At 49.2% G+C, this 57,671-nt stretch carries 33 protein-coding genes and 1 tRNA gene (2 of these 34 cut by a window edge); 13 read left to right on the top strand and 21 right to left on the bottom strand.

Translation table 11 applies throughout. From position 1 onward, the window contains the following. The 5 genes from H3001_RS00360 to H3001_RS00340 form a co-directional block, all read left to right on the top strand. Positions 1–865: the 3' portion of an efflux RND transporter periplasmic adaptor subunit gene (locus tag H3001_RS00360; RefSeq protein ID WP_181213743.1), read on the top strand. 167 nt of this gene lie to the left of the window's left edge; only the last 865 of its 1,032 coding nucleotides appear in the window; its start codon lies off the left edge, out of view; its stop codon occupies positions 863–865. A gap of 21 nt (positions 866–886) precedes the next feature. Further along, the gene (locus tag H3001_RS00355) at positions 887–3,919 is read left to right on the top strand and encodes an efflux RND transporter permease subunit (RefSeq protein WP_181213742.1); all 3,033 of its coding nucleotides are present in this window, start codon (positions 887–889) and stop codon (positions 3,917–3,919) included. 64 nt (positions 3,920–3,983) lie between these two features. Further along, a complete protein-coding gene (locus H3001_RS00350) occupies positions 3,984–5,279 on the top strand; it encodes a TolC family protein (RefSeq protein ID WP_181213741.1) in 1,296 nt (431 codons plus the stop codon). A gap of 4 nt (positions 5,280–5,283) precedes the next feature. Continuing rightward, positions 5,284–6,345 carry a sensor histidine kinase gene (locus H3001_RS00345; RefSeq protein ID WP_181213740.1) on the top strand — a complete coding sequence of 354 codons (1,062 nt, stop codon included), beginning with the start codon at positions 5,284–5,286 and terminating at the stop codon, positions 6,343–6,345. Then, positions 6,338–7,129: a LytR/AlgR family response regulator transcription factor gene (locus H3001_RS00340; protein WP_181213739.1), complete on the top strand. Its 792-nt coding sequence runs from the start codon at positions 6,338–6,340 to the stop codon at positions 7,127–7,129. Before H3001_RS00345 ends, H3001_RS00340 begins: the two co-directional genes overlap by 8 nt. A gap of 354 nt (positions 7,130–7,483) precedes the next feature. Here H3001_RS00340 and H3001_RS00335 read toward each other — a convergent pair whose 3' ends face one another. Next, on the bottom strand, positions 7,484–8,146 hold the full coding sequence (locus tag H3001_RS00335; RefSeq protein ID WP_178245803.1) for an FKBP-type peptidyl-prolyl cis-trans isomerase: 663 nt from the start codon (positions 8,144–8,146) through the stop codon (positions 7,484–7,486). A gap of 19 nt (positions 8,147–8,165) precedes the next feature. Further along, positions 8,166–9,707 (bottom strand): glycine--tRNA ligase, encoded by a 1,542-nt coding sequence (locus H3001_RS00330; protein ID WP_178245801.1) that lies wholly within the window; start codon positions 9,705–9,707, stop codon positions 8,166–8,168. 175 nt (positions 9,708–9,882) lie between these two features. Here H3001_RS00330 and H3001_RS00325 point away from each other — a divergent pair, with 175 nt between their 5' ends. From H3001_RS00325 to H3001_RS00305, 5 genes are all read left to right on the top strand, one after another. Beyond that, positions 9,883–11,223 (top strand): MATE family efflux transporter, encoded by a 1,341-nt coding sequence (locus tag H3001_RS00325; protein ID WP_178245799.1) that lies wholly within the window; start codon positions 9,883–9,885, stop codon positions 11,221–11,223. Between the two features lie 236 nt (positions 11,224–11,459). Then, on the top strand, positions 11,460–14,111 hold the full coding sequence (locus H3001_RS00320) for a DNA gyrase/topoisomerase IV subunit A (protein WP_181213738.1): 2,652 nt from the start codon (positions 11,460–11,462) through the stop codon (positions 14,109–14,111). Positions 14,112–14,116: 5 nt separating this feature from the next. After that, a complete protein-coding gene (locus H3001_RS00315) occupies positions 14,117–14,962 on the top strand; it encodes a DUF3316 domain-containing protein (protein ID WP_178245795.1) in 846 nt (281 codons plus the stop codon). A gap of 33 nt (positions 14,963–14,995) precedes the next feature. Beyond that, positions 14,996–16,024 (top strand): S41 family peptidase, encoded by a 1,029-nt coding sequence (locus H3001_RS00310; RefSeq protein WP_178245793.1) that lies wholly within the window; start codon positions 14,996–14,998, stop codon positions 16,022–16,024. Positions 16,025–16,152: 128 nt separating this feature from the next. Then, positions 16,153–16,234 (top strand) — tRNA-Leu (locus tag H3001_RS00305). 71 nt (positions 16,235–16,305) lie between these two features. On the opposite strand, the gene H3001_RS00300 is transcribed toward H3001_RS00305, so the two are convergent. Continuing rightward, complete coding sequence (locus tag H3001_RS00300; RefSeq protein WP_181213737.1) at positions 16,306–17,724, bottom strand: ATP-dependent DNA helicase; 1,419 nt, start codon at positions 17,722–17,724, stop codon at positions 16,306–16,308. Positions 17,725–17,821: 97 nt separating this feature from the next. Between H3001_RS00300 and H3001_RS00295 the strand changes: the two genes are divergently transcribed. The 3 genes from H3001_RS00295 to H3001_RS00285 are packed head-to-tail and all read left to right on the top strand — an operon-like array spanning position 17,822 to position 19,870. Continuing rightward, on the top strand, positions 17,822–18,508 hold the full coding sequence (locus tag H3001_RS00295) for a hypothetical protein (protein WP_178245789.1): 687 nt from the start codon (positions 17,822–17,824) through the stop codon (positions 18,506–18,508). A 4-nt stretch (positions 18,509–18,512) separates the two neighbouring features. Beyond that, positions 18,513–19,334: a DUF3822 family protein gene (locus H3001_RS00290; protein WP_178245787.1), complete on the top strand. Its 822-nt coding sequence runs from the start codon at positions 18,513–18,515 to the stop codon at positions 19,332–19,334. Then, positions 19,325–19,870 (top strand): RsmD family RNA methyltransferase, encoded by a 546-nt coding sequence (locus H3001_RS00285; protein ID WP_181213736.1) that lies wholly within the window; start codon positions 19,325–19,327, stop codon positions 19,868–19,870. Before H3001_RS00290 ends, H3001_RS00285 begins: the two co-directional genes overlap by 10 nt. Before the next feature lie 140 nt (positions 19,871–20,010). Here H3001_RS00285 and H3001_RS00280 read toward each other — a convergent pair whose 3' ends face one another. The 18 genes from H3001_RS00280 to H3001_RS00195 form a co-directional block, all read right to left on the bottom strand. Continuing rightward, the gene (locus H3001_RS00280) at positions 20,011–22,500 is read right to left on the bottom strand and encodes a DUF4962 domain-containing protein (RefSeq protein ID WP_181213735.1); all 2,490 of its coding nucleotides are present in this window, start codon (positions 22,498–22,500) and stop codon (positions 20,011–20,013) included. 6 nt (positions 22,501–22,506) lie between these two features. After that, positions 22,507–23,775, bottom strand: a complete 1,269-nt coding sequence (locus H3001_RS00275; RefSeq protein ID WP_178245781.1) for a sugar MFS transporter — start codon at positions 23,773–23,775, stop codon at positions 22,507–22,509. 11 nt (positions 23,776–23,786) lie between these two features. Beyond that, positions 23,787–24,725: an ROK family protein gene (locus H3001_RS00270; RefSeq protein ID WP_181213734.1), complete on the bottom strand. Its 939-nt coding sequence runs from the start codon at positions 24,723–24,725 to the stop codon at positions 23,787–23,789. 4 nt (positions 24,726–24,729) lie between these two features. Continuing rightward, positions 24,730–26,358: a CehA/McbA family metallohydrolase domain-containing protein gene (locus tag H3001_RS00265; protein WP_181213733.1), complete on the bottom strand. Its 1,629-nt coding sequence runs from the start codon at positions 26,356–26,358 to the stop codon at positions 24,730–24,732. Between the two features lie 23 nt (positions 26,359–26,381). Next, positions 26,382–27,995 carry a sulfatase family protein gene (locus H3001_RS00260; RefSeq protein ID WP_178245775.1) on the bottom strand — a complete coding sequence of 538 codons (1,614 nt, stop codon included), beginning with the start codon at positions 27,993–27,995 and terminating at the stop codon, positions 26,382–26,384. A gap of 58 nt (positions 27,996–28,053) precedes the next feature. Further along, on the bottom strand, positions 28,054–30,051 hold the full coding sequence (gene hepC, locus H3001_RS00255) for a heparin-sulfate lyase HepC (protein WP_181213732.1): 1,998 nt from the start codon (positions 30,049–30,051) through the stop codon (positions 28,054–28,056). An 8-nt stretch (positions 30,052–30,059) separates the two neighbouring features. Then, the gene (locus tag H3001_RS00250) at positions 30,060–31,340 is read right to left on the bottom strand and encodes a DUF4995 domain-containing protein (protein WP_178245771.1); all 1,281 of its coding nucleotides are present in this window, start codon (positions 31,338–31,340) and stop codon (positions 30,060–30,062) included. Between the two features lie 299 nt (positions 31,341–31,639). After that, a complete protein-coding gene (locus tag H3001_RS00245) occupies positions 31,640–32,998 on the bottom strand; it encodes a sulfatase family protein (RefSeq protein WP_181213731.1) in 1,359 nt (452 codons plus the stop codon). An 83-nt stretch (positions 32,999–33,081) separates the two neighbouring features. Continuing rightward, positions 33,082–35,688 (bottom strand): DUF4962 domain-containing protein, encoded by a 2,607-nt coding sequence (locus tag H3001_RS00240; RefSeq protein WP_181213730.1) that lies wholly within the window; start codon positions 35,686–35,688, stop codon positions 33,082–33,084. 108 nt (positions 35,689–35,796) lie between these two features. Next, the gene (gene hepC, locus H3001_RS00235; protein WP_181213729.1) at positions 35,797–37,797 is read right to left on the bottom strand and encodes a heparin-sulfate lyase HepC; all 2,001 of its coding nucleotides are present in this window, start codon (positions 37,795–37,797) and stop codon (positions 35,797–35,799) included. 289 nt (positions 37,798–38,086) lie between these two features. Continuing rightward, entirely contained in the window at positions 38,087–39,766 is a 1,680-nt protein-coding gene (locus H3001_RS00230; protein WP_181213728.1) for a RagB/SusD family nutrient uptake outer membrane protein, read from the bottom strand. Positions 39,767–39,787: 21 nt separating this feature from the next. Further along, positions 39,788–42,919, bottom strand: coding sequence for a SusC/RagA family TonB-linked outer membrane protein (locus H3001_RS00225; protein WP_394367775.1), 3,132 nt, complete (start codon positions 42,917–42,919; stop codon positions 39,788–39,790). A 317-nt stretch (positions 42,920–43,236) separates the two neighbouring features. Then, positions 43,237–44,889, bottom strand: coding sequence for a RagB/SusD family nutrient uptake outer membrane protein (locus tag H3001_RS00220; RefSeq protein ID WP_178245759.1), 1,653 nt, complete (start codon positions 44,887–44,889; stop codon positions 43,237–43,239). Positions 44,890–44,918: 29 nt separating this feature from the next. Further along, a complete protein-coding gene (locus H3001_RS00215; protein WP_178245757.1) occupies positions 44,919–48,101 on the bottom strand; it encodes a SusC/RagA family TonB-linked outer membrane protein in 3,183 nt (1,060 codons plus the stop codon). A gap of 366 nt (positions 48,102–48,467) precedes the next feature. Beyond that, complete coding sequence (gene hepB / locus H3001_RS00210) at positions 48,468–50,789, bottom strand: heparin/heparin-sulfate lyase HepB (protein ID WP_181213727.1); 2,322 nt, start codon at positions 50,787–50,789, stop codon at positions 48,468–48,470. Between the two features lie 26 nt (positions 50,790–50,815). Beyond that, complete coding sequence (locus H3001_RS00205) at positions 50,816–51,964, bottom strand: aldose epimerase family protein (protein ID WP_181213726.1); 1,149 nt, start codon at positions 51,962–51,964, stop codon at positions 50,816–50,818. Beyond that, positions 51,961–55,992 (bottom strand): hybrid sensor histidine kinase/response regulator transcription factor, encoded by a 4,032-nt coding sequence (locus H3001_RS00200; protein ID WP_181213725.1) that lies wholly within the window; start codon positions 55,990–55,992, stop codon positions 51,961–51,963. The genes H3001_RS00205 and H3001_RS00200 overlap by 4 nt, the downstream gene beginning before the upstream one ends. A 40-nt stretch (positions 55,993–56,032) precedes the next feature. Then, on the bottom strand, positions 56,033–57,671 hold the 3' portion of the coding sequence (locus H3001_RS00195) for a hypothetical protein (protein ID WP_181213724.1). It continues 257 nt past the right edge of the window; 1,639 of the gene's 1,896 nt are visible here — the last part of the coding sequence; its start codon lies beyond the right edge, outside the window; it ends in the stop codon at positions 56,033–56,035.

Here is a 57,671-nt window from a genome sequence, read left to right as displayed (position 1 = left end):
CCTGTCGTTCCGTGTCAGCGGACCGGTGTATGAGTTCAAGGTGCAGAGCGGACAGTTTTTCCGCAAGGGGCAGGTGATTGCCGAGATTGACAACCGCGATTTTGTGATACGCAAGGAACGGACAGAGGCCATTTTCGAACAGGCCAAGAACGACTATGCCCGCATCTCAAACCTTTATCAGAAAGATAATATCTCTGCAACCAACTACGAGCAGGCAAAGGCGAATTATGAAAAGGCAAAAGCGGACTATCAGACGGCGGTGAATGAACTGAATGATACACGGCTGACCGCTCCTTTCGACGGGTATGTGCAGCAGGTGTTCATCGAGCGCTTCCAGGATGTGAAGGCTTCTTCGCCGGTGGTCAGTTTCATTGATATTTCCCGGATCAAGGCGGAGGTATACCTGACCGAAGACATGGCTGGAAGAATCAAGGAACAGCCGGATTCGGTGGACTGCCGCATCCGCTTTCACATGACGGGCAACCGCGACTATGAGCCGTCGGAGGTCTTTCTGACCCAGAGTGTGACCGAAAACAATCTTTCTTATCGTTATACAGCTATCATTGATAATCAAGACTACAGTCTGTTAGGAGGAATGAGCGGAAGTCCCTCTTTGCACAATTCATCTATCCTATACCCGAAAACTTCCGTATTCATTCCTCAGACGGCTGTAGGATACACTCCGGAGAAAGGTACGTTCGTATGGCAGGTAAGGGACGACCGGACAGTGACGCAGGTTCCGGTCCGACTGGGTAACATCGAAAAGAACAACCGTGTAGAAGTGACTGCCGGACTGAAACCGGGCGACCGCATCGCAGCTTCCCGTATCAGTCAGCTTTCAGAGAATGACCCGATCAGTTTTTAACCCTTTATCCGGAAGAAAATCATGAAACAAATTGCAAAATTCTTTCTTCAGAACAAGGCGCTGAGCTGGTTGCTGCTGACATTGATCTTACTGGGAGGTATTTATTCGTACATCAACATGGGAAAACTGGAGGATGCTCCGTTTACCATCAAGCAGGCCCTGGTGACGACGACGTATCCGGGAGCATCGGCGCTGGAAGTGCAGCAGCAGGTAACGGATGTACTGGAAGAATCCATCCAGTCGCTGGGAGAATTGTATTACCTGAAAAGTGACAACCGTGCGGGTTTGTCGAAGATTACGGTATATGTCAAGAAGGAAATCCGCGCGAAGGACATGCAGCAGTTATGGGACAAGCTCCGCCGCAAGGTGAACGATGTACAGTCGAAATTGCCTGCAGGGGCAGGGCCGTCGGTAGTCAACGATGACTTCGGTGATGTACTGGGAGTTTTCTACGGACTGAGCAGCGAAAGCCGTACGTACCGTGAGCTGGAGGATCAGGCAAAGGAAATCAAGAACGAACTGCTTGCCGTGGAAGATGTGGCCCGGATTGAGCTCTTCGGTATACAGAACCGGAGCATTGAGGTGACAGTGAACCCGGGAATGCTCTCTCAGACCGGGGTGACACTGGCGGATATTGCTTCGGCCTTCGAAAAGCAGAACAAGATTGTGGATGCCGGAGGCATGGAGACAGCGTCGCTCCGGCTGCGTATCGAGGCGGAAGGCAGTTTCAGCAGTCTGCAGGAAATAGAGAATCTTACGGTGGTATCGAAAGACGGAGGTTATTTCCGTCTGGGTGAGATTGCCGACGTATGCGAGAGTTATGTGCATCCGGCACGCAACCTGATGAAGATTAACGGGGTACCGGCTGTCGGCATTGCCATTTCCACGGTGGCCGACGGAAACGTGGTTGACATGGCGGAACGTGTGGCACAGCACGTAGACGCACTGAACGAGCGTATGCCGGAAGGCTTCCGGCTGACTCCGATATACGACCAAGGACATGAATCGGCAGTGGCCAACGACGGTTTTGTGCTGAACCTCATTGTTTCCGTACTGACCGTAGTGGGAGTGTTGCTTGGCTTCATCGGACTCAAGAACGGATTCCTAATCGGAAGCGGACTGATTTTTTCCATCTTCGGTACGCTGATTTACATGCAGGCTACAGGAATCGCCTTGCAGCGCATGTCGCTGGCAGCCATCATCATTGCCATGGGTATGCTGGTGGACAATGCCATTGTGGTGTACGATGCGGCCCTGGTCAACATGCAGCGGGGAATGCGGAAACGGGTAGCCATCCTTTCTGCCGTTTCGTCTACGGCCATGCCGCTTCTGGGAGCCACATTAATTGCCGTACTGGCCTTCCTTCCAGTCTATCTGTCACCGCACATTACCGGAGAGTTGCTCTCTACCCTCTTCATTGTCATTGCAGTTTCACTGCTGCTGAGCTGGATTCTCGCCATCAGTCAGAATATCTTCTTTGTACAGGAGTTTGTAAGACGTCCCCGCCCGGAGGAACTGAAGGGAGAACTTTTCCAGGGAAAATATTACGACCTGTTCCGGAAGGCCCTGAAAACCACCATCCGGAAAAAATATACGATTGTAGGTGCCATGGTACTGTTGCTGGTATGCGCCGGAATGGGATTCAGGTTCATTCCCCAGCGCTTTACTCCCCTGCTGAACAAGCAGTATTTCACCATCGACATGTGGCTTCCGGAAGGTACCCGGATTGAAAAGACCGAAAAGCAGGTGGCCGAACTGGCTGCTTACCTGCAAAACCAGCCGGGAGTGAAGCAGGTAACCACCTTTACCGGACAGACGCCTCCGAGGTATTACCTGTCGAATGCAGCATACGGGCCTCAGCCGAATCATGCCCAGTGCCTGATTGAAACGGAGACACCCGAAATCTCACGGCAACTGCAAGAGCAGCTGCAGCAGGAAATAGCTACTCTTCAACCCGACGGCATGATCCGCATCAACAGTTTCGAAATCAACTCGGTTCCGCAGGCCCTGATTGAGGCACGCTTCTGCGGCGATGATCCTGCGGTACTGGATTCGCTGACCCAGATAGCCATCGATATCATGCGGAAGAACCCGAAAGTAATGAATGCCAGAAACGAATGGGGAAATACAGCCATGATGATTGAGGCGGGATACGACCCGATCAAGGCCGGAAAGGTGAACATCGGACGGAACGACATGATGACTGCCGTAAAAAGTCTTACGGACGGTACGGCAATCGGCACTTACCGTGATGGCGACAAGAAGGTACCGGTATTGCTTCATACCCCGGGTTACGAGGACTGGAACCTCGACAACCTGAAGGACTTGCAGATATGGAACGGGAAACAATCGGCCCCGCTGGCACAGGTGACCGGAGAAATACGGACAGGATGGGAATACCCGCTGGTAAGAACTTACAACCGGAAGTTGTCGATGGCCGCACAGTGCGACGTACAGCCCGGATATACCATGAAAGAGGTGCACGGAGAAATCAGAAAGGAAGTCGAACAGATCCAGTTGCCCGAAGGATATACTTTCTTCTGGGACTCACAGTACAAAGACCAGAAAGAAGCCATGCAGGCTCTTACGCAGTACTTTCCGCTGGCTATCCTCCTGCTGATTCTGATTCTGGTAGGGCTGTTCGGCAATTTCCGCCAGCCACTCATCATTTTCCTGATTCTGCCCCTCTCGCTCATCGGTATGGTGTTCGGACTGCTGGTTACGGGATTTGAGTTCGGCTTCTTCTGCATTGCCGGATGGTTGGGACTGCTGGGAATGATTATCAAAAATGTCATCGTACTGCTGGACGAAACCAACATCCAGTTGCGTGCCGGAGCGACTCCGCAGCAGGCCATCATCGAGGCTACCGTATCCAGGGCACGTCCGGTACTGATGGCAGCCCTGACCACCGTATTCGGAAGTGTGCCGCTGCTGTTCGATATCGTCTTCGGAGGTATGGCCGCCACCATCGTGTTCGGTCTGACGTTCGCTACCCTCCTTACACTTTTCGTGACTCCGGCACTGTATGCCGTTTTCTACCGGATTAAAATCTAGGGACATTTCAGTCCCCGGATTCCGGCGGTATTTATTTTTTTACTAACTTTAAACGCATTTGAAGATGAAACAATTACTGGTCATCCTCGGTCTGTCTACTTGTCTGACGTCGCAGGCACAGGAAAACAGTCTGTTACAGCAATATCGTAATCAAGTGATTCAATATAACCAAGACATAAAAAGTGCCGGATATGCGGTATCCATGAAGAAAGAGATGGAGCATGCCGCCAAAGCCGACTTCCTGCCCCAGTTGTCCGGACAGGGAAACTTCCGTTATACCGGTCACCCGAATGAACTCTCGGTGACTCTTCCGGAGACGGAGCTTCCACTGGAATTTCAAGGAAAGAACCTGAGATACGGTGCCGGAGTGGCAGTGGCACAGCCTATCTATTCCGGAGGAGCCTTGCAGGCCGGCTACAATAAGGCCCGGAGAGAGAGTGAAATCTCCCAATACGAAAAAGACCGCCTGATCAATAACGTCATCTACGATGCCGATGTCTGTTACTGGAACAAAGTCGCCCGGGAAGAACTGGTGAAAGTTGCCAGTGACTATCAGCATTCCGTATCGCGGCTGGTAGAGGTGGTGAGACACCGTACCGAAGAGAAGTATACCGACCGGAACGATTTGCTGATGGCCGAAGTAAAGCTGAACGATGCAACGTACCGCCTGACCCAGGCTCAGAACGAGGCAGAAACGGCCCGTCTCTCACTGAATTCATTCTCCGGAGTCAGTTTTACAGATACCATTCCGACTGATTCGGAAGTGACTCCTCTCCGGGAAAATGAGATGCCGCATCTCTCTGCCGAAGAAGGAATGGCAGCCCGTCCAGAACTGAAGATTTCCTACGGACAGGTAGAGGTACAGAAGGAAAGCGCACGCATCGCCAATGCCGGTTATCTTCCTCAACTGAGCATCGGCGCAGAAGGAACCTATTCTTCTCCCGGATATAATTTCAGGGCAGACATGGATCCGAACTATGCCGTATATGCCAAGCTCTCCATTCCCATCTTCGAATGGGGAAAGAGAAAGAATACCCACAGGGCCGGAAAGTACCGGGTAAACATGGCAAAAGAAAACCATTACAAGACCTCCGACTACATACGGCTCGAAATAGAAACGGCCTACTATACTTACGAACAGGCCATACAGAAAGTCAAACTCACCGAAAGTTCGCTCCAGAAAGCCGCTCAAAGCGAGACACTGGCCATGGATAAATACAAGGAAGGAAACCTGTCGATTGTGGAAGTGCTGAATGCACAGATGTATCATCAGGAAGCCCGGACCAATTATATCCAGTCGAAGCTGAATGCACAGATAGCCAAGAGCAGCCTGGAAAGAGCAATCGGAAAAAACAGATAAGCTCATGAAATCAAACTCACTCAGCAAAGCTTCGGTCTCCTATCTCTGGGATTTTCTGCTATACTCCAGCCTGGGATGCATCTCCTACTTCCTGCTGGTCAACTATACCGATATCCCTGTGCGCCACCAGAACCGGCTCATCAATCCCGAAGGTATTCTGGCGGCCATCATCCTCTTCAACGGAGTAGGCATCAGCATGAAATACATCAACCTGAAAATCTCGGAGACCTATCCGGTCTTTCTGAAAAGACGGAAAATGCTCCTGCTCTTTCTGGCCGTCACGGCCGTCGCGCTGCTGGGATCGAACTACCTGCTTTCTGCATTTGCCAAAATCGTCATCGGCTCTCCTTTTCCGTTCCGCATGAACGGTAAGGGACTGTCGTGGCTACTGGGAATCTGGCTGGTGGAGTTGGTCATTGTCAGCCAGTTCATGGTCAACCAGTTTTACAAGAACCTGATCAGCCTCTACAAGCGGTCGAAGGAACTGGAGGAGAATAACCTGCGGGCACAGTACACAGCCCTGCAGAACCAGCTGAATCCGCATTTCCTTTTCAACAGCCTGAACACGCTTATTTCCGAAATTGAGTATAATCCGATGAATGCCATCCAATTTACCCGATACCTGGCGGATACCTACCGGTACATTCTGCACTGTCAGGACAAACAGTCCGTCTCGCTGGAAGAAGAGCTTGAATTTGTAGAGACCTATACCCGCATCCAGAATGTCAGACTGGGCGACTGCCTGCACCTGCAGAACCGGATTCCGCCGGAAATGCTGAAAAGAAGGCTTCCGCCGCTCACCCTGCAGCTGCTGATAGAGAACGTCATCAAGCACAATACCGTCTGCTTCGGCAAACCGTTGAATGTGGACATCTATCCGGAGCAGGACAATGAGAACGACTGGGTATGCGTAAGCAACCCGATACGCCCCAAACAAGGGGTCGTTCCCTCCGGCAAAGGATTGAACAACCTGTCGCAGCGCTACCAGCTGCTCTGCAACAAAGAGATTATCATATCAAATAAAGACCAGATTTTTACCGTAAAAGTACCGTTACTGTATGAATAAAAAAGCCCCTATCAGAGCCGCCATCATAGAAGACGAATATCCGGCAGCCCGACTGCTGCATAAAATGCTGCATGAAGTCCGTCCCGACTGGGAGATTATCCTCCTGCCAGGAAGCATCGACGAATCCGTACAATGGTTTAATGAAAACCCGCACCCCGACATCCTGTTCCTGGACATACAACTGGCCGACGGGATTTCCTTCCTGTTCATTGAACGTGCCCAGCCCGAAAGCATGATTGTATTCACCACCGCTTACGACCAGTATGCGATACGCGCCTTTACGGTCAACAGCATCGACTATCTGCTCAAGCCCATTCATGTGGAACGACTGACGGAAGCCATCAAGAAGTTCGAGCGGCTGACCGCCGGATACAGCAAGGAGTTCAACAAGCAGATGGACCTGAACGAACTGATGCAGGCACTGACCGCACAGGAAGAAAAGAAGTACCGTACCCGCTTCCTGATTTCAGGCAACCGGAAATTCTATACCATCCAGGTAGCGGACATCGCCTATTTCTATTCGGAAGAGAAAATCACCTTTGCGGTGACCCGGGACCGGAAGTCGCACATCATCGATTATCCGCTCAACAAGCTGGAGGAACAGCTCGACCCGCAACTGTTTTTCCGGGCCAACCGGCAGATGATTCTCTCGGCCAATTCCATCCAGCACATAGAGCCGTATTTCAACGGAAAGGTCATCGTGCAGGTCGATCCTCCCTATAAGGACAGCATACAGATCAGCCGGGAGAAAATCAATGCACTGAAAATCTGGCTCGACTCCTGAACCTACCATTAAGGTCAGACCCTATACCCTGTAATTATTCCATAAAAAAGAAGTTCCAGTTCAAAGGGATTGCTGCTTTGAACCGGAACTTCTTTTTTTATCTTTCTCACATTCTTCCTACTGTTTCCCATAACCGCCCAAAGCCTCTCTGCAGCGAGCCCCCCTCATTCCGTCCTCTCTTTCACCATCCGGCAACCGCCAGCCTACACCGTCCGAAACAAAAAAATTCCCTTATAATGACCGCAGTATCACTACCTGCCTGTCAATATAAGGGAATTGTTGCTATAAACAGAACCGTTCAGGTTCCTTATTTCTCCAGTTACGCATCATTCCTGACACGCCGCTCCGGCTCCTTTACCTGGCCGTTTTCTTCTTCCGCGATCTGTCATCCGGTCCTTCTTTATGAAGCACCTTCTCCAGACGAAGGTCAAACACCAAGGTAGAATATCCCGGAAGGTCACTCTGTCCGTATTCGCCATATCCCAGTGTATAAGGAATATACAGCATGACATGCGAATTTTCCTGCAGATGCATCAGTGCCGTAGACCATCCCGTAATCAGACCGGAAACCATGAAACCTACCGGCTCATGAATATCCGCATCCCAGTCACCCGAGAAACTCTGGTCGAACACCGTTCCGTTGTAATACATACCCCGGTAATGCACCATTACGGAGTCAGTAAACAAAGGAGTCGCTCCCTTCGCCGGCTGTTCACTTTCAGCCTTGTCGGGCAAATAAGGCAGCACTTTCGCATAGACATAATCGTTCTTGCCCCACGAAGGAGTCGTGATGCTTCCCTCCGTGTCGTTCTGCAACTTATAACTCAAGTACTTCTCCCAACGTTCTCCAGCCGGAGGATTTGCTGCGACAGCCGCAATGGAATCCAGGTAGGCACTGTTCTTCAATGCCCATTCACTGTTCGGATCTGCCGTCAGCGTATCATCATTATTACATGCCGTAAATACTGCCGATACCAACATCAGCATTCCCCACAGCCAAATCAGATTTCTGTTCATGTATACTCAATTCACTTAGTTACTGCAAAGTCTTCAGCAAGCTGGTGATGCTTACCTTGTCTGCAATAATGTTATTCAAATCAGCAATAGCCACACGTTCCTGCTCCATGGTATCGCGGTTACGCAAGGTCACGCAGTTGTCCTCCAGTGTCTGGTGGTCGATGGTAATACAGTACGGAGTACCGATTGCATCCTGACGGCGGTAACGCTTACCGATAGAATCCTTCTCATCATACTGGCAGTGGAAGTGGAACTTCAGGTCGTTCATGATTTCACGTGCCTTTTCAGGCAGACCGTCTTTCTTCACCAGCGGCATGATAGCCAGTTTCACCGGAGCCAGGGCTGCAGGCAATTTCAATACCACACGAGTCTCGCCGTTCTCCAGTTTCTCTTCGCAGTATGAAGCACTCATGATGCTCAGGAACATACGGTCTACACCGATAGAAGTCTCGATGACATACGGAGTATACGATTCGTTGATTTCCGGATCGAAATACTTGATGCTCTTGCCAGAGAATTTCTCGTGCTGGCTCAAGTCGAAGTTGGTACGGCTATGGATACCTTCCACTTCCTTGAATCCGAACGGCATCAGGAATTCGATATCGGTTGCTGCATTGGCATAGTGAGCCAGTTTTTCATGATCGTGATAACGGTAGTGGTCATCGCCGAAGCCCAGTGCCTTATGCCATTTCAGACGGATTTCCTTCCATTTCTTGAACCATTCGAGTTCGGTTCCCGGTTTTACGAAGAACTGCATTTCCATCTGTTCGAACTCACGCATACGGAAGATGAACTGACGGGCAACGATTTCGTTACGGAAAGCCTTACCGATCTGTGCGATACCGAAAGGCACCTTCATACGGCCTGTCTTCTGCACATTCAGATAGTTCACAAAGATACCCTGTGCCGTTTCCGGACGGAGATAAACCTTCATTGAACCGTCGGCAGTCGATCCCATTTCAGTAGAGAACATCAGGTTGAACTGACGCACTTCCGTCCAGTTCTTGGTTCCCGAAATCGGACAAACGATTTCCTCATCCAGGATAATCTGACGAAGTTCGTTCAGGTCGTTTGCATTCATCGCCTTAGCAAAGCGTTCGTGCAGGGCATCACGCTTAGCCTGGTGTTCCAGTACACGTGCGTTGGTGCTGCGGAACTGAGCCTCATCGAAAGCATCTCCGAACTTCTTGGCAGCCTTTGCTACTTCCTTATTGATTTTCTCGTCGTATTTTGCAAGCTGATCTTCAATCAGCACATCTGCACGATAACGTTTTTTCGAATCACGGTTGTCAATCAACGGGTCGTTGAAAGCATCTACGTGTCCCGAAGCCTTCCAGATAGTGGGGTGCATGAAAATTGCAGAATCAATACCTACGATATTTTCGTGCAACAGCACCATGCTCTGCCACCAATACTGTTTGATATTGTTTTTCAGTTCCACACCCATCTGTCCGTAGTCGTATACGGCGCCCAGTCCGTCATAAATTTCACTTGACGGGAATACAAAACCATACTCTTTACAGTGTGAAACAAGTTTCTTGAAAACGTCTTCTTGTGCCATTTTTCCTTAATTTATTTAGATTTCTTATTTTCTTATTCCTCCAAGATAGGGCACAAAGATAGGCATTTATCAGCAAAAAAGCACGAGGCTTGTATTAATTTATCTTATGAATAAAAGGAATATTCGAAAGAAGGAAGTTATTTTTCCTACTTTTGCAGAAAACTTAAGCACAATCATGGAAACCAAAGACAAGCATACCTTAATGACAACCGCTCCGATTCCCCGGCTGATCGGAAGTCTGGCCATACCCACCATCATCAGCATGCTGGTGACTTCGTTTTATGTCATGGCCGACACTTATTTTGTAGGAAAGATTGATACGCAGTCGACGGCCGCGGTAGGATTGTCGTTTTCCGTGATGGCCATCATCCAGGCCTTCGGCTTTTTCTTCGGACACGGTTCGGGAAACTACATCTCCCGTAAATTAGGGGCACAGGACTATGCCAGCGCAGAGATCATGGCCTCCACCGGATTTTTCTATGCCTTCATTGCCGGTACGCTGACCACCTGCCTGGGGCTGCTCTTCCTGACCCCCATCTGCCGTTTCCTGGGTTCTACCCCTACCATCCTGCCCTATGCAGAGACCTACCTGGGCATCATCCTGCTGGGAGCCCCCTTCATGGCATCCTCGCTGGTACTGAACAACCAGATGCGTTTTCAGGGCAATGCCGTCTACTCCATGGTCGGCATCATCGTAGGAGCCGTACTGAACATCGCCCTCGACCCGCTGCTCATCTTTACGTTCGAGATGGGTGTAGCCGGAGCCGCCTGGTCCACCCTCATCAGTCAGATATGCAGTTTCTGCGTACTGATGGCCATGGACAGCCGGGGCACCAACATCCGCATCCGGTTCAAGAACTTCCGACTGAAAGCCCAGTTGCTGAAAGAAATCCTGTTTGGCGGTGCCCCCTCGCTCTGTCGTCAGGGACTGGCCAGTATCGCCACCATCCTGCTGAACGTAGCAGCCGGAGGATACGGTGATGCCGCCATCGCGGGCATGTCTATCGTAACCCGTATATGCATGTTCATCAACTCCTTCGTCATCGGATTCGGACAAGGTTTCCAGCCGGTATGCGGCTTCAACTACGGGGCAGGTCTTTACCGGCGCGTACGGGAAGGCTTCTGGTTCTGTATTCGTACCGGAGTGGTCTTCCTGACGGTCTGCGCCATCGTGGGATACATTTACGCCCCCGAGATAGTAGCCTGGTTCCGTGCCGACGACCCACAAGTCATCGCCATCGGTGCCCGTGCCCTGCGCTGGCAGCTCATTACCCTCCCCCTGGGAACCTGGGTGATACTCTGCAACATGCTGCTCCAGACCATCCGCAAACCCGTACGGGCCGTCACCCTGTCTTCGGCCCGGCAAGGCCTGTTCTTCATTCCGCTCATCCTGATACTCCCCAATCTGCTGGGACTGCAGGGCGTGGAAATGTGTCAGGCAGCAGCCGACCTGTGTTCGTTCATCCTGGCCATACCGCTGACCGTACCTGTATTAAAGTCTTTCCGGAAGAACTAAATTCAGTCTGCCGAATCATATTATCGGACGCCATTCCGGATATTTTATTCTTCTCGCCGTAAATCGAATAATCAGCCACGTGGATTATTGGATTTACGGCGGAAACTTATCAATCGGCGACAAGAAACCACTTATTCTTCTCCCGACACGCACTTTTTTTAGATAAACTCACGATTTTTCGCCCGAGAGAACTAAAAAAATTCGTATTTTTGTTTCCATTAGTTTAAAATCAGTATATGAGCGAAGATACATTTGACAAAGAGATAAACAACCTTCCCGAAAAAGAGGAACATTCTGACTATAAGCCTGTAGACCAAACCGACGAAGCCGTAAAACATCAGTTGAGCGGCATGTACCAGAACTGGTTCCTCGATTACGCATCGTATGTAATTCTGGAGCGTGCCGTTCCGCACATCAACGACGGTCTGAAACCCGTTCAGCGCCGTATCCTGCACTCCATGAAACGCCTCGACGACGGCCGCTACAACAAAGTAGCCAACATCGTAGGACATACCATGCAGTTCCACCCGCACGGAGATGCCTCCATCGGAGACGCCCTGGTACAGCTGGGACAGAAGGACCTGCTGATTGACTGTCAGGGTAACTGGGGAAACATCCTTACCGGCGACAGCGCGGCAGCTCCCCGTTACATCGAAGCCCGGCTTTCCAAGTTCGCGCTCGATGTGGTCTTCAATCCCAAAACCACCGAATGGCAGTCTTCATACGACGGACGAAACCGGGAACCGGTGACTCTTCCTGTCAAATTCCCGCTCCTGCTCGCTCAGGGAGTGGAGGGTATTGCCGTGGGTCTGTCGTCCAAAATCCTGCCGCACAACTTCAATGAATTGTGCGACGCGGCCATCGCCTACCTCAAAGGAGAAGACTTCCAGTTGTATCCCGACTTCCAGACCGGAGGTGCCATCGACGTGTCACGCTACAACGACGGCGAACGGGGCGGAGTCATCCGTGTGAGGGCCAAGATTACGAAAATCGACAACAAGACCCTGTGCATCAATGAAATTCCATACGGAAAGACAACCTCTTCGCTGATTGACTCCATACTGAAAGCCAACGAAAAGGGAAAGATCAAAATCAAGAAGGTGGAGGACAACACTGCCGGAAAGGTAGAAATCCTGGTGCACCTGGCTCCCGGTGTCTCATCCGACAAGACTCTGGATGCCTTGTATGCCTTCACCGACTGCGAGGTCAATATTTCCCCGAACTGCTGCGTCATCGACAACAAGAAGCCGCACTTCCTTACCGTCAGTGCCGTACTGAAGAAGTCGACCGACAACACCCGCTCGCTGCTGCAGAAAGAGCTGGAAATCCAGCGGGGAGAGACATTGGAGACCCTGCATTTTGCTTCCCTCGAAAAAATATTCATCGAAGAACGGATTTACAAGGACAAGCAGTTCGAGCAGGCCGAGAACATGGATGCGGCATGCATGCACATCGACGAAAGACTGACGCCTTTCTATCCGCAACTGGTGCGTGAGGTGACCAAGGAGGATATTCTCCGGCTGATGGAAATCAAGATGGCCCGTATCCTGAAATTCAACAAGGACAAGGCCGACGAGTTTATCGCACGCCTGAAAAGCGAGATCGAAGACATCGACCGCAAGCTGGCCCACCTGACAGACTATACCATCGACTGGTACAGCCGTCTGAAAGAAAAGTACGGGCAGAACTTCCCGCGGCGGACCGAGATACGCAGTTTCGACACCATCGTAGCCACGAAGGTAGCCGAAGCCAACGAGAAGTTGTACATCAACCGCGAAGAAGGTTTCATCGGAACCGGACTGAAGAAGGACGAGTACATCTGCAACTGTTCGGACATCGACGATGTCATCATCTTCTACAAGGACGGAAAATACAAGATCGTACGCATTTCCGACAAGCTTTTCGTCGGAAAGAACATACTGTATGTCAACATTTTCAAGAAGAACGACAAGCGTACCATCTACAACGTGATTTACCGCGACGGCAAGGAAGGCTTCCACTACATCAAGCGTTTCAACATCACCTCGGTGATACGCGACAGGGAGTACGACATCACGCAGGGCAATCCGGGCTCGAAGATTGTATACTTTACCGCCAACCCCAACGGTGAGGCCGAAGTCATCAAAGTGACCCTGCGCCCCAACCCGCACATCAAGAAACTGGTCTTCGAAAAAGACTTCAGTACCATCAATATCAAAGGCAAGCAGTCGATGGGTAACCTGCTTACCAAGTATGAGGTCCACAAGATCGGACTGAAACAGAAGGGAGGTTCTACCCTGGGCGGACGAAAAGTCTGGTTCGACCACGACGTACTCCGTCTGAACTACGACGGACGCGGCCAGTACCTGGGCGAGTTCTTCAACGGCGACTGCATCCTGGTGGTTCACCAGAACGGGGATTTCTATACCACCAGCTTCGACCTCAACAACCACTACGATGCCGATATCCGACTGATTGAGAAGTTCGATGCCGAAAAGGTATGGACGGCCGTACTGTTCGATGCCGACCAGCAGCACTACCCGTACCTGAAGCGCTTTACCTTCGAGAACTCTGCGAAAAAGCAAAACTACCTGGGTGAGAACAAGGACAACCAGTTCGTACTGCTTTCGTGCGAGGCCTATCCGCGCATCCAGATCACCTTCGGCGGACACGACAGTTTCAGGGATGCCCTGATTGTCGAAGCCAGCGACTTTGTCGGCGTCAAGAGTTTCAAGGCCAAAGGAAAACGACTGACGACCTATACCGTGGGAGAAATCATGGAACTGGAACCTACCCGCCGTCCGGAAACGGAAGAGAACGAGGAGAATGCAGAGAATGAAAGCGAAAGCGAAGAAACCACGGCAACTCCCGGCGGCGAAGACGAAAACGGACAAATGAACCTCTTTTAACTGACATGAAACGGATATTGACCCTACTGTTCTCCGTCACCGCCTGCCTGTGCCTCCATGCGCAGGCAGACAGCGTAAAGGCCTCGCACTACGTCATGCGCAGTGCCATGTTCGGTGTCGGACACAATAACCTGTTCGAAACCTACCTCTCTCCCCTCGAATACACGGGAGCGGAGTTGCGTTTCGTGCATGAAGGCATGCGGATGACCCGGCTGATGAACGGGAAAGTCTCCCGCCAAAGCCTGTTTCAGGTGCAGGCCTCGTATACCGAAAACATTTCCCAGACGGCCAACATGTATGCAGGGATGATCAACTGGAGCTATGCACTGCACTACCAGCATCGCATCGGCAAACAGCTGAAACTGCTCTTCGGACCGATGATCGACCTCAACTGCGGAGTGGTGTATAATCAGCGCAACTCCAATAATCCGGCACAGGCCAAAGCCTACGGCAACCTGGGCGCATCGGCCATGCTGATTTACAAGTTCCAGCTCTTCCAGTGCCCGTTTACCCTGCGCTATCAGGCCAACCTGCCGCTGCTGGGACTCATGTTCTCGCCCGAATACGGAGAGTCTTATTACGAAATATTCTCGCTGAAGCACGGGGGAAGGAACGTGGTATTCACTTCCCTGCACAACCAGCCGTCGCTGCGGCAGATGCTGACGCTCGACTTTCCGATACGGAGTACCGTATTACGGACGGGCTGCCTCATCGACATCCAGCAGGCCAAAGTCAACCAGCTGAAAAGCCACTCCTATTCGTTCGACTTCATGATCGGTTTTGTGCGCAACTTCCAGCTGATACGCGGCAAGCGGTGCGTCAGCATGCCCGAGAAAGTAACCCCATTCTGATTCAACAAGTTCTATCACACACCTACCATACACATGAAACGGTTTATACATACCTTATTATTATATATAGGAGCGGGATTTTCCCTGCTGTCGGTCTCATGCATCCGGGAAGATGTTTCCGGAAATACACCAGAGGCCAACTTTGAGTCGCTCTGGCGCATCATCGACCAGCAGTACTGTTTCCTGGACTACAAGCACGAAGTCTACGGGCTCGACTGGAACGAGGTGCACGAACGCTATGCCCGCCGCATCACCCCTTCGATGACCAATGAAAACCTGTTCGAAGTCCTCTCGGACATGGTCAACGAACTGCGTGACGGACACGTCAACCTCTCCAGTTCCATGGCCACCTCACAATACCGGGAGTGGTTCGACAGCTATCCCCGCAATTTCAGCGACAGCATCCAGAGCAACTATCTGGGAAAAGACTATATCATCTCCTCCGGACTGGAATATCAGATTCTGGAAAACAACATCGGATACATCTACTGCTCCAGTTTCTCCAACGGCATCGGCGACGGCAATCTCGACCAGACCCTGAACCGGCTGGCCATCTGCGACGGCATCATCATCGACGTGCGCAACAACGGGGGAGGCAACCTGACCACAGCCCAGAAGCTGGCCGCACGGTTTACCAACGAGAAAACGCTGGTAGGCTACATCTCGCACAAGACCGGTCCCGGACATCAGGACTTCTCCGCCCCCAAGGAAGTATACATCGAGCCCTCAAACGGCATCCGCTGGCAAAAGAAAGCAGTGGTACTGACCAACCGCCGTTCGTACAGCGCCACCAACGACTTTGTCAACTGCATGAAACAGTTTCCGAATGTCACCGTCGTAGGCGACAAGACCGGCGGAGGTTCCGGACTCCCCTTCAGTTCGGAAATCCCCAACGGATGGTCCATACGCTTCTCTGCCAGTCCCATGTTCGACCCCGCAATGGAACAGCTGGAATTCGGCATAGACCCCGATGTAAAGGTCGACATGACCAGTGAAGACATGCAAAGAGGAAAGGATACCCTCATCGAAACCGCCTGTCAGATACTGAAAAAACAGGAATAAGCCTCTCCGGACACCCCTCCGGAGCCCACAGAGTATTGGAAAAAGAAAATTCACCAGACACTTGCTTATTCAAAAATAAAGGTCTATCTTTGCAAAGCAATAAAGAAAAAGAATAGAAAGCCTCTATCGCGCTTGTGGCGTAATTGGTAGCCGCGCCAGACTTAGGATCTGGTGTCGTGAGACGTGTAGGTTCGAGTCCTATCAAGCGCACAGTAATGGATTCAATAAACAATAGGAAGTTTGTTGAATCCATTATTTTTTTCTCCGGAAGACACAGACAGTCACTCTGTCTGCTCCTCCGGCCAGTTGACCAGATAAGCCACCGACGTGGCACGGGTCAGTGCAGTATACAGCCAGCGGAAATAATCCGGCGAAAGCATGTCCTCCGTCATGTATCCCTGATCGATGAAGACCCGCTCCCACTGTCCGCCCTGCGCCTTGTGACAGGTCACCGCATAGGCATATTTCACCTGTAAGGCATTGTACCACGGGTCCGACTTGATCTTCTTCATCTTCTCCCGCTTGGTCGTCACGTCCGCATAGTCCTCCCATACCCCATGAAACAGCTGGTCACTCTGCTCCTTCGACAAGGCCGGTGAATCCACGTGCAAGGTATCCAGCAACACCTTTGCCTCCATCTCCAGATGGTCGTAATCCGGAAACTCCAGCAAGACATCCGCAAACCGGAACCCGTACATCTCCCGTGTCCGCCGCACCCGGCGCACCACGGCCAGGTCACCGTTCGCAATGAAGTCAAAATCCTTATATGCCTCGCTCCAAAAGTAATTGTTCTTCGCCACCATCAGCAAGTCTCCCCCGCTCAGTTCCTCCTCGCGGTACAGAATCGAGTTACGTATCCCGCGGTTGTACAGATTCGCCCGCTTGTTGGAACGGCAGATAATCATCGTCTCGTCCATGCCCACCTTGTCGTAACACTCGTTGATGGTCTCAATCAGTTCCGAACCCGGCACCACCTTGACATCCGGAAATCCCAGTGTCCGGATCTTCGGCAGGCAACCGTACTCCTCCCCCGTAATCAGGTAGCGGAGTGCCGTGGCATTGTAAAGAATTCCGGAAGCCTCCTTCTGCCGCACCACCTGCGTCAGTACCCGCTCCGTAACCGTAAGACCATACCCCGCCAGCATGGAAGCCGACAAGGCAGGGCTCTCCTCCTCTCCCACCGGAGGCAACTGCGCCGTATCACCGATGAGCATCAGCCGGCATCCCTGTCCGCCGTACACATACTGAATCAAGTCGTCCAGCAAGCGTCCGGTGCCGAATACACCGCCCGATAATCCCTCATTGGCAATCATCGAAGCCTCATCAACAATAAACAACGTATGCTGGTGCAGGTTCTGGTTCATGACGAAATTATCCAGCTCGTTCGAGAACGAACGCTGCCGGTAAATCCGGCGGTGAATCGTATATGCCGGATGCCCCGAATACAAGGAAAACACCTTGGCCGCCCGACCGGTAGGAGCCAGCAGTACACACCTCCGTTTCAGTTCATCCAGGGTCTTTACCAAAGCCGCAATCAATGACGTTTTTCCGGTTCCGGCATACCCTTTCAGAAGGAAAACGGCATCCTCATCAGTAGAAAAACAAAAATCCGCAAAAGAATTAATGGTAAATTCCTGCTCTTCTGTTGGTTTATAGAAAAAATTTCGCTTAATTTGCTGCGATAAATCATTATTTAACATAAATGCTCCATAAAAAGTTCACGTAACTTTGACGTGGTTCGAGTATTTTATTTTATTTTTGCGATACGAATATAAACTAAAAAAAACAAATATTATCATGAAAACAGTTATTAATCTAGTGTTAGCTGCCTGTGTTGTTGCTTTGGTATACATCTGCTATGGCAGTATTATGGGCCCTATCAACTTTGAAAAAGAAAAGAAAGTTCGCGACAAAGCTATTATTGCACGTCTGATCGACATCCGCAAGGCACAGCAGGAATACCGTGGTATGCACAACGGTGCATATACTGCAGATTTCGACTCGCTGATTGATTTCGTTAAGACAGCCAAATTGCCTTTCATCCTGAAGGAAGGAACTCTGACTGACGACCAGCTGAACAGCGGTATGACTGAAAAGAAGGCAATCGAACTGATTGAAAAAGCTAAAAAGACTGGTAACTGGAAAGATGTAGAAAAAGAAGGTTTGACAAACTTCCGTCGTGATACTCTTTGGGTAGCTGTACTGGATACTATCTTCGGCAAGGGATTCAACGCTGACTCACTGCCTTACGTTCCTTACGGTAACGGCGCTAAATTTGAAATGGCTATCCGCAAGGATACTACTAAATCAGGTGCTCCTTTGAACTTGTTCCAGGCACAGGTTGCTTACGACGTATATCTGGGTGACTTGAACAAGCAGGAACTGATCAACCTGAAAGACATGCAGGAAAAATTGGGTAAATATGCAGGTTTGAAAGTCGGTGACATCGAACAGCCGAACAACAACGCAGGTAACTGGGAATAATTCTATGACCGAATTTTGCGTTGATTTAACCCAATCGGAACAATATACATTATCCATCCGTCTCAGTACGGATGGATTTTCTTTTTCTATCCATCACCCTTCGCGTCCGGAAGAGGGGTGCTACCAGCGGTATCCGGTCAACACCCAGCGCTCCATGGCTGCCAATATCAAGGCCTTTCTGAATGATACTCCCATTCTGAAAAAGCCTTTCGGACAAACCAACATACTGGTACACAGCCAGCGCTATACTTCCATTCCTTTTGAACTTTTTGAGGACGAACAGGCCGAAACCCTGTTCTACCAGAACCTTCCCAAGCAGAACAACGAGATTATTCTGTGCAACATTCTGGGACACAGTAACCTGGCGGTTCTGTTTTCCATCGACAAACTTACTCATCTGTTTCTGTCGGAGCAATTTCCGGGAGCCCGTTTCTTCTCTGCAGTCAGTCCGCAGATAGAATACATCGTATCCCGCCATAAAGCGCCCCATGCCAACCGCATCTATGCCAACCTGCATCCGGGCAGTATGGACATCTTCTGCTTCAGGGAAAACCGGCTGCAGCTGCTCAATTCGTTTGCCGCAAGCACGCTGAACGACCGCTGCTACTACCTGCTCAACCTCTGGAAACAGCTGAAGTACAACCAGGAAGAAGATGAGATGTACCTGACCTGTGCCGAGTATCCCGTAGAGGAAATCAAGGAGATACTCTCCTCCTACATCCGGAAAATTATGATTATTAACCCACAGGCGGAACTGGGAAACCTGCAGTTTACAAAGGGGGAATCCATTCCGTTTGATATGCAAACCTTACTGACATGCGTGTAATAAGTGGTATTTACAAAAGACGCCGCTTTGACGTACCCCATACGTTCAAAGCCCGTCCTACAACCGATTTTGCAAAAGAGAATCTGTTTAACGTACTGATGAACTACCTCGATTTCGAGGAAGGTGTCACTGCACTGGATTTGTTTGCCGGAACCGGAAGTATCAGTATCGAACTGGTATCGCGAGGCTGCGACCGGGTGATTTCGGTAGAGAAAGACCCGCAGCATCATGCATTCATCAGCAAAGTCATGAAGGAAGTCAAGACCGACCGGTGTCTTCCTCTCCGCGGAGATGTATTCCGGTACATCGAAAAGTGCAACGAGCAGTTCGACTTTATCTTTGCCGATCCGCCTTATGCACTGAAAGAACTGAGTACCATCCCTCAGAAGATATTCGAATACAAGCTGTTGAAACCGGAAGGCCTCTTTGTTCTGGAACACGGGAAAGACCTCAGTTTCGAACAGGATCCCCATTTCATCGATCAACGGCATTACGGTAGCGTGAACTTCTCATTCTTCAAGAACATCGAAGAATAATTCACCCGATATCCGGATACTGCCGGAAAGCTGTTTCAGCCTTTCTGAAGACAAAAAAATCTCCCCTTGTACGAACCCTCATCCAACTGATGAAAGGGCGTACAAGGGGAGATTTTCATTCTGCCTCCGGGGCTGATTCCTTAAAAGGCATAGTTGCCCACCGGCTGCAGATTCTCAGCTACCTTCTGCTGTTTTCCATCCTTCAGCAGCGTCTTGTCAGCAGTAATCTCCAGTACCTGATCCTTATAGCGGACAATGGCCCGAGGTGCCTTCTTACCATCCAGTTCGGCCTGTACCGATACCTCACCGATGCGCCAGCATCCCTTTCCTTCCGGTTTGATTTCCGGCAGGCTGCCCCCCTTATCACCCAGTTGGATGAAAGTCAGGAAACGCATGTCGGCCACTTTCTCTTCATTTTTGAACGTAGCATGATAAGCCGGAGGAGTACCCTGCTTGTACTTCTTCTTGAAGTCGACTGCCGGAGAAAAATACCGGTCGCTCACCTCTGCCTTCAGGGCCGTCGACCCATAGACCTGAGCCTGAGCCATGCTGCGTGCTGTCTGCACCTCCAGTCTTCCCTCCTTGTCCAGTGCCGACGGCTGCAAGGTATGCAGCAACAGGCTCCATTCCGAAGGCTGTTCCGCCTGCAATACATCATATACCACTACCAGGTCCGGACGGACAAAGACCAGATGACGCTCGTACTTCTTCATGCCCGACTTGCCCATGCCGAAATGCGCATTCTGTTCAATGCCGTTCTGCTTCATCAAATCCAGGAACTGGCGGTCGGTCACCTCCTGATATGCACGACTGGCATCGCCGCATACATACGACATGCCACTGCCCTCCAGGTGACGCTTGATCCAACCGTAACCCTCGTGTCCGAAAGCCTGTCCGTATCCGTTCAGCAGAATCGTATTGTGCGCCCGGGTATGGCGGTAAGACGTCAGTGCATGAGGGTCGGCAAAAGAAGTATAATATCCAGTAGAATAGAATACCCTTTCTCCCTTTCTCGAAATATTGAAACTGTTCTGGTTGGCATGCATATGTCCCTTCGCTCCAAACGGAGAAGACCGGAAAAAGACCGTCGTATTCTGTGCCGGATCCAATACATCTACATGCAAGGCAGCCGCTCCCACTCCCTCGAACACCTTGTCGTGAGGCAGGTGTGCAGGCTTTCGGACGTCCTTGTCCGAGAGACGGATGTCATTGACAATCTGATACCATAGTTCGATTTTCGCCAGCGGAGACTTCCAGTATCCCTGTTCCAGCGGACTGCCATAATACGAATCCACCGGTCTCAATGAAGTAAACAGCCGGTAAATAGCCTCCGGATTCTTTTCCTCACAACCGATGACCAGCATTTCCGACTTCCCTTTCAAGCTTCCGCTGGCCACCCTGTCGTGCATGTCCCCGAAACCGGAAACCGGAGCGGCCACCGGTGAGAAGTAAGTGAAATAATCCGGCAGGTTCCGATACCATTCTGTCTGGAAGATATCAATGTGTCCGATTTTCTTCAAGAGCAGCGCCATGTCTACAATGGCACTCTGGTTGACACTGTAGTAACCTTCTCCTTCGGCCCATCCTCCCTCGGGAGTAGCCAGGTTCGGGAAACGGGCAATAAACAGTTCATACGTATATTCCAGCATTTTCTCCGCCGACTCCAGATGATGCAGAGTAGCCAGTGCCGCCGTAAAGTTTCCGGCAATCTCCATCTGCCAGAAATGATTCTCTACCTGACGGGCTTCGGTATATCCCGGCCACTTCTTCAGTCCTGCCTGAAACTGCTTGTCGATTGTCTGCAAAATCTGCCCCTTGACCTTGGCATCCAGTTCCTCATACAGCATGTCATACACCAGTGCCAGACTGGTCAGCACTTTTGACCCCAGCAAATCATCCGTAGGCCAGGTCAGCAGAATATCCGTCCGCTCCAGCAAGGCATCGCGCATCTCCTTCTTGCCCGACAGGGTATATCCCTCGAGCAGGCAACGGAAAGCCTCTACCTCTTTGTCGGCCTTCTGACTCAGCCGACGGGCCTTCGCCGGATTGGCATCCGACACTGCCCCCCGGTAAGGTTCGGCAGCCACTACTTTCTCAGCCTCCCGGATCATTTTCGCATACAGCGGATGTGAAGGTGCCTTCGCATGAATCTCTTCCATGCTTCGTCCGTAGTTCATCACCCGGGGATGTTCCTTCATGATATTTTCCACGAACGACCGGAAATCGGGAGTCACCGTGCCTTCGGTACCGGAAGCCACATGGAAAGAATAGGTTCCCTTAGGAATCACCTTTCCGTTTTCCACCTCCTCATACTTCCAGAACCACTTGCCCTCCTCCAGTTTCCGGTGCGGATTATACATGCAGTACTTCTGGTTCAGGCTGCGGTAAGTCCGGTCTGCCGGAAACAGCGAGTCCTGACTCAAATAGACATTATACGACACCTCCCTCTTCTCCCAGTAACGGGCAGAAGGCCACAACAGCGGAGAAGGATTGACGGTAACCGTCTGTCCTTTCGCCGGATAAGGCGACTTGCGCCACTCCTCATACAAATAGTCCGGCAAGGCGGCCTGTGCGGTACATACATACAGCAAGGCCACCAGCAGACTTCCTATAAACGTGTTCTTGTACATAACGAATTACTTACGATGAAAAAGTTCCTTCAGGCTGACCGTCTTGTTGCTGACCAGCGGTTTCGCCCAAAAACCGATAAAGGTGATGTATCCCACAAACACCAGAATGACCAGCATGCCTGTACGCAAAGAGGTCATGTCGGAGAGGGTACTGATGATCAGCGGACCTCCGGCTCCTCCCACAATACCGGAACACAAGATTCCGGCAAAAGACCCATGATACTGAGACGCCGAGTTCAGGGCCAGTGAGAAGACAATGGAATACATCATGGAGATACTGAAGCCGATGGCCGGGAAGGCAATCATGGAAGCCTCCTTGCTGCCCAGCAATGCAACCAGCAGCAGCACGATGGTCAGTCCTCCCGAAACCTGCAGCAGCCGTTTGCTGTCCACCAGTTTCAACAATACCATACCCAGCAGACAACCGACGGTCATCAGTCCCCAGAAATAGCTGACAATGACCGCTCCTTCCGTCTGCGGATCGACTCCGTGATACTGTTCCAGGAAGGTACTCATGAAAATAGAGGTTCCCTGCTCCGTACTTACGTAACAGAAGATGCCCAGGAAAAACAGCCAGACAAACTTCTGACGGAACAGCGAAAAGTAAGACGACTGAGAGCCGCTCTTTTCATCTTCCTTCAGTTCAATCTTAGGAAACTTGGACAAAGCTACAGCCACCAGCATCACCAGCAGCAGCAAGGCAAAAACCCAGTACAGCGATACCCACGGAAGCGAAGAAGGAGTCACTGTCGAAAGACAGTCGAGCAGCACATTCTTTCCCGGCTGATACACCTCAGGATTCAGTTCCCGGATGAGATAAGCATATACCAAGGGGCTGACAAAAGAAGCAGTACCAAATACAAACTGAGCCAGTTCGGCCACAAAGGCATAATTCTCCTCTCCGCCTACCGTCCGCTGAAGCGGATTAAGTACCGTCTGCAGCATGGCCATACCCAATCCGATGATGAACGAAGAAGCCAGCAGGGCCGGATAGGTATGCAGACAAGCGAACAGTACCGTTCCGATGAAAGGCATCAGGAACCCACAAAACAACACCAGTTTCTCTCCCCACCGGTCAATCATGATTCCGGCCGGTATCGACATGATGGCATACGCCAGGAAAAAAGACGTAGGAATAAATCCGGCCATCGCCAGGTCGGTCAACTGGAAATTACGGATAATATCAGGAATAAGCGGTCCAAGGATATTCGTAATAAACGATATCGTGAACCAGAAACACATGATCAGTGTCAACTGTAAGACTGTCTTTTTCATAACGGCTAAAATCAATTTAAGAACAACGAAGCAGCTCCCAGACTACCCGCCTTGTTTCCCAGACAAGCCGCAATGATACGGGTATTGACCGCACAGTCGACTATCGCATAGCGGAAAGCCTGTTCACTGACCTTACGGATATAAAAATCACCGGCTTCGGAAAGTCCCCCTCCGATGACCACCAGTTGCGGACTGAAAATGTTGATAAATCCACCGATACCGTGTCCCAGGAAACGGCAATGCTCGTCCAGGCACTCGGTCGCCAGTGCATCCCCGGCCTTGTAAAGCTTCACAATCAGTTCCCCGTTGACTTCCTCGGAAAAGGTTATCCCCCGCTCTTCGGCCCGCTGCTTAAACCGGCGGACCAGCGCCGAAGTAGAAGCATAATGCTCCAGGCAACCCACTGAGCCGCATGCACAAGGCTCTCCGTCGGCAATCAAAGGCACATGTCCCAGTTCCGTACCCCGGTTGGCAAACCCGTTGAACAGCTTACCGTCGATAACTACCGCTCCTCCGATACCGGTACCCACCGTGATGAACACCACATTCCGGGCACCCTTTCCGGCCCCGTACATGGTTTCCCCCAATCCCATCAGGTTGGCATCATTACCCAACTGCACCGGAAGCTGTGCCACCTCTTCGATACGGTCGGCCAAAGGCAGGTTTTCCCAGCCCTTGATGTTTTCCGCACCACCCAGTACAATCCGGTTGGTCTCATCTACAATACCCGGCGTACCGATACCGATACCACACAGTTCATACTGATGCGCAGCCGCATATTTCTTCACTTCCTCCACTGCAAACAGCAACTGGCCGATTACAGCCTCGGCCGATACATCGGCCATTGACGGTATCCTCCCTTCAAAATGAAATACGCCTTCATTGTCAATCAAGGCGTATTTCACAGAAGTTCCGCCAAGGTCTATTCCTATAGCGAATCTCTTACTCATAAATTTATACTTTTTCTACCCAAATCGGTGTACTGAACGCCCACTGCTGGTCGCGCTGACGTACACGCACATAATAATAATCCGTATCACGTTCCGGAGTAGCATCCTCCATGAAATGCTCCAGCTTATAGCAGCTTTCCGGCATGGCACGGTTGAACAAAATAGCCTCACTCAACCAGCCGATCATGAAGTGCGAACGAGAACCTTCGAGCAGTTCACCCAGCGAGTGGCTGAAACGCTTTCCGTTGAAATCCGCAGTCAGAATACCGTCCTTCGGCATTTCCAGTTCCAGAATCACTGCCTGAGTAGCAGGTGTAGTGGTATTCGGGTTCTTGGTAGTATACAGTTCCAGTTCCGTCTTGTTTTCGGATGTCGACAAAATCTTGTTGACATGTGTATGGAACTCCGTCTCTCCTTCCTGAGGTGAAGTAAAAGCAGCCCCACGGAAACAAGGAGTGACACTCAAGATCCGTCCCTTATCGATAGACAGGTTACCGTTCCAGGTCACATAGCGCTCTTCACGGTTCCATCCGAATTCCACCTTCACCTTGCAGCGAACCATATCGCCTTCCGGCATTTCAGGAGTCATCGGACCGTTCATGCGGGCCAGCAGACGACCGTTCTTGATGATATCGATATAGTCGATGCAGCTCTCTCCTTCTACATTCAGGTAGATGCGGCGGCTGTTACCCCGTACCACGTCGCCCATGAACGCATCGTTCAGACGGAAATCAATCTTGATCTTATCTCCTGTCGCACAGCACACATGACGTGTACGAAGCGCTTCCCAGATGGCATCACGCGACAACGAAGGAGCCAGTACTCCCACACGACCGTCACCGTAGCTTCCCGGATAACCCGAATGCTGGTCGGTAGAACCGATCAGACCGAATTTATGTCCTTTCTCCAATCCGCAGAGAATGGTACCTTCCCACTGACGAGGACCCATATCGTGCAAATAAGGATAGTCACCCTGATCCGTTTCCGCCAGTCCATGACGTGAATACATTTCCACAAACGGAGTCACATCGCCTTCGGTAAAGAAATTCCAGTCGTATCCGCGATAGCCGGTCTGGTACCCCATGTGGTGCGGAGTCACAAATACCTTGTGTCCCTTTGCCTTCTGTTTCCAGTCCTCGATAGAAGTACATTCCACCAGCGGTGCATCCAGGTCGTAGTTCAATGCCACATGGTCGCCATGCTGCATGCTGTGCGCCTCATATCCGATGAAAGTCAGGAACTCACCTTCCTTATTATATTCCTTGGTCATTGCCACATACTTATCATATCCGCCGGCACGCAGACGCTTGAACGCATCGGTATGATAATCAATCACCCATGAAAGACGAGGATCGTTTGCCCCCGGAATATCCGGCCACATGGCATGAGGAGTCACACTGACAAAATCCAGATGCTGCTTGGCAGCTTCAAACGCATCCCTCATGTCCCCATGTCCGTAAGTCAGGTTACAATGATTATGCAAGTCGCCCCAAAACAGCTTCAGGTTACTGGGTGAGGGCATTATTTTTTTAGCCTCTTTACTACCTGGAGTACAAGCCTCCAACAAACTTCCAGAAGCAGCCAGTCCTAAAAACGACCAGCCTGAAACCTTCAAAAACTTTCTTCTGTCCATAGTATTATTTATTATTGCGTTATTTATTTCTGTCTCTTTTGAAATCTTCTGTCCCCGTGGAACAATTCTTTTACCTTTTCATCCGGGTCGGTGTCCTTGTACAACTCCTGTGTTTCCTTCAGAAGCGTCATCAGGGCTTCACGTTCCTCACGATATTCAGGATTCTGGTACACATTGTTCAGTTCCTGCGGATCCTTCTTCATGTCGTACATTTCCCATTCATCGATATCGTTATAGAAATGAATCAGCTTAAAGTCCTGTGTACGGATACCGTAATGCCGTTTCACCATGTGTTCGGCCGGATATTCATAATAATGATAGTAAGCCGCCTTTCTCCAGTTCTCCGGAGTCTTTCCCTCGTTTTCCAGAATCGGTTTCAGAGAAGCCCCCTGAATGTCTTCAGGAATCTCTACTCCGGCAAAATCAAGGAAGGTCGGCGCGAAATCGACATTCATACAAATAGCCGAGCTGACCGATCCTGCCTTAATGGCTTTAGGATAACGGATTACCAGCGGCATGCGCTGACATTCCTCATACATGAAGCGTTTGTCGAACCATCCGTGTTCGCCCAGGAAGAAGCCCTGGTCGGATGTATAGACAATGATCGTATTGTCCAGTTCGCCGATGGCTTCCAGGTGATTCATCAGGGCACCGATGCTTTCATCAACCGAAAGTACAGTAGCCAGATAATCGCGCATGTACTGCTGATACTTCCAGCTCACCAATGCCTTTCCCTTCAGGTTGCCTTTTCTGTATTCGGCAATGCGCGGAGCATATACCGAATCCCATTTAAGCTGTACCTCCTCCGGCATCCGGCGATACACCTTCGACAAGCGGTTGGTGGTATCTTTCAGCAACTCTTCACGGGTCATGAGCTTCAGGTCCCAGTCTTCCGTAAACGTCTTTGCCAGACTCATATCCTGTTCGGCCGCAGCCCTGCCGCGTCCTTTATAATCATCGAACAAAGTAGCCGGTTCCGGGAATACCGTATTGTTGAATATACCCAGATGTCTGGGAGCCGGCATCCAGTTGCGGTGAGGCGCCTTCTGATGGAACATCATACAGAACGGCTTGCTCTTATCGCGGTTGTCGAGGAAACGGATCGCCTTGTCGGTAATGATATCCGTTACATATCCCTCTTCGGTAATCCGCTTTCCGTTCTCATTAAACTCAGGAGAATAATAATCGCCCTGTTCCTCCTGTCCGGTAAGAATGCTCCAATGGTCGAAACCCTGCGGTTCAGAAATCAAATGCCATTTTCCGATGACCGCCGTCTGATACCCTGCCTGCTGAAGCAGTTTCGGGAAGGTCTGCTGATCGCCGTTGAACGTAGCTGCATTGTCCGTAAAGCCATTGACATGACTGAACTTGCCCGTCAGCACACAAGCCCGGGAAGGTCCTGACAACGCATTGACCGCATAGCAGTTGTCGAAACGGATTCCCTCATTGGCAATCCGGTCCATATTGGGTGTCTGAATCAGACTTCCTCCGTAACATGACATGGCCTGTGTAGTATGGTCATCGGTCATGATGAAGATGATATTGGGCTGTTTCACCTCCTTTTTCTCCTGTATACCGCATCCGGTCAGGTGAAAAGCCACAGCGGGAAGAAGCAAAGCTGCTGAAATGTTTTTCATAAAATAAAAGAAATAAAATTCTATTGTGAGGTTTCCCCCACAATAGAATCTACAGTTATTACAGATTGTATTTCAAAATTCTCTTTTTGCCATTGATTTTCACTTCCACTTCCAGACTTTGTTCATTGAACTTCTTGTTCTTGAAAGCAGCTGAAATCTTAGGAGCATCCTGAGTATTCTTCACAGGATAGATAACGGTGATGTATCTTACCGGAGTCTCGTCGCTCTTTCTTGCGTTAAAAGAAACATTCATTCGTTTCATCTTCTTCCGGTAGTCAGTCGACTGCCATCCTTCTTCCTTCTTCATACTCATTCCTTCCGGTCCGAAGCACTGCAGTTTCATATTGCTTCCCGGTTCAAATTCCGTAACGAAAGTCATGTCCTCACGACTGTTCGCGATTTTGCCCCTCGGCATCTGATAATGCAGGTTGATCATTCCTTTCGCAGTACCTACCGCTTCGTCTACAATGACAAAATAGGTATTATCCACGAAGAAGACCGAACGGCGGTGCTTCAGGTTCTTGTAACCCTGGTTTTCCGTTACCAGAATCTGTTCCTTTCCTTCCGGCTGCCACAGACGGGTTACCGATTCCGTCGTTTCCAGTGTCTCGTCGTTCAGGGTCAGTGTATTGTGTACCCGTGTCTGACGGAACCAGTTGCGCCATTTCATGACTTCCTCGTCACCGGCATACACGTACGAACCAGAATCCGGGAACAGGTTCTTGCCATTGAACCAGAGTTCGAAAGTACCGTTATCGGGCTGGCAATGCCAGAAAGCCTTAGGACCGGCCTTTACTACCATCTGAACGGCATCTGTACCCCAGGAGTTACGGAATACGAAAAAGCCTGACTTCAGGAAACCTTTTGAAAGGTAAGCGGGAAGAGCTCCCTGTTTTCCTTCTGTGGCAAAGTACTGAATTGTCTGATTCTCCGGATAGAGTTTATGCCACTCCTTGTAGTTCTTGATCATTTCCTTCTTCTTGGCCAACTTCGCATCGCTGAAGCAAGGATTGGTATAGTCGGGGAAGCAAATATTCAGGTAGAACATGATCATGTTCTCCACCGTATCCATGTACTTCTGAGGAAATTCATTGCGGAAACCGTTCATATCTGCCAGATACAATGCCTTGCAGAAAATGTTGATGGCTGCCAGATGATAATGAGGATCGAGCTCAAACTGTCCGCCGTCTTCGTATACCTGTACTCCGATTTCACGGTTCAAGATATCGATACCGCTCTTGCGCCATGCAGCTGCCTCCTTGAATTCCGGGAAGAAGACACCTGCATACATGATGCGCTGTGCTTCGAACAACAGGTGATTTCCCTGATCGGAATAATTCTGAAGAATGTGAACGGCATGTTTGTGATAGTTCAGCAGGAACTCAGTAAGGAACTCCGGAGTAAACGACGGAGAGGTGATGAACAACTGGAACTGTGAAGTCTGGTCCTGCAAACGGTGGCTCACCTCCAGCGGACGCCATGCGAAACGTGCGTTTTCGGCTTCTCCTTCTGCCGCCTTACCCTTCATTTCATAGTCATCCTTGTTGATTTTCACCAACGGATTCTTCTTGATCCAGTCCATATACTGGAAGACCCATTCCTTCGCATACTTCTCATCCCCCGAAAGGCGATAAGCCTTTCCCATCGGAGTGAACCATTTATGGCGGTGCAGCTGCCAGCGAAGCTCGTTATCCTGCACCGGCCAGTACTTCCAGTTGATATCCTGTCCGTAATTGAACGAAGGCTGGTATCCCTTATGAGCAAAGAACGTATGTTCCAGAGCCTCATCTGCCCATTTCTGTTCCTCCTGACTGATTTTCAAACGCTTCAGGTCGACATCCGGTGTCCGGATTCCCTTGCGCTGCTTATAATATTCCAACAAAGCCGAAGCCGCCTCACTGTCCTTACCGGAAGCATGCAAGGCCTTTACCTGCTCCAGGCCCGGATAATCCAGGTTCAGCAAAGAGAAAACTTCAGAGCGCAATTCCTGCGCTCCCAGTTTTCCTACGAACAAGTATAATCCGACCAATAAAACAATATGCTTGAGAAATTTCATCTTACAAATTACAAATTCTGATAAGTTAAGTTTTTCAGTTTCATATACCGCTGCATTGCTTCCATGTAATAATAGTCGGCATAGTTCAGCGGAGTATCGATTTCTGAGCCGTTAGGCAAAGAACCGGTAGAGTGCATCAGAATGAATCCCTGATTTTCTCCCGGTTTAGCCAGGTATGCATCGCTTGAAAGACTCTTCAGAATCTTTTCTGCATAATCGAAATATTTCTGACCGTCCTCAACCATTGTGCTCAGTTCCAGCATGGCAGCGGCAGTAACCGCAGCGGCCGAAGCATCACGCGGAGTTTCCGGAGTTGCCGGTGCATCGTAATCCCAATAAGGAATGGCATCTTCGGTCTGTACACGTGTCATGATCATATCTGCAATGTTGCGTGCGAAGTTCAGGAATACAGTATCGTTGGTTTCACGATAGCAGGCAGTATATCCATATACACCCCATGCCTGACCGCGAGCCCATGCTGAATCGTCGTTCTTACCCTGGAAGGTCTGTTTCTTTTCTACCGTACCGTCGTTATTGTAGCTAACTACATGCCAGCTGGTATAGTCCGGACGGAAGTGATTGTGCATGGTAGTGATGGCATGTTTCACTGCGATATCCTTGTATTTATTATCACCGCTGATTTTGCTTGCCGTAAACAGCAGGTCGAGGTTCATCATGTTGTCAATGATTACCGGGAAATTCCAGGTTCCGAAATCCCAGGAACGGATACAACCGATATTGCTGTCGAAACGCTTGCAGAGGTTGTCGGCTGTTTCTACGATCACAGCATTGATGGTATCATTCGGCGACAGGCGTTTTGCATTACCATAGCTGCAGTTGATCATGAAGCCCAGGTCGTGTGTACCGGTATAATAGCGGACCGGATTCAGCAGGTTGGTGAATTTAGTAGCCGCAGCCTTCAGAGAATCCTTTCCGGTCAGTTCATAAGCATACCACAAAGAGCCCGGATAGAAACCGCTGGTCCAGTCGTACACGCTTGAACAATAACGGCGCTGTCCGATTTTATCTGGAGTAGGATGAAGACGGAGCGAATCCTTGAAAGTAGCAGAATCACGTTCCAGCTGTCTGGTCAGGAATTCCATATCATATCCTTTGTGGATAGCACGAGGCAACCGGTTGCTGTCTCCAATCTCATCGGCAGTCAGCAGCAGCTGTGAAGCAGATACGTCTAAACTTTTTTTCACCCAACTGTAATCTTCTTTCGGAGTTGTCTGGCAGGCAGAAAGCACCAACGCTGCCGATGCCAAAGTCATTATAAATTTATTCATTATCATAAAAATATTAGATTTTTTCTTTGTTGACAAAATTAGATTTTATCCCAAGAATGAAGCGACAGAAATGTTGAAAAGGTATTCAAATGTCTACTCTGAAATATCATTTTTGTTGAATTTACCTCTACTTTTATCCAAAACATTGAAAATTAAAGATACTGCAATACAACCATTTATGTTTTGAACCACTTTTATATCAGGCAATTCCCACTTGCCTACCTGTTACTTTTCAGTCGCTTACATTCATGAAAGACAACGTTCCCATCACGGGAACACAGACAAATATATGTTTCTCTTTATCGCTGAGCTCTGCCAGGTACATCGTTCAGGTTTCTTCTGGATGGCTTGATGTGATTCTTTCTCATCCACTGGTCCATCCAGTCACGCAACTGCTCCAGTTCTTCCCGGTATGCCTTTTCCATTACCAGGTTTCTCATCTCTCCACGGTCGTTCCACATGTCGAACATTTGCTCCCGATTGTTTCCCTTATCATAAATGACATACTTATAACGGGGAGTTCTCAGCATCCAGCCACGGGAAGATCCCCCGTCGAACAAAGTCTCGGTTACCGTATATTCCCGGGAAACCACTTCAGGATTTCCACTTTCCACTACCTTTCTGAACGAAACTCCATCAGCCGCTTCAGGGAGTTTGCCACCACCCCAGTCGCATACGGTTGCATACAGGTCCACTCCGTTGTTCACCACCTGAGGCAATACCTTTCCCGCATGCTTCTTGCCCGGCAAAGTCACGATCAGCGGAATATTCACCACTTCCTCATACAAAGCCGACTTCTGGTTCCAATGATGCGCTCCGATACCGTCTCCATGGTCACTGGAGAAAATAACAACGGTATTCTTCCACAAATCATTCTTATCAATGGCATCCACAATCTTACCGATTTCCTGATCAATCTTCTCCACCAGACGGTAATACACATACCGGTACTTTCTCCAGTCCTCCACCGTATAATCGACAGAAGGATATACATTGTAATTCGCCCTTTTCTCAAATTCAATCACACCGGCATCGTACGGATTCTTGGCAAAATTGGCCGGAATACCCGGACAATCCCTCAGATCCGGCTCCTCAATATTTCCATAAGGAAGATTCTGCTTTCTGGCATATTCACAGATATTATGAGGATTATCGAACGAAGCCACCAGGAAGAAAGGCTTACGAGGCTTCGAAGAAAGATATTCCACACAGGCCTCTGCCAGTCCGTTGTCGGTATGAGGATGAAGCCGTCGGAACCCCAGTTCACCATCGGGAACATCCAATTCCGGCAAGTGCCATTTTCCCCCATACACACAGTCGTATCCGGCCGCTGCCATTCGCTCTCCCAAGGTTTTTCCCTTTAACGAATCGGGCAAGGCAGCCCCGTTCCGGAGCATTCCGGTGGTTCCCGGATAATGACCCGTAAACATCGCACTGCGTGAAGGTCCGCTCAAAGGAGCCGAACAATAAGCATTCTGAAAACGCACTCCATTGGCCGCCAGACGGTCCATATTAGGCGTATGCAAATCAGCATTTCCGGTACAACTCATTGCCGAAGCCGTCTGCTGGTCAGTAAATATATAAATAATATTCGGACGTTCCTGCGCCCAGGCTGCCAGCGGCAAGCACAACGTCAGGGAAGACAATAATTTTTTCATACTCTATCATTTTTACATTTTACACAGAATTACCCGAGGCCGCTTCACTTTATGAAAACCATCGTGAATACCTCTCTTACAACTTAAATTTCCAGTTCAGGCAGCGCATCAGTAAGCACCTTCTCCACTTTTTTTCCATCCACCCAGTCCACGATTCGGGTAACCCCCTCCTCACGGTTCAGGTCGTACACCAAAGAGACTCCCTTTCCGGGATGTTCCACCTTCAGGAAAGACCCACCCTTTCCATCCAGGCTGCATTCGATTCTCCAGCCCTCTACGGTCAGGACATTTCCTTTGCGCTGTATCTCTGCATCCTTCCGGTCCTTGCCGTGTACATCAATCACATTCAAGAAGCAGACCGCAGCCGCCGGCCGGGTCGTTGCGGTAAAGTGATAATGGTTGGTCAACTCCCTGTCCACACTGTTCTTCCAGTCTATCGGTTCCACGAAGAAGGTATCTGTCTGAGCATACGACAGGGGTACAGAAGCAAACAGATGAGCGACAGAAACTCCCTCCTCCTTGTTTTTTCCGGTAACCCGGAGACCTCCGTTCTCCTCTGCGACTTCCATCGGCAACTCAAGAGTATGCAGGAGATAGTTCCATTCTACACTTTCCTTCCCGCGCAGTTCGTCAAATACGACAAACAATCCGCTGTTTCCCAACTGTACAATGTGACGGCGGAAGAAGTCCAGACGATTCTCATCCCATCCGTTTTCAGGTGTAAACTCAGTACCTGAAAGCCGCCCTCTCTCCAGCCACAACGGAGATACCACTTTTCCATAGGCATTGGAAGCATCTCCCGTGACATAAGAGATTTCCTTTCCTTCATAATACCGGGGAATCCATCCATAGCCTTCCGTACCGATCCGCTGCCCCATGCCGTTTACCAGCAAGGTATTGTGCGCCCGCGTATTACGGTAAGCATACATACAGTGATTGTCTGTAAATCCGGTGCGATGTCCCGTACTGTAAAAGATTGCCTTGCCTCCATAGAATGTATTGAAAGCATTCTGATTGGCCAGCGCATGCGAAGTAGACCCATAAGGACTGCTGCGGAAAGACAGCATCGCATTTCGTTCATGATGTCCCAGATCCGTATTCATCAGCGCAAGTCCCGACTCATTGAAGACCTTGCACGAAGGCAGTTCCGCCAGCGTACGGGTATAGTCCGGACGTTCCTTGCGGGAGATACAACGGTACCAGGTCAGATCGGCCGGCTTCAGTTCATACGGAACCGAAAAAGCCTCCGGATTTTCTTTCAGAATCTCTGTCACATAAGCTGTAGCCCAAGGATTATTGCATTCCCGTGCCAGTGCATCAGCATAACCGATACGTCCGCCGTTGGGCTCCAACTGTTTTTCATGAGAATTGCCCTGTCCTCCCGATTTGGAAAAAGGAGGCTGTTCGTAAATCACATACAATGCATTATTGGCATACCAGGGATCGTTGAAGAAATTAAAGCCCGAAATCCGGGAATACAAGGCAGGAATTTCCACCAGTGTCCGGATATTGACATGGAAGTAAGAGTCGCCGTTGTGCCAGGCTCCGTCGTTATTCAGTCCCGGGAAACGGGAAACCCATTCATTGTAGCAGTATTTTGTCCACAATGAAGCCTCGGGCAGCTCACCCACGGTCGCAAAGGCAGCCATTGTGAATATACGGAAAGTCATCTGCCATACATGGTTGTCGGCAATGCGGTTTTCCAGGTGATTCACATATTCCTTATAAAACTTGGTCCCGATATTCCGGATGTTTGCCAACAACAAGTCTTTTTCTTCTGCCGTCAGCAGATTATAGAATCCGTCATAGGCAGACGTACTCATGGAAAGCAGCGTACTCAGGTTGAAATCACCTGCAAAGTACGGACTGTGCTGCCAGGACAGTATTTCAGACAGGCGTTTCATACCCTCCTTATAATACCGGAGATCCTTGGTCAGCAGATACGCGCGGATCAGCGCCTCCACATTAATCTCCTCACGGTCTACCACCTTACGGCCTTCACGGATCAGTGACGAATTACGCTTCACCACATTGACCAGAGTAGCTACCGTAGAAGTATCAATCTCCTCCTGCAGATGCCCCAGGGGCTTAGTCAGGCAGCGTTCTGCCCTCTCAATATAGACTTTCGCTTCCGGATTATGCTCATTCTTCTGAATCACATAATCCCAGTCGGCTGCATCCATCAATATCCGGGGATGTACCTTCGGCAACTTGTCCAGCACTTTTTCCAAAGCGGGAGGATTGAAATCCACCGCATCCTTTTCCATCTGGAAAGCATACACCGGAGACCATTCTTCATGACCTTTCGGATCAACATAGGCATACTGCCAGTACCATGTACCTGGAGCCAACTGCTGGAACGGATTGAAAAACGCCCAAGGCTGTTCACCTTCAATCACCCCCTTGGCAAAATTCCGGTCCTGTGAGATACGGACCCGATACATCACTTCCGGTTTCTTTTCCTCCTTGCCCGGAACCCCGTCGAGTACCGCTCCCAGATGAGGGAATTTATCCGGCCACATGAAGCGCGGCGGATTCATCGTCACCTTTTCTCCATCGGCAGGAGAAGGAGCTACCCGAACCTCATTCATCAATCGCTCGTCTGTCAGTCTTAACACTGATTTCTGTGCCCAGGCTCCGCAAACATGGAAACACAGGCACACACACATCCATTCTACTATCTTTTTCATGGTCTACGTATTTTGGGGTCGACAATGCCCGCCAGTACCCCGTACCCTGTCACATTAACCAAGGTATGAATCGTCCCAGACCTTCAGGCATTATCATTTCCCGCTGAATTACTGTAAATTACACTCCAGTTGTTTTATCATTCCGTCTACAGAGACTTCTACCCGTATACGGTTGTCCTGATAATGCTTGTCCAGGAACCGGGCCTTGATCTTCGGATAAGCCGTTCCGGAAGCCGACGGATAAATTACGGTAATGTAACGGACAGGCTGTTCACTGTCTTTTTGTACATCAAAAGCCACAGCCGTACGCGGCACACGCTGACGATACGCTCTGGAGCACCATCCCTCTTTATCCCTTACCGTCATCTTCTTGTCTGCGAAGCACTGCAGTCTTACATTGCTGTTCCCTTCATAGGCAGTAGTCAGTGTAAAATGCTTTTTATCTACCTCTACCTTTCCTTCCTGCAACTGATAATTCAGGTTCACCGTACCTGTGGCCTTTCCTACCGCCTCATCCACGATCACGAAATAGTTTCCATCCACAAAGAATACCGTTCTGCGGTGTGTCAGGTCCTTGTAATGAGGATTTTCTGTTACCAGCACCTGAATATCCCCTTCCGGCTTCCACAGTTTCGTAACCGATTCCGTAGTTTCCAGTGTACGTCCGTCGAGAGTCAGTGTGTTATGCACCTGTGTCTGGCGGAACCAGTTGCGCAACTTCATCACCTCTGCATCACCTGCATATACATAAGTACCACTGTCGGGGAAGAGGTTACGTCCGTTGAACCAGAGTTCAAACGTGCCATTATCCGGCTGGCAATGCCATTCTCCCTTAGGACCGGCCTTGACCACCATCACCGTAGCATCTTCCTTCCATCCGTTTCTGAAAGTGAAAAAGCCCGAAGCCAGCGAACCGTGAGACAAATAAGGCAGCAGACTGCCCTCTTTTCCCTCAGTCGCATAGTAGCGGATCCACTCGCATTCCGGGAACAACTTTGCCCAATCTACATAATTCCGTATTTCATCTTCCCGGTCACCCAGTTTGGCGTCACTGAAACAAGGATTTGTATAATCCGGGAAACAGATATTGGCATAAAACTCAATCATCTTTTTGATGATATCCAGATATTCTACCGGAAACTCACTGCGGAATCCGTTCACATCGGTCATCCGAAGAGCCTTGCAGAAAATATTGATGGCTGCCAGGTGATAATGCGGATCCAGTTCATACTGACCTCCGTCGGCATACACCTGCTTTTTGATTTCACGGTTCAGAATACTGATACCGCTCTCTCTCCATTTTGCCGCATCCTTAAATTCAGGGAAGAACGTGCCGGCATACACCATGCGCTGCGCTTCAAAAAGCAGATGGTTGCCCTGGTCCGAATAATTCTTCATGATATGTTCAGCATGACGGTGATAATTTACCAGGAATTCCGTCAGAAAAGCTGGGGAAAAGGCCGGTGAGACATTAAACAGCAAGAACTGCAGGGTCTGGTCCTGCAGACGGTTGCTCACCTCCAGCGGGCGCCACGCAAACCGTACATTGTCAGCAGTAGCCTTGATTTCGCCCGCACTTCCCAGTTCATGCTTTTCTTCCTCCACCTCTACCAGCGGATTTTTCCTGATCCAGTCCATATACTGGAAGGCCCATTCCTTCGCATATTTCTCATCTCCCGAAATACGATAGGCCTTTCCCATCGGCGTGAACCATTTATGACGGTGCAACTGCCAGCGAAGCTCATTGTCCTGCACCGGCCAGTATTCCCAGTTAATATCCTTACCGTAATTATACGAAGGCTGATACCCCTTGTGCACGAAGAAAGTATGCTCCAACGCATCGTCTGCCCATTTCTGTTCCGTTTCAGAGATGGTCAGATGATTCAGGTCAATGTCCGGATGCTTGATCGTCGTCCGGTTACGGTAATACTCCAGCAACGCTTCCGCCGCATCCTCCCATGCCTCCTTTTCACAAGAAGCCTTTACTTTCTCCAGTCCGGGATAATCCAGATTCAACAAATCGAAAACTCCTTTCCGCAATTCCTGCGCACCTGCTCCTAAAGAGATGCCTACAAACAAAAGAGCAAATATGTACTTAGCCAATTTCATGATAATTAATATTTTGATAATTCAGATTTACGGTTTCAAAAAGCCGGCAGCACGTTACTGCAGTTGCCGGCAGACTCATACGAGCCACATGCAAAGAGGTTTCAGTCTCACCCTCCCTCTATCTGCAAAAATAAACAGATTGAAAAACAATCACCTCCAATAATGTTGAAAGATGCCTTATTCCAAGAACCGACAATTACATTTTTATTGAAAACAATTACATATTTGTCTAGTTCCTGAAAATAAAGCATCTTTTCAAACACTACCAATACCTATTTCAACTTATTGATTATTCATACCCTGGATTATTTCGACCTTCCAATGCCGGATTAGCCTGAATTTCCCCAAGTGGAATCGGGAACAGTTCGTGTTTGCCTTTCACAAACTTGTCACCAGCCACATACTTACCTTTCAGCTTCGGATCCATCTTCGACTGGAAGAATGCCAGTGCGTCTCCCAATACCCCCCAACGGATCAGGTCGTACTTGCGCTGACCTTCGAAAGCCAGTTCAAAGCCACGCTCCCAATACAGTGCCGTACGGAAATCATCGGCACCTCCTCCATTGAAGAAAGGCAGGTCATACAGATTCGGCTGTACCTGGCGGTACTCCTGCAATGAGCTGACCGGAGTCGCTCCCGCACGTTCTCTCACCTGATTCAGCAGGTTCCAGGCTTCCGGTGTATTATTGGTTTCATTGTATGCTTCGGCCGCCATCAGCACTGCATCCGCATAGCGCAACGGACAATAATTCACTCCTGTCAGATTCGGGTCGATGAAGCCCAGCTCCATCCACTCACGTCTCCATTTTCCCGGATACCAGTTGGCCGGATCATCTGCCTTGCTTTTTTTAACATGGTTATACAAAGTCTTGTCCCATTTCAACTGATAATCCACCACCATGACATCACGGCGTTCATCGTTTTCTTCAAAGAAGCTTTTCCAGCAAGGCAATACACGGAAGAACGCATTCGCACGACCCATAAACTTCGTATTTTCTGTCGGCTTGCATCCCGGAGCATCTACCAGCGGACCGTTGTAAGTAGCCCAATAACCCGCATTGTCCTTGAAACTGCTTCCCGTAGGATTGAACGCAATTTCCCACAAACTCTCCTGATTGTTCAGCACACAGGCAGAATATGTCTTGAACAGCTCCGTATATCCGCCGTCATAAAATCCGTGTCCGCCTTTTCTCTGGATTTCTTCCCATTCATCTATCACAGCTTCAAAATACTGCTTTCTCAAATCGTCCGAAGGACGGGTCATCTTTCCATCCATCTGCAGACTGTATCCCGCACGCTGCAGGTATACACGCATCAGCAAGGCATGAGCCGCCACCTGGTCGGGCACTTCCGGAGAAGTCGTTGTACCTACCGCAGGAAGGTTTTCCTTGGCAAAGTTCAGGTCTTCGATGATATAATCATAAATCTGCTCGCGGCTCACTCTGGCCTGGAAAGCATCCTCATATCCACCGGTATACGTTCTCTTGAAAGGTACATCTCCCCAATACTTAATCAGGTCGAATGCCATAAAGGCACGCAGGAACTTAGCCTCAGCCACCATGGAATGCAGATTCTGGTTCCCTTCATATTCCGGCATACCTTCGATACCTGCAATGACAAAATTCGCACGGTCTATGCCCTGATACTTATACTTCCATACATCGGCTACCCAGGTATTCGTACTCTTCACCATATAATGAGCAATATCACGACGGGTATTGTCCGTACCTGTACCCTGAATATAGTACGTATCATCCGAAGCCGGCATCGCCATCTCACGCTGTCCGTAATGACCTTCTACAGCCAGGCAGTCGTACACACCGATCACAGCCAGTTTCGCCTTCGACTCCGAATTAAAAAAGGTATCCTTTTCATAATATGAGTCAGGTTCTTCGGTCAAACTGCAAGAAGCAACCCCCATACTCAACAATGCACCCAGTGCACAATATATGATTCTATATTTTTTCATTGTATTCTGTTTTTAAGATTATCAAAAAGCAAGATTAATACCAAATACAAACGAACGGCTCTTCGGATAAGCACCGAAATCGACTCCCGGAGTCAGACCGTTGCCCATTGTAGATACTTCAGGATCGAAGCCTGAATATTTGGTCCAGGTAAACAAGTTGCTTCCTGTAGCATACAGACGCAGTTTGCTGACTCCAAGCTTCTTCAGCCAAGCCTTCGGGAAGGTATATCCCAAAGTCACGTTGCTCAGTTTCAGGAAAGAGCCATCTTCTACAGCCCATGAGTGAATGTAAGTATCTCCTACCTCGTTGTCAATGATGGAAGCCACGGTCTTACCCTTGTTCACTGCAGCCAGTTCTTGCGGATCGGTAATCATTTCTCCCTTGTCGTTCACCAGTACCCAACGATTTGCCGAGTTGGCTACGTCCAATACGTTCTTATTATCCAGTGCCGACTTCGTATTAGTCAGTTTAGTAGCATTGAACACATCGTTGCCATAACTGTAAGTGAAGAAAATACTCAAATCAAAATTCTTGTAAGTAAAGTTATTGTTGATACCTCCATAGAAAATCGGATACGCATTACCAATCACCGTCTTGTCCGATTCCGTAATCTTGTTGTCGGCACTGCCGTCCAGGTTCTTGAACTTCCAGTTACCCGGCTGTACATTCTGCTTGTCACCCATGTAAGGAATACCGTCTTTCAAAGTATAAGTCTTTGTAGCCGCATCATAATCAAAGTCCTCTACCTGATACAGACCGTCGGTTACATAACCGTACATCTGTCCCAGAGGCTGGTTTACTCCGATGATGTGTGTATTCTGTGAATAACCGAAAGAAGCCTCCCACAACTGCACTTCTTCACCGGTCAGTTTCTTTACCAGGTTCTTATTGTGTGAGAAAGTAATGGCTGTATTCCATGAGAAATCCTTTGTCTCAATATTTACCGTATTGATGGTCAGGTCAATACCCTTGTTTTCAGTCTCACCGGCATTGATCACCATAGAAGAATATCCCGATGAATCCGGCAGTTTGGCACTCAGCAGCAAGTTGCTACTGCGGTTGATATAGAATTCCGGAGAAATCGTCAGTCGCTGATTGAAGAATCCGAAATCCAGTCCGAAGTTGAAGGTTTTGTTAGCCTCCCATTTCAATTCCGGATTAGGCACCTGATTGGAAGCATATCCCGACTGGGTAGAGTCTCCGTTCGGATAAGTTACCGAACCCATGATGGCCAGACTCTGGTAACTGTTGATCCGGTTATTACCAGCCAATCCGTAACCGATGCGCAACTTCAAGTCAGAGAATACGTTCAGGTTCTTGATGAACTCTTCTTCACCCATACGCCATGCAGCAGAGAATGCCGGGAAATAACCCCACTTATTGTTCTTTCCGAATTTAGAAGAACCATCCGCACGCAGAGAAGCAGTAAACAAATACTTTTCCTTATAATTATAGTTTACACGAGTAAAGAAAGAAAGCAGTTTGTCATCGTAGTTCTGATAAGATTCCGGTGTACCTGCAAGTCCCAGAGAAAGGTCACCCAGACCGATTTCATCGTTCGGGAAATTGCTGGCAGATGCCTTGAAATTGCGTGTCCATTTAGAAACAAATTCCTGTCCGGCCATTACCGTAAGGTCATTGCTCTCGTTCGACCAGTTGTATGTCAGCACGTTAGAAGTCTGGAAACTTCCGTTTTCGATATTCTCGATACTACCGTTGATGCTTGAACGCTTACCGGTAACCGATTTGTCTCCATAGAAAATATCGTTGCGGCGGGTCTGATAACGCATACCGGTAGTATTCCGGAATGACAGTCCCTTGATAATCTTGAAGGTAAATCCTCCGTTGGCCTGGAAGGTACGATATTCCTTATCCTTGGTTTCTTCGGCAGCAGACAGCAGCGGATTCTGCATCACATTACCTGCATCATCCACGAACAACGGATCTTCATCGCCCAGCAGGTCTGAATCAGAACCGTTGATACCGATTGTCGGACGGTACTGAAGAATGTGCTGCATCTTGTTGAAACGGTCTCCCCCTTCTGAAGTTCCCATACCTTCTACACGCATATGGTCAAAGCTCATGCGGGCAGTCACGGTCAGGCGGTCGTTCACCTTACTGTTGAGGTTAAATGAAATGTTATGTTTTTTACTTCCACTGAATACCATGGCACCTTCTTCATCGTAATAAGAATAAGCCATGCTATAATTCAACTTATCAGTTCCTCCGGACACTCCGATACGGTAATTCTGAGTCAGCGCAGTACGTCCCAAGGTCTGATCCTGCCAGTCAATGCCTTCACGGTTGGCATAGTTGGCTTCGATATCACTGTATTTTCCATAGATTGTTTCAAAGCTCTTGACAGCTGCATCCCAGCTTTCCTGAGAGTCAGTCTGGTCGTACACCTTACGTTCATAATCCAGTTTCACGAATTCATACGGAGAAAGCACGTCCAGTTTCTTGGCGATTTTCTTGAAACCTACGTAACTGTCAAAAGTAACCGTAGCTTTTCCGCCACCCTGTGCACCCGACTTGGTAGTAATCACCACTACACCGTTGGCACCACGGGCACCGTAGATAGCAGTAGCAGATGCGTCTTTCAGGATATCGATTGATTCGATTTCAGCCGGGTCCAGAGTAGACATACCGTCTTCACTCGGGAAACCGTCAATGATGTAAAGCGGTTCATTGCTCTGGGTAATGGAGATACCTCCACGTACACGGATAGAAATAGAAGCTCCCGGCGCACCTTCACTCTGCATTACCTGAACTCCGGCCATACGTCCGGCGAGTGCCTGAGTGACATCGCTTGTCGGAATCTTGGAGAGCTCCTTGCTGTTTACAGAAGCTACAGAACCGGTCAGGTCCTTACGCTTTACAGTAGCATAACCGATGGCTACCACTTCATCCAGAAGCACTGCATCCGATTTTAAAGTCACGTTAATCTGGCTGCGTCCGTTTACCTTAATTTCCTGCGAAGCCATTCCCACATAAGAAAATACCAATACGTCTTTTGAAGCATCGTTTACAGTAAGTGAATAAGTACCGTTCAGGTCGGTAATGGTACCCACTCCGGCAGCCCCCTTGACTACCACACTGGCTCCAATCACTTCGAGCCCGTCACCATCGACTACTTTTCCTGTAACCTTCATGCTTTGTGCATATATCGATGCACCTATCAAACAAAGTACAAATAATAAAAAAAATCTACGCATAATACATAAATCCAAGGTTTAACTTTAAGTTCATTTGATTGTTTTTCACACAGGCAAAGCTATCACCTTTTTACTTATTGTACTTTCCGGTTTGTTTTAAAAGTTTAAGATTTTTTATTTTTGCACCCTAATTTTGTTCACAAGACAATAATTTTGTGTAATTCTGTATATTTTCCATAAAAAGTGAGCCTGACATCACGCCAGGCTCACCAAAATCAATCCAAATGTACTATCACCTTCCAACTTATGTATTCTCAATAATTGGGATTCTGCTTCAAGGTTCCTCTTGTTTCACGGATCTCATATTCCGGAATCGGATACAACTCATGTTTTCCAGCCTGGAAATAATTACCTGCGGCCCACACATAGTTGGACAAAATACCTTCCTTCACCGCATTGTTGAACTTCAAGGCGAAATCATCCAGCACTTCAGCCAACTTGTTCCACCGGATTAAATCAAACCGACGGAAACCTTCGAAGCACAACTCACGTACCCGTTCTACCATAAGATACTCCGTAACGTCTTCAGAAGAAGCAAAGTCGGAAGCTTTCAAATCAATTTCACTGTTTGCCACAGTAGGGTCATATCCATAGGCGCGTCTCTTCACCTGATTCAGACATTCCAGCGCCAGCTGGTCCAGCTGTCCATCCAGGGCGTTGACCGCTTCTGCATACATCAGCAGGATATCCGAATAACGAAGCAGGATAAAATTGATATCCATGTTCTCCAAATCCTTCGGAGGTCCCGGAATCCAGTTACGTCTCCACTTGCCCGGAGCCCAGGTATAACTCTGGTTACGCGGAATCTGGATGACATTATCCTGTGCATCGATTTTAAACGTGGCCACGGCCGTTTCTCTCCGCAGGTCACCTTCCTCGTACCAGTCGTAGACAAAATGAGTGGTTTTAATAAAAGAGTTTCCCAGTCCATAAGAAGAGTTCCGGTCGATTTCAGGTGAATTATACGAGCCGATCTTGCTGCTATGATCATTTTCACCCGAAGGATTGTAGAACTGCACTTCATACATCACTTCAGAAGGTTCCAATATATTTTCACATACATTCTTGAACACACGTTCATAACTTGGATTTAAGGCATGATGATGTGAATTGATCAGTTCTGCACAAATTTCTTTCACCTTCTGATAATAGTCCCGATAATTGTCAGGACGTTCCATGTTTCCATTCTGACGCAGTGAGTAACCGGCTCTGTACAGATAGGCTCTGGCCAGCAATCCCAAAGCAGCCCCTTTCGTCGGTCTTCCTTCATAAGAAGAAACCTCATCCTGCCAAGGCAGATCGGCTGCAGCCTCTTCAAAATCTTTAACAATCTGATTATAAACCACTTCCCGATCTGTCTTTTCCACTGCAAAATTCTCGGTTTTGTCAGAAGCCGTCAGTTTGAAAGGAACATCTCCCCACATACGTACCAAATCAAAATAGCAGATCGCTCTTAAAAATTTGGCTTCAGCTATCAGACGACTGAATGTTTTCCGTGAGTCTTCATCCGGCAAGTCTACCCGGTCGGCGTTTTTCATGATCCGGTTTACCCGGTCTATACCTGTATAATAAAGTCCCCATGCTTCTTCCAGCCACGTATGTGCCGTATAAATGTTGTAATGTCCCAGGTCACGTGCCGTATGTCCCGTACCCGATCCCTTCACATGGCTCACATCCGTATCGCAATCGGTTACCAGCATAAAATGTCCGTAAGTCATTTTATCGCTCAACACTTCGAAGGCTCCATTCACAGCCAGTTCCAATTCAGTGACATTTTTATAAAAATCCGCTTCATCATAAAAGTCATAAGGCTTTTCAGAGAGAAAATCCTTGCAGGACACTGATAAAATCATACAAACCAACGCAGCGGCAAACAACCTGATATATCTAAAATTTATGGTTTTCATAGTCTGTTCTATTTAATTAATTATTCTCACTAAAACGTTATATTGGCACCAAACACTACCGAAATGGATGACGGATAAGCTCCCCAGTCAATACCCGGTGTCAGTCCACCATTGGAATAAGTATTCACTTCCGGGTCGTATCCGGAATATTTGGTAAACGTATAGAGATTGTATCCGGTAGCATAAAAACGTACGTTCGACAAATGAATCTTCTTTATCAGCGACTTTGGAAGGGTATATCCCAAAGATACGTTATTGATTTTCAGGAAAGAGCCATCTTCTACGTATCCCGAATGGAAGTACAGGTTAGAACTGCCTTCTACAGAGACATAATTGCGTCCGGCATTGACAGCTGCCAGCTGTACCGGATCATTCTGGATATTTTCTCCCTTATCATTGATAATCGTAAACCGTTGCAAGGCCTCATCTTTCAATGTATTTCTCCAACGGTTGTTGAATTTGGTATAATACATCTTATTGGCACTATAAATCTTATTTCCGATAGAGAAATTCAGGAAGATACTTAAATCAAAACCTTTCCAGGTAAAGTTATTGGTCAAACCACCATACAGTTTCGGATTGGCATTTCCGATAACAGTCTTGTCCGATTCGGTAATCTGCTTGTCTCCGTCAAGGTCCTCAAATTTCCAGAATCCCGGTTTCGGATAGAAATTCTTGTCGTATGGAATTCCTTCCTTTACCGTATACTTCTGGGTGGCCTCATCGAATGTAAAGTCGTCCACCGTATAAATTCCTGCCAGACGGTATCCGTACATCTGCCCCAACGGCTCTCCGACACGGATGATGTAATCACTCTTGTTAAACTCTGAAGTCTGTGCCCAGTTGGAAACAATTTCCATATAATCGGCATTATACAGTTCCTTTACCTCATTGCGGTTATGAGAAAGATTCAAGGTAGTGCTCCATGAAAAATCCTTCGTATTGATGTTATGCGTGGTCAGCGCCAGTTCAATACCCCTGTTATTGGTTCTTCCTGCATTGATCATCATCGATTTATATCCCGACAACAAAGGAATTGGGGCATCCAGCAACAGGTTCTTCGTATTGATATTGTACAGGTCGACAGTCAACTGAATACGCTGGTTCAAAAATCCCATATCCAGTCCGAAGTTGGAAGTCACATTGGTTTCCCACTGCAAGTCCGGGTTATACAACTGCTTGCTGACAAATCCGGAAACCGTACTTGTTCCGTTATAAGGAATCCATACCGATCCCATTTTTGAAAGACTCAAGTAATTGTCAATCTTATTATTTCCGGCTGAACCATAACTCAATCTGACTTTCAGATTGGAAAATATACCCCATTTTTTCACGAACTCTTCTTCTGAAGCTCTCCATGCGAACGATGCTGCCGGGAAAACACCCCACTTATGGTTATCTCCAAACTTACTGGAAGCATCTGCACGTACAGAGGCAGCAAACAAATATTTGTCTTTCAACGAATAATTACCCCGCATGAAATAAGAAAGCATCTTCTCGCTTTCCAGGCGTGTAATTACCTTGTCCGGACTGGCACCCAAAGACATATCTGCCAGGCCAAAATTGATGTCACTGAACTGTCTGGCTCCACTCTTCAGATAATCGGTTCCATACTGAATGTATTCCTGACCGGCAACCAGTGTCAGATGGTGTTCACGATTAAACGACTTGTCCCAGGTAAGCACATTGTTGTACATAAAGCTGGACTGTTCTTCGATTTCCTTCCAGCCGTAAGGTGCTCCTGCATTTTTAGCCTGCTTGGATCTTTCTGAATAAAAAATATCCGTTTTGATGGTCCGTCTGCGGATTCCAATGGTTCCGCGATAGGTCAGGTCTTTCGGCAATCGGATTTCCAGGTCACCGTTCATTGACAAGATCTGATTCCGTTTCGTACGCTGCTCACTTTCGATGGAAGCAATCGGACTCTGCATCTGACTGGCCCCCTCCAACAACAGTGCCGGGTCATCATCGTCAATCAGCAGCTGTTCATCGTTTCCATTCTTTCCAATCGTCGGACGATACTGGATTACATGCTGCATTCGGCTGGACGCACCTCCTTCCTGAAGACTTCCAAGTCCTTCTGTCACCTCATCAATATAACTGATATTGGTAGAAAACTTCAACCATGAAGTCGCTTCCTGGCTCAGTTTCACGCGGAAGTTATCTCTTTTCAACCCACTTCCATACCAGATACCGTCATCTACGTTCCGGGTATAAGTAAGCATGTACTGAGAAGTCTTGCTGCCGCCGCTCAATGAGATTTTATGCTGCTGAGTCATTGCCGTAGAACGGTTAAAGACCTCGTCCTGCCAGTCTATGCCCTGTCTGTTGGCATACAGTTCATCGTATTCATCATAATTGCCGTAAATCGGAAGGACAAAATCATTCATTTTATCAGGTTCATTGATGCTTCTCTCATATTCCAGTTTCACAAAATCGAGCACATCAAGTACATCGTATCGCTTGTTCACTTTCTTAAAACCGATATACATATCGTAGCTGATGTTGAACTTATCAACATTTCCTCCCTTGGTAGTGACCAGGATTACTCCATTGGCACCACGGGCACCATAGATAGCCGTAGACGAAGCATCCTTCAAAATATCAATCGAAGCAATGTCACTGGCCTCAATGCCTTTCAATCCGTCTTCACTTGGAAATCCGTCGATAATATAAAGAGGTTCGTTGCTTTGTGTAATAGAAGTACCTCCACGGACCTTTATTGAGATGTCCGCATCCGGGGAGCCCTGAGAACGCATGACCTGCACTCCAGCAACCTTTCCACTGAGCGCCTGGGTGACATCCGAAATAGGTACAGAGGCAATGTCTTTTGAAGAAACAGAGGAAACCGATCCGGTAAGGTCTTTCTTCTTTACAGTAGCATACCCGATTGTCACCACTTCATCCAGCATCACCGCATCCGACTTCAAGGTTACATTAATGACTTTCCGTCCGCCGACTTTCACTTCCTGCGATGTCATACCTACATAAGAGAAAACCAAGACATCCCGGGAAGCGTCATTTACAGTCAATGAATAATTACCGTCCAAATCGGTAATCGTACCTACCCCTGTAGCTCCTTTTACAACCACGCTGGCTCCGATTACTTCAATACCATCATCATCGATAACTCTACCGGTAACCGTCATATTCTGTGCATATGCCGATGTCCCGATGAAGAACAGAACAAATAATAAAACAAGTCTACACATAATACATTAATTCAAGGTTTAACATTACAAATCTGTTTATTACAAAAATAAAAAACGCCCCCTAAAACCTGAGTCTATATTGTATAATGTATCTGATAATATCCTTATTTCGGATATCAATTCCGTTTTTCAAATGATAAAATTGTATAAAAGTATGCTGACCAACATAATATCAGGACGAATTTTCACATTGAGAATGAGGCTATTAGAACTTTTTCTTCTCATTCAGTGGTAATCAGGTGAATTTCCGGCTGACCTACAGGAAAAAACAGTAACACAAAGCCCTCTTTCCAATGTGAGGTTTCACATGAAAAGAGGGCTTGTCTGACCTAATATTTAAAAGAAAAAACTAAGTGTTGTAATACATTATCTGAAGCATTCGTAATGTCCGGCAGGACCTTCAAAGCTCAGTACTCCATCGTCCGCACGGACTACAGTTGCCGGCAGGAAGAGCTTTCCGTCTTTTCTTACCTGCCAGGTTCCGGCATTCATATCCGTCAGCACGAATTTGTATGTACCTTCCCCTTCTACCTTCAGATCAACCTTTCCGGAAAGCGGCTCACAGTTCTTGCTGAAAGTCACGACACGGTCGGCCAACTGCACTCCCGTTACCCGTTCGGCATCGATCCGCTTCACGTCATTCAACTGCTGGCAGTCGTTGTCGGCCACCTGCATCACATTCAGGAAATAATTCTCTTCAGCCGGTTTCAACGGAGAAATCTCGACTCTCCATTCTCCCCGTTCATTGGCAATGTCCGGACGGTTGGGCTGCGCTGCGTTAGGATAATTGGTTCCAAAGACCCAGAATTCCTTACCCGGTCCTCCCACTTTCTCCATTTTCACGTTTCCGGCTTCCGGCAGCAGCACCCGGTTGTACAACATACCCGAATCATCGTTCTTGGTCCGTTTCACCGTAAAGCCGCCTTCTCCCATCTCCGGTTCTTCCACACTGTGCAGCAGCCAGAACTTACCGAACTCCGGACGGGAAGAAACCACTTTGTCATAGACGATCAAGGCACCCGGAACTTTCCTTGACTTCAGGTTCAGGAATACAAACGAACGTTTCACTTCCTTCACTTTCGCAGAATAGGCTTTCGTAATGTCCCCCTTCAGGTAAGAATAATCCGGCTGCATCGCATCACTGCCTGTACCGTGTGCCAGCACCTTACCGGTCGTATAAGCCTCACTCATCAGGTCAGCAAACGAACGGCAGGTTTCCCAACGGTCGCCTGGCATCCGCTGTCCTCCGTCATTGGCAGCAAACTCTGTCTTATCGGCACCACCGTAGTTCCAGCAGGCAAACTTTTCTTCGGGATCGTAAATCAGCAGCGAGTTGTGCGCAATGGTACGCTTGAAGAAATTCTTGTTGTGAGGACTGTTATACCCTCCGGAAGTACCCTGATAAGCACCGGCATCGATGGCGAGCGGACCTTTATAATACAACTGGAAAGCTCCTCCATCCATGTGCTGGTGGTTGCCTACAAACTGCTCATTGATTTTCATTTCCGCAATCACGCTGTTGTCTCCCCAGCCGGTACGGGCAATCATCCAGCCGAACGGACTGCCGGAATAACGGGTCAGCGGCAGGCTCTTGGGCGATTTGGGCTTCACCTCCAGATTTCTCCACAGCACATCGAAAATCAGACAGTGATTGTCAATTTTCGGGCGGCGCTGATACTCATAAGCCAGGTATTCATCCTTGTAATAGCTGTAGGCCAGCATGGCAGGCAAGGCATAAGAGGCAATCGACTTTCTTCCCGGATTCGTATCACCGGCCGGCATCACCTGCCCGTCCGGACGACGACGGTAAATAAAGTCGTACAGTACAAACTGCTGCGCCGGATCATAGATGGCCCCTGCCCCCATACGTGACAATATCCACAGAGAAATCAGGTCATTGCTGAAACGCACATTCGCATAACTTGTTCCCTGATGATAATTATGTCCCGAATAAATGAAGTTGCGCACCGGAATATAATCCTCATACATCATCTTCACCACATAGTTGTACATATCCGGATACTCGTCGTAAATGGCGATACCTGCCGAGAGCATGTCCCTCAGTACCATCCATTCGGAAGAATGTCCGGCAATCGGTTCCGTATTCTTTGGAGGATATCCGCATTCCATGGTCTTGGCAATCCGCACGAACTCTTTGATGTAGGCCTGCTTTTCAGACGATTCCATCTGGTCGTAGCACCAGTCGTATACCATGGCTCCCACCATCAGCATCGAACCGCTGGCACGGGAAAGGTCACCCTTCACCCCAAAATCGGTATGCTGCAAAGAGTCAAGCATTTCCGTAATGGCCTTACGCGCCTGCTTCTTGTCACCCGAAACCAGATAGTCGAGTGCCTGCAACTGGGCACGGGTAGTCAGCCCCCTCATCTCTGCATAGTAACGGAAACCGTCCTTGGCGGGTGCCTTTGCCTCCTCTTTCTTCGTACGGTCTTTTCCCAGACGCTTCATCAGCTTCAGCGTTTCCTTGATTTCAGGATGCTTCATCCGCTGTTGCAGTTCAGGAATATCCGCAGCACGGAGATACAGACGGGGATGTACCTGAGGAGGTACGGGAATGGTCACTCCCTCTACCTTCTGCCAGGTTACTTCGTTGCGTTCCTGTGCCTTCACCTTTCCGGGGGTGCACAGCAGGCAACTTACGGCTAGTAGTAAAATCGTTGTTTTCATGAATCAATTAGCTATCATTTTAAGAATTAATCATTGTCTCTTTCTTGTGAACCTCCTTCTCCTTCAGTCTCAAACCGGTATACCGTCACCTGCCGGTACACTTCTCCGGGACGCAATACAGTAGAAGGAAATGCCGGATGATGCGGGGCGTCGGGATAATGCTGCATCTCAAGGCAGAAACCATAATACCTGCCATAAGGCTTTCCATTCCGCCCGCCGTACTTGCCCATATCCGTTTTAGGCACATAAAACTGCATTCCCGGCTCCGTAGTATAGGCTTTCAGGATTCTTCCGCTTGCCGGATCTTCCACCACTGCAACCAGAGAAAGGGTTCCGGGACCTTTGTCCAATACATAGTTGATATCGTACGAGGCTCCGTTGTCCATCCGCGCTCCCAGTGAATCGGCCTGTCTGAAATCGTATTCCGTACCTTCCACTGCCATCCGTTCTCCCGTAGGAATGCCGGCCGAGTCGACCGGAGTTACCGAATCGGCCACAATGCGATAACGGTGCGCCAGTACATCCCGCTCTCCTCCCGAGAGATTGAAATAACTGTGGTTGGTCAGGTTGATTACGGTCGGACGGTCGGTCGTAGCCGTATACTCCAGAATCACCTCATTCCGGCTGTTCAGCTTATAAGCCACCTCCAGTTGCAGGTTGCCCGGAAAACCGCCTTCCAGGTGCCGGCTCAGGTAAGACATACGCACCACTGCCGTATCTGCGGATACATAGGCCGTATCCACCTGAAACAGTTGCTGGTGAAAACCTTCAGTCCCTCCATGAATACAGTTGTTCCGCTGGTTCCTGTCAAGAGCATACGTTACCCCATCCAGTTCCAGCGAGGCCCCGGCAATGCGGTTGGCATAACGCCCTACCACGCTGCCGAACTTGGGGTGGGATTGCCGGTATTGGTGGGCACTGTCGAATCCCAGTACCACCGAAGCCAGGTTTCCCCGTTTGTCAGGTACGGAGACGTCCATCAGGGCAGCCCCCCAATTGGTTACCGAAACGGTGGTTCCCTTCCCGTTCGACAAGCGGAACTGGAACAGTTCTCCTTTCTCCGTCTTTCCGCAGTCGATGGTTTCCACACCGGCCTCCGTCTTCGTATGTGTCCGGCATCCTCCCCCTATCAGGAGCAGCACCGCATAAAATATCCAACCTCTCAATCTGTTCATGACTCTTTCTTGATGTATTCCGTCGGCAGGCAGCCCATGTATTTCTTGAAACGGGCCGCAAAGTACGACGGGGTATTATATCCTACCATATAACTGATTTCCGCAATGGAATACTTGCCTTCCTTCAGCAACTGGCAGGCCCTGTTAAAACGAATCTTATGAATAAACTCGATAGCCGACTTACCGGTAATCGCCTTCAGTTTCAGGTGCAGGTTCGAACGGCTCATGTTCATCTCACTGGCAAACTGCTCCGTAGAGAATTCCACGTTGTCCATGTTCCGCTCCACCACCTCGATGGCCTTTCTCAGCAGTTCCTCGTCCATGCTGTTCATGGCAATTTTCTCCGGCTCCACTTCCGTGGAGTTGGAATACCGTTCGAAGGCGCGGCTCCGGGTACGGAGGGTATTCTGTATCTTGGTCCTCAGGACAGACATGGAGAACGGTTTCGGCAAGTAATCATCGGCGCCTACCTTCAGTCCTTCCAGCTGATACTTCACATCGGTCTTTGCCGAGAGCATGAACACCGGAATGTGACAGGTACGCAGGTTCTGCTTCAGTTGCCGGCACAACTTGATACCGTCCATGACCGGCATCATCACGTCCGTGACAACCAGGTCGACCTCCTTGTCCTTAAGCAGTTCGAGAGCCTCCTGTCCGTTGCCGGCTACCGTCACATTGAACAGATCCCTCAGTCCGCTCACCAGGTAATTCCGGAGTTCCTCATTGTCCTCTACCACCAGTATCGTGATTTTCTTTTCACTGTCCTCCGCATCCGCCGACAAGTCGGTATCCATGGTTTCCCCTACGTAAGCATCATTCGCATTCGTAGAATAAGCCACCTGTTCCGTGGAATTGCCCGTATTGCTCTGAAGTTCTTCCAGGGTATACGCACTTTCGTTCTGCGGAATATACACCGTAAAAGTCGAGCCCTTGCCCACCTCACTCTTCAGGTCGATCCGACCGTGGTGCAGTTCTACCAGGCGCTGAATCAGAGAAAGTCCGATGCCGCTTCCCGGGTGGTCACTGTCTACCTGATAGAAGCGCTCAAAAATTTTCTTCTGCTTGTCCTTCGGAATACCTACACCGGTATCACTTACCTGCAAGACCAGGTACTCACCCTCTTCATACAGTTTGACGGTGATGCTCTCCCCCGCCTCGGTATATTTCACGGCATTCGAAAGCAGGTTGTTCAGAATCAGGTCCAGGTAGTTCGCATCGAACAGAAAATCCTTGTCCTGCAGTTCCGTATAAATATTATAGTCGATATCCTTCTTCTTCACCCAATGCTCGTAATTCAGGAAGCAGTTCAGCACCCGCTTATACGCATTCGAGCGGGTCAGCTGCAACTTGAAGATTCCCAGTTCCGCCCTCCGGTAATCCATCAGCTGGTTGACCAGGTGCAGCAGCCGGTTGGTATTCCGCTGGATATAAGTCAGTTTCTCACGCTCCCAGTAATTGGGCACATGGTCCAGCAAGTCCTGCAGCGGAGCCGTAATCAGTGTCAGTGGCGTACGGAGTTCGTGCGAGATATTGACATAAAAACGGATTTTCATCTGATTGACCTCCTCCATCTTCTCCCGGTCTTTCCGCTCCATCAGAATGGCAGCCTGCATGCTCTTGCGGCTCCAGAAGAAGCGGAACGCCCCTGTCGCCAGGAAGACAAGCACCACGACAAGCAAGGTCGTCGCCCACCAGGTGCGGTACCACACGGGCAGAATCTCAATCCGGAGCGAAGCCGACTCTTCGTTCCACTTGCCATCGTTGTTGGCGGCCTTCACATAAAAGACATAGACCCCTGCCGGGAGGTTGGCATAGGATACCGTACGCGAGTCCTCCAGTTCAAACCAGTCCTTGTCGTATCCGTCCAGCTTGTAAGAGAAGGTATTGTGCGTACGCGCGATGTAATTCGGTACGACAAACGACAGCGAGAACGAATTCTGGGAAGCATCCAGCGTGATGGACTCCGTTTTCTCGATACTCTCCGAAAGAATACCGGTTCCGTCGTCCGGAAGAATCTCTTTGTTGAAGACCTGCAGACGGTCGATGATGGGCTGTGGAGCATACGGATTGTCCACCAGTGTCTCGGGGATGAAGGAAGTGATTCCGTTCACGCCTCCGAACAGCATTTCCCCCGAACTCGTGCGGCAGAAAGAACCGGCATTGAACTGATTGCTCTGCAGTCCGTCCTGCATGGTAAAATTGCGGAAACTGCCCGACTTGCTGTCCATGCAGCTCAGACCCTGGTTGGTACTGATCCACAGCCGTCCGAACACGTCCTCCATAATACCGTAAATCACGTTGCTGCTCAATCCATCATTCGTCGTATAATGAAAATATTCCTTGTTCTTCACCCCGAAAAGACCGTTGTTGGTACCGATCCAGAGTTTTCCGGAAGCCGATTCGTAAAAACAACTGATAAACGACTGATTCAGCAGGACAGGAACTCCCTCCATCGACTTCTTCTCCAAGGCCTTTCCATTGCTCCTGTACGCCGTTACCCCGCGTTCCCCTCCCATCCAGAGCGTATTGTTGGAATCGCGGAAGAGCAGTCGCCTGCGCAGCGTACCCTCGCCCGTACCCCCTTTTTCCACCACGGAAAAAGACTTTTGGGTAATGTCGTAATGAAGCAGATATTCCAAGGCAGCAATCCACAGTCCCCCGTTTCCGTCCGGAAGGATGGAATAAATATTATTGGTCGGAAGCCCCTTGTTCTTCATGTTCAGGTATTCCCGTCTGCCCGTCTTCCGATCGAGTATCATCATTCCTCCGGCATGAGCCCCCACATAAAGTTTGTCGTGCGCCTCGTCTATGTAAATACACTTGATATCCTTGAAGGAAATTCCCTTGACTCCCACTTCGGGAGAATATACCTGAAAATGATTGTTCTTCCGGTCGTAAAAATTCAGTCCCCCTCCGCTGGTACCGATCCACAGGTTGCCGTCGACATCCTCGGCAATGCAACTCACCACATTGTCGCTCAATGAATTCACGAAAGGAATGTGCTTGATGTGGCGGAAACGGTTGCACAGCGGATGATAATAATTCACCCCACCCCAGTACGTACCGAGCCACATGCCTCCCTGCGCATCCTTGAAGATACAGCGTACCGAATTCTGGGAAAGGTCACCTTCACTCTCCGACTGCTCACTCAGCAGGTCAAACTGTCCGGTATTCTCCCGGAAGATGTACAGTCCGCTATATGTTCCCACCCACAACTGGTCATCGGGATCGAGGGCAAGCGAACGGACAAAATTGGACCTCAGTCCGCTCTCGTCTCCCAGGTAATAATTCTTCAGTTTCTTCGAAATCTTATTGTACAGGAACAGTCCGCCTCCTTCCGTAGCCACCCAGATACGGTCCATCTCCTGACAGAATACAGTCTGTACATTCTCACTGCTCTCCAGCACGGCCAGCTGCCTGAACATCTTGTCGTGAGGCGCATACTCATACAGACCTCGCGAAGCCCCGATATAAATACGGTCTGCCTGGCGCACCATAGCCGCATTCTTCAGTTCCTGCATGGCCTGCGGCAATACGTCGTCGAGGAACTGGCGCTGCGCAATATCGAAGACAAAAACCCCTTCGGGAGTCCCCAGCAGCAGTTTGCCCCGCTGCATCTGCACAATGTTCACCACTGCCACATGTTTTCCTTTACGGGATATGTAATAATTGACAAAACGCTCCTTGTCACTGTCGTACAGCGACAAGCCTTCGCTGGTGCCCACCCATATCCTTCCGGAACCGTCCACCATAATGCAGCGCGAGGTATTGCTGGCGATACTGGTAGAGTCGCCGTACGCATGACGGTACACCGTAAAGTTATAGCCATTGAATTTATTCAGTCCATCGGAAGTGGCAAACCACATATAGCCTTTTCTGTCCTGATTGATGGAAAAGACCGTACTGTGCGACAGACCGTCTTCCTGCCCCAGATGATAAAAACGAAGTCCGTTGCGTTCGGCAGCAACCGTCCGGAACGCAAGGCAACAGAGCAGGGTAATGAATATCCAATTGAATTTTGTTTTCATAAGCCGGTCAAACTAAATGCACAAATTTATCAAAAAAACATCAGTCCGCCTTGATTTTCACACGGACCTTTTGCGGATGCCCTTCATTATTTTTTACCTGTACCGGCACAAACGCAAATCCCGGCACCGGATTGATGACCCGTCCGTCGGCATCGGCCGGCAGCAGACTCATTGCTCCTTCCTGACACAACACGGACAAGCGTCCTTTTTCCTTTTCAACGGTCATCTGCTGAGGAGAAAATACCACTTTCTCCTGTGGAGAAGCAATCACCGGCAATATCAGACTGGCTTCGGCAGGCAAACCAGCTGCCTCTATCACAATTTCCGAGTCTGAGAATTCATAATGCAGACTGACCGCGACAGAGGTTTCTAAAGGAGAATGCTGCTCGGCATCCACCAGATGGCATTTCACGTCAAAGATGTAAACTCCATCCTTCTCCACACAGGTAATCTCCGCCTCCAGGTCGTCCAGGTTGGTATATGCCTTTCCTTCCTTCATCCATTCGACGCGCGGAGAACCGTTGGTCAGGTATTTCCGGTTGTGCAACTGCATGTTCGGAGATTCAATCATCCGGTAGGTATTCATGGTACTGGCAAACACCGGTCCGGTCTTCCGGTTCCACAACATCGACAATACCCCTCCCATCGGATGCGTACCCTTTACCTTATATTCCGAGTCATAACCGGTCAGCGTACCCCTCCAGTCGCCACAAGCCAGCAGCCAAGTACGGATTTCCTCAAAGAAGCGCATTCCATAGGCCGCATCGCGGGGCAAGGCCTTTTCAGGCAATTCCACTGCTTCCTGCTCCAGGAAGGAAGCCAGGGCCTTGGCATGTCCGAAAGTATGGTGGATACACGGCCACATGCCGGTAGCCCGGTAATGCATGCCCCCGTAAAGCAAGCCGTCGGCCGTAGCCGATTTCAACACCTCCAGGTTACGGGCTATCGCTTCCGCAAACTCCGGATTCCGGGCAGCCAGGGCATAATATCCTCCCATAAAACCGTCACTGGTCCTTCCGCCCCAATATGTCCATTTAAAACTGCGGGTACCCCAGCTGTTGTCCCATGCACCGTCGGGAAGCATGAACTCCAGATGCGTCCTCATCGACTTCTCCACCAGGTTCAGCATATCTTCGTCACCGGCCATCCGTGCATAATAAGCCAGGTTGGGCAATGACTCCTCTACATTATATAACAAATCGACCGGATAGCAGCCGTGGGCCGTAGCCGACCAGATATTGGGACCTTCCCCAAACAGGAAAGCATTCGGGCGGGTAAAATAAGCCTTGACATCGGCGGCGATTTCCCGGGCTTTCTCACAGAACTCGGGCACCTGACAGTAGGTACCGATGGCATATAACGCATACGTGGCAGAAGCCGAATAATTGACATTCATATTGCGCATTCCCTCACGCTTGCGGCTGTAGATAAACGGATTCTTCATCATAAAATGACCGGCATTCCGCAAATCCTCCTCCCAGGCGCGGCGGGTAGCCTCATCCAGCAGATGTCCGTGGTAATGGAGGGCCTCATAGAGTGCAATGGCTGCAAATACCGTCGTACCGTTCCAGTCGGATACATTGACATCGTTCATCCAGGAACCGTCCGGACGGTGCACGTTTTCCATCCACCCCATCAGTCTCTTGGCTCCCGACAGGTATTTCTCGTCCCCAGTGCGG

Source organism: Phocaeicola faecicola, from assembly GCF_013618865.1.
Classification (GTDB): domain Bacteria; phylum Bacteroidota; class Bacteroidia; order Bacteroidales; family Bacteroidaceae; genus Phocaeicola; species Phocaeicola faecicola.
Note: the sequence above shows the minus strand (reverse complement) of the source record. Positions and strands in the feature narration are given on the sequence as shown.

Excerpts from the sequence above, each read along its gene's own strand:
- H3001_RS00355 (WP_181213742.1), top strand. The coding sequence starts at position 887 with ATGAAACAAATTGCAAAATTCTTTCTTCAGAACAAGGCGCTGAGCTGG.
- H3001_RS00350 (WP_181213741.1), top strand. The coding sequence starts at position 3,984 with ATGAAACAATTACTGGTCATCCTCGGTCTGTCTACTTGTCTGACGTCG.
- H3001_RS00345 (WP_181213740.1), top strand. The coding sequence starts at position 5,284 with ATGAAATCAAACTCACTCAGCAAAGCTTCGGTCTCCTATCTCTGGGAT.
- H3001_RS00340 (WP_181213739.1), top strand. The coding sequence starts at position 6,338 with ATGAATAAAAAAGCCCCTATCAGAGCCGCCATCATAGAAGACGAATAT.
- H3001_RS00335 (WP_178245803.1), bottom strand. The coding sequence starts at position 8,146 with ATGAACAGAAATCTGATTTGGCTGTGGGGAATGCTGATGTTGGTATCG.
- H3001_RS00330 (WP_178245801.1), bottom strand. The coding sequence starts at position 9,707 with ATGGCACAAGAAGACGTTTTCAAGAAACTTGTTTCACACTGTAAAGAG.
- H3001_RS00325 (WP_178245799.1), top strand. The coding sequence starts at position 9,883 with ATGGAAACCAAAGACAAGCATACCTTAATGACAACCGCTCCGATTCCC.
- H3001_RS00320 (WP_181213738.1), top strand. The coding sequence starts at position 11,460 with ATGAGCGAAGATACATTTGACAAAGAGATAAACAACCTTCCCGAAAAA.
- H3001_RS00315 (WP_178245795.1), top strand. The coding sequence starts at position 14,117 with ATGAAACGGATATTGACCCTACTGTTCTCCGTCACCGCCTGCCTGTGC.
- H3001_RS00310 (WP_178245793.1), top strand. The coding sequence starts at position 14,996 with ATGAAACGGTTTATACATACCTTATTATTATATATAGGAGCGGGATTT.
- H3001_RS00300 (WP_181213737.1), bottom strand. The coding sequence starts at position 17,724 with ATGTTAAATAATGATTTATCGCAGCAAATTAAGCGAAATTTTTTCTAT.
- H3001_RS00295 (WP_178245789.1), top strand. The coding sequence starts at position 17,822 with ATGAAAACAGTTATTAATCTAGTGTTAGCTGCCTGTGTTGTTGCTTTG.
- H3001_RS00290 (WP_178245787.1), top strand. The coding sequence starts at position 18,513 with ATGACCGAATTTTGCGTTGATTTAACCCAATCGGAACAATATACATTA.
- H3001_RS00285 (WP_181213736.1), top strand. The coding sequence starts at position 19,325 with ATGCGTGTAATAAGTGGTATTTACAAAAGACGCCGCTTTGACGTACCC.
- H3001_RS00280 (WP_181213735.1), bottom strand. The coding sequence starts at position 22,500 with ATGTACAAGAACACGTTTATAGGAAGTCTGCTGGTGGCCTTGCTGTAT.
- H3001_RS00275 (WP_178245781.1), bottom strand. The coding sequence starts at position 23,775 with ATGAAAAAGACAGTCTTACAGTTGACACTGATCATGTGTTTCTGGTTC.
- H3001_RS00270 (WP_181213734.1), bottom strand. The coding sequence starts at position 24,725 with ATGAGTAAGAGATTCGCTATAGGAATAGACCTTGGCGGAACTTCTGTG.
- H3001_RS00265 (WP_181213733.1), bottom strand. The coding sequence starts at position 26,358 with ATGGACAGAAGAAAGTTTTTGAAGGTTTCAGGCTGGTCGTTTTTAGGA.
- H3001_RS00260 (WP_178245775.1), bottom strand. The coding sequence starts at position 27,995 with ATGAAAAACATTTCAGCAGCTTTGCTTCTTCCCGCTGTGGCTTTTCAC.
- hepC (WP_181213732.1), bottom strand. The coding sequence starts at position 30,051 with ATGAAATTTCTCAAGCATATTGTTTTATTGGTCGGATTATACTTGTTC.
- H3001_RS00250 (WP_178245771.1), bottom strand. The coding sequence starts at position 31,340 with ATGAATAAATTTATAATGACTTTGGCATCGGCAGCGTTGGTGCTTTCT.
- H3001_RS00245 (WP_181213731.1), bottom strand. The coding sequence starts at position 32,998 with ATGAAAAAATTATTGTCTTCCCTGACGTTGTGCTTGCCGCTGGCAGCC.
- H3001_RS00240 (WP_181213730.1), bottom strand. The coding sequence starts at position 35,688 with ATGAAAAAGATAGTAGAATGGATGTGTGTGTGCCTGTGTTTCCATGTT.
- hepC (WP_181213729.1), bottom strand. The coding sequence starts at position 37,797 with ATGAAATTGGCTAAGTACATATTTGCTCTTTTGTTTGTAGGCATCTCT.
- H3001_RS00230 (WP_181213728.1), bottom strand. The coding sequence starts at position 39,766 with ATGAAAAAATATAGAATCATATATTGTGCACTGGGTGCATTGTTGAGT.
- H3001_RS00225 (WP_394367775.1), bottom strand. The coding sequence starts at position 42,919 with ATGAAGGTTACAGGAAAAGTAGTCGATGGTGACGGGCTCGAAGTGATT.
- H3001_RS00220 (WP_178245759.1), bottom strand. The coding sequence starts at position 44,889 with ATGAAAACCATAAATTTTAGATATATCAGGTTGTTTGCCGCTGCGTTG.
- H3001_RS00215 (WP_178245757.1), bottom strand. The coding sequence starts at position 48,101 with ATGTGTAGACTTGTTTTATTATTTGTTCTGTTCTTCATCGGGACATCG.
- hepB (WP_181213727.1), bottom strand. The coding sequence starts at position 50,789 with ATGAAAACAACGATTTTACTACTAGCCGTAAGTTGCCTGCTGTGCACC.
- H3001_RS00205 (WP_181213726.1), bottom strand. The coding sequence starts at position 51,964 with ATGAACAGATTGAGAGGTTGGATATTTTATGCGGTGCTGCTCCTGATA.
- H3001_RS00200 (WP_181213725.1), bottom strand. The coding sequence starts at position 55,992 with ATGAAAACAAAATTCAATTGGATATTCATTACCCTGCTCTGTTGCCTT.